Raw genomic sequence first — 56653 nt, forward strand, 5'->3', positions numbered from 1 at the left:
TTGCCCTTGGACTTCCAACCGTCGGGTTTGGTCCGGGCGGCCTCGCGCCTGGCCTCGTCGTCATAGGTCTTGATGTCGCCGTGGGCTCGGCTGTTGAAGCCGGTCAGGGTGCCGTCACTGACATCGGAGTCGATCACCACCCGCGTGAGGGCGTTCTCGACCTCGGTGTCGGTGTCGCTCACCGCCTTCACGAGCCGATCGATCTCCGCCTGCCAGGAGGCGACCGCCTTGCGCACCGTCTGCTGGTAGTCGGGGTCGTGGTGCAGAGCTGTGCGCTCGCCCTCGCTCAGCTTCGCGGTGTCGTAGGAGACCAGGCCCTGCTCCGAGACCGCCATGCCCGCCTTGACGGCGTCCGCTCGGGCGGACTCCAGTTTCTTCCGGAGACCCGTGAAGTCCGTGTGCGCCTCACGCAGCAGCGAGGCCACTGCCCTGGCCTCGACCTGCGCGGCCTGGAACTGCTTGAGCGTGCTGTCGAAGCGTCCGTTCGCCGCGTCCGCGCTCAACCCCGACCAGCCCGGACTCAGCGTGATGCCGTAGACGTCCCGCCGGTAGGCGGACTCCTGCTTGTGGAACTCCTTCGCCATCCCGTCCCAGCGCTCTGAAGCTGTGGTGAGTGCGGACAGGTCGGTCGTCATGATCTCGTGATACGTCGGCATGGCTTCCCCGTTGTCATTGCCAAGTTGTCTGCGCGTCGAGGCCGCGGCCCGACCGGGCCCCGTGGCCTGCCCGTCAGTACCCGGAGAGTGCCGACACCGCGTCCGTGTCCGACCCGACCTGGAAGTCCGTGGTCTGCAAGGTGGTGTTGGTGCTGCGCAGCGCCGCCTTGTCCGAACCGAGCATGTTCATCAGGTTCGTCACCTGCTCGCCCCAGGCCGTATGCGCCTTCTTCAGCGCTCCCGAGGTGCGCCAACCGTCGCGGAACGCCTTGACCGCCCCGTTGGTTTCCGTGTCCGCGTAGCCTGCCGCTTTGTGCGTGTCCGGCTCGATGTGCTGCTCGATGGCGTTGGCCGCCGCCTGCTTCTGGGCCGGTGAGGAGACGAGCTTCTTCTGCCCCTCGGGCAGTCCCTGAGCGGTCGGGGAGCCCCCGATGTCGCCCGGTATCTGGTTCAGCCGCATCCCGACGGAATGTGCCGTCGCGCTGTTGTCCGGATCGATCCCTGCCATCTGCCTTACCCCCGTCGTGTTTCCGCTTTCAGCTTTCCGCTTTTCTCAACTGCCCTTGGGCGCTGGTCAGTTCGAGGCCGGAGAAGCCTTGTCATCGGCCTTGAAGTCGTAGTGGATCTGGCCGCCGCTGACCGAGGTGACCTTGACCGTCACGCCCAAGGTGCTGCCGTCGTCCGCCGTGAGCGTGCAGCGCGAGGTGGTGCCGACCTTGCCGACGAGGTCCTCGGGGCAGGAGACGTCCGGTTTCGACTGTCCGGTGGCGGCGGCGAGCTTTTCGGAGAGCGTGCTCGAAAGCTTCTCCGCGGACAGCTTCGCCGGCGTGGACTTCTTGACCTCGACAGAAGCCGAGCAGCCCGACAGCAGCGTGCCGACCGCGACGGCCGCGAGGATCGACAGGCCTGCGGTCATCGGGACTTTGAACATCGTGTACTCCTGGTCGGCCGGTCGAGTGGTCGGACGGTCGGACGGTCGAGTGGTCGAGTGGTCGGGTGGTCGGGTGGTCGGGTGAGAAGACCGGAAGAGCATACGAGGCGCGGTGCTTCAGCTGCCGGGCCACCCCGCGGGTGCTGTCCTGTCCTGCTCCTGCTCCTGTCCTGTCTCGTCCGGACCCACCCGGGACTTGGGTACCGATTTGGGCCCACGGGCCCATCTCGGGCATCCGTCCCGTCCCTAACCTCTGGAAGCTCCAGTGGAGTTGAGCCACAGACAGCGGGGGACGGGGAGACATGGCCTCGATCGGAGGAACGGGCGGAGGAGTTGGCGGGGTCGGCAGCGGACCGAGCGGGCGGCGCGAGTTGCCCGTCCCGCTCGCCACCGCACTGGTGCTGGTCCACGCACTCTTCGCGGTCACCGTCGTCGGCGGGCTCGGAGTCCTGCTGACCGCCGCGTCGTACGGCACGCTCGACGGCCAGGTCGTCGCCCTCGTCGGCTACGCCGCCGCGCCGGGCGTCCTCGGCCGGTGGCTGGCCCGCCGTAGCTGGGAGGGCGGGACCCGGGTCAGGCTCGGACTCCTCGCCGTACAGGGCTGGTTGATCCTCGGCGGGGTCGTCAACCTCACCTCCGGATCCGCCCGCGGCGGCCTCCAGCTCTTCCTCCCGATCGTCATCGCGTTCCTCCTGTTCCGTCCGGAGAGCCGCGAGTGGTACGGCCTCGCCGCACCGGAACGCGTCGAGCGGCGCCCGTTCTCCCTTGCCCGGCTGATCCGTTGGCGCCGGGACGAGGGCCAGACGGCGGTGGAGTACGCCGGTTTCATCGCCATCGTCGCCGCCATCATCACCGCCCTCCTGGTCACCGGCCTCGGCACCCAGATCTTCGGCGGCCTCCAGTCGGAGGTCTGCAAGGTCACCGGCATGGCCTGCGGTACCGGCACAACCACGACCACCACGACCCCCACCACAACAACTGAGACCGACACAACGGGCGCGGACAAGACAACCGGCACGACAACCGACAGGAAAACCGACCAAGCGGACGACAACCACGGCTGCTTCTCCGGCGTGGGCGCCTTCTTCGGCTGCGCCGGCGACCAGGTCGGACAAGTCGGCCAGGGCCTCTTCGTCGACGGCGTCTGGGGCGACCTCACCGGTATCTACGACATGGTCCGCCACCCCATCGACACCGTGAACGGCATCGGCGACTACGGCAAACAGCTTGGCGACGACTGGTCCAAGAACTCCAAGGACGCCGGAAAGAAGTGGTCCGACGGCGACTACGGCGGCGCCCTGTGGGACTGGACGGGCGCTTCCGCGAAGACCGGCGGCACGGTCCTCTACGACCTGTTCATCGGTGACGACGTCGCCAAGGACTGGAACAACGGCGACAAGACCCGCGCCGTCACCCACGTCCTGTGGAACGTCGGCTCCCTCTTCATCCCGGGCTACGACGGCGCCAAGATCGTCGAGAAGGTCGGCGACCTCGGCAAGATCGGCAAACTGGGCAAGCTCGGCGAACTCGCCGACAAGGCCGCCAAGGCGGCGGAGGACGCGAAGAAGGCGGCCAAGGCCGGGGACGTCGCGGGCGCCGAGAAGGCGGCGAAAGACGCCGACGACGCGGCGGACGCGGCCGAGAAGAAGGCCCGCGAGTCCGGCTGTGTCATCGGCGCACCGGCGCACCGCATCCCGTACGGCGACAGCGGCGGCCCCGCGTTCGGAGGCACAGGCACCGGCACCACCGTCCTGGCCGCCGCCCCGTCGGCCCCGTCCGCCCCGTACGTCCTCCTCGCCGAGGACGGCTGCGACGAGGACGCCAAGAAGGAGGCGGAGGAGGCCCGCAAGGCGGAGCGGGAGGCCTACCTGGCGAAGAAGCGGGCGGAGGAGCCCGGCCGCGCGGCGAAGGCCGCGGAGACCAAGAAGCAGTACCCCGACCCCAGGCACGACGACACCTCCGACCCGCGCAACTACAACCCGCCGGACTGGGCCGCCGACCTGAAGAACCGCACGCTCGGCGACGCCGACAGCGGCGACGGCTACTGGGCGAGCCGCGACCGCAACCCCGCGCCCAACTGGAAGAACGAGTCGTGGCTCCGCTACCAGGAGCAGGTCACCGGCACGGTCCGCGGCGAGGAGTACGTGGTCCCGTACCCCAAGGAGGGTGTGCCCGACGTCGAGTTCGACGGCTGGGACGCGGGCAGGCAGACGTACCTGGAGGCGAAGAACGGCTACGAGGGCTATCTCTCCAAGTCCAGCCAGGGGGAGTTGACCCAGTCCGGGAAGACCGAGTTCGTCACCGAGGCGCGGCGGCAGATCGCCGCGGCGGGCGGCAAGGCCGTCGAATGGCACTTCTCCAACGCGGACGTGGCCAAGGCGGCCCGACGGGCGTTCCGCGACGAGGGGCTCGACGTCAGGGTCGTCTACGAGAAGCAGAAGCCGGTCGGCGGAACGCGCAAGCCGGGCGCGTTCGACTAGCTCGACTAGGGTGACGGCAGCCGGCGGACGGCAGCCGGACCCCCTACGACACCTGACTACGACGGAGGCGGAGAAGGAGATGCGACGTCTGGTGCGGGGCTTCTGGGGCCCCAGGGAGGAATCGGTCGAGGAGCTGGCCGATCGCTGGGCGGCGACCCTGGACCGGCTCGCCCAACTCCTCCCGGAAGCCGCTCTGCCCGGAGAATGGAACGTGGTCCGCGCGTCGAGCGGCCCGTCCACACCGCCGTCCACGGACACGGCCACAGCCACGGTCACAGCTACGGACACCGACAGCCTGCGCGCCGCCCTCCAGGCCGCCCGCGCCGCCGACGACTGGGCGAAGGGGACTGGTACCGCGCTCCGGCTCACCGCCGCGGGCGCACCGGGTTGGACGGTCGAGGTGAGTGGACTCGCGGGCGGAGCCTCCGAGTTCCTGCTCCAGTCGCTCGTGATCGGCATCCGCCCACCGGCGGGCGCGGTACTCCCCTCCACCGAACTCCCCGCCACCGAACTCCTCACCGCAGTGGCCGAGTTCTGGGCGCCCGACTTCGGCGACGTGACCGACGACGACGTACTGGACGCCCTGGAGGACGAGGCCGGATACGGCGTCGGTGAGCCGTGCGTCGGCCGGGTCGGCTATCTCTCCCCGGCGCGCGGCGAGTTGGTGCCGGACGACCTGACCGTGCCACGCGCCGCGCTGCCCGGCGGCGGCCTGCTGCTCGACATCGCGACGGAAGGCGACGTGGACACCGTGGTCCGGGCCTTCGAACGGCTGCGGGAGTCCGGCGCCCTACGGCCCCTGCCGCGCCCCATGGACCGGGCCACGCTGTGACCGTCGGCGCGGGCGAACCGGGGGAGCCCTGCCGGGCGTTCCCGGATCTCGACGCGCTGCTCACCGGGCCCGTTCCGGCGACCGGGCCGACAGTGAGCGAGGGCGATCCGGTCACGGGGGAGTGGACCCGGACCCGAGGCGAGGGCTTCGTGATCGCCCCACTCCTGGTCGGCAAGCCCCTCACCGCCGTGTACGCACCCGAGTGGAACACGGCGGAGGAAGCGGCCGAGGCCCAACTGACCGCCCTCATCGGCGCATTGGACCGCCGGTTCGGCACACACCGCGAAGTCGCCATGCGCGTACCGCTGTTCCGCAGGATCGCGGGAGACCCGATGCCCGCCCTCTTCCAAGCGCTGTGCGACGAGGACCTGTTGGGCGACCTCACGGTCTGGGGACCACTGCCGAACGGCCCGGAAACGACCGCACGCTGGCTCGCCGTCTCCCTCAACCAGTCCGACGCCGAAGCACCCATGATCCTCTGCGCCGCCGTCACCGACCGCCCGATCACCGAGCTACGGGAACACGGCTCACCCGGCTGACGGCACACTGTCGCCGTGAACGACCAGGAAAGCAGGCGGGGTTGACGATGCTGCTCGCGAACCTCTTCGTCGTGGCGGAGTCGCCTCGCGCCGAAATCCGGCGCGCCCTCGCGGACTTGCTGGGCCTGTCCGAGGAGGCCGTGGACGTGGGGGACTGGAACCAGGAGGACCGGAACTGGGCGGCGCCGGTGCTCTGCACCTACTGCCCGCTGCCCCCGGGCGACCTGGCGCTGTCCCTCGACATCACGGTCACCGCCCCGGCCGCCGGCGACCTCACGGAGGCGGACCTCGCCCTCGGTATCGCGGCCAGGGTGGGCAGTTCGGTCCTCTACCCCGCCGAGTCCTACCCGCCGAGCGCCACTTGGGCGGCGGTCCCCGACGGCCGTACGGTCAGATGCAGCATGGAATCGGTCGAGACGGGCTACGGCGCGGACGCCGCCCTCTACCCGTTCCGCGTCTACGACGTGACGGCACCTGTACCGGACCTGCCCCCGGCTCCCCCTACTCCGTCTCCACCGTCACCCGAACCCCCACCCTCACCCCCCACCCCGCCATGACCCCCGCCTCCGCCTCCAGCACATGCCGGGACCGGACGCGCGGCAGGCCCAGCCGCCCCGGCCGCATCGTGTGGACGGCGACGACCTCCAACTTCCGGTTCAGGTACGCCACATCGATCGGGAAGCGCATCCGGAACGTGTGCACACTGCTCGCCGGCGAGAGCAGCATCGCCCCGTCGATCCCGTCCCGGCCGAGCAGCCCCTTCGTCCGCGCCCGGTAGGAGGTCGCGAACTCCAGCGGAACGGCGACCGCGCCCGCGCCCGTGGCCCCCCGCACGACCAGCTTCCCCCGCCCGTCACTCCACCGTCGTCCCATACCGGGTCACCTTTCCCGCGCCGCCCCGGATCCATCCGGTGTCGACCGACCGTATTCACATCCACCCGGGAGTGGGCCCCACATGGGCCCACGGACCCATGCCCCGCCCGCCGCCGCCCCGATATCGTCCCTGCGTGCGCCTGATTCCGATCGTCGTGGGTGCCCTGTGGGGCGCGTGGTCGGGCCTCCTGCTGCCCCGCGCCGCCCACCGCCTCTCCGTGGACGCCGAGGACCCCTGGAAGGGCGAGTGCCCCGACGGCCACCCGATCGAGGGCCCTTGCGACGGCTGGCTGGGCCGCGCCCGCTGCGACGGAACCGGCGGCTCGCCCCGGTGCGGTTCCTACGGCCCCAGCACCCTCGTAGTATCCGCCGTGACCGCCCTCGTCTGCGCGGCCCTCGCCGCGGCCACCGGCCCGCACCCCGAACTCGTCGTCTGGCTGCTCGCCGCCCCCGTCGCCGTGCTCCTCGCGCTCGTCGACTACCGGGTGCACCGCCTCCCCGACGTCCTCACCCTCCCCCTCGCCGCCGCCACCCTCGCGCTCCTCGGCGTCGCGGCCCTGCTCCCCGCCGACGCCGGCTCCTGGCTCACCGCCCTGCTCGGCGGACTCGCCCTCGGCGCCGGGTACTTGGCGCTGTATCTCATCAACCCCGCGGGCATGGGCTTCGGCGATGTGAAGCTCGCCCTCGCGCTGGGCACGGCCCTCGGCTGGTACGGCTGGCCGGTGCTCGTCACGGGCGCCTTCGCGGGGGTGCTGTACGGCGCGCTGTACGGCCTCGGCATGGTCGCGCTGCGCCGGGCAGGCCGTAAGACGGCGATTCCGCTGGGGCCGTTCATGCTCGGAGGCGCGTTCACGGGCGTGGTGCTGGGGGCGTTGGCGGCGGCGTGAGACGCTGACGAACCCGGAGACCCGGAGACCCGGAGACCTGGAGACCTGGGGACCTGGTAGCCGACGACGAACGAGGTGACGTAACCGTGCGGAAGATCTCCTACATGATGTCCGTGTCCCTCGACGGTTTCCTGGAGGGCCCCGACCGGGACATCAGCTGGCACCTGGTCGACGACGAACTCCACCAGCACATGAACGACACCCTCAGGCCCATGGGCGCCTTCGTCGACGGCCGCGTCACCCACGAACTGATGGCCGCCTACTGGCCCACCGCCGACGCCGACCCGGACGCCTCCGCGGTCACCGCCGAGTTCGCCGCCATCTGGCGGGACAAGCCGAAGACCGTGTACTCGCGGACCCTGCCCGCCGGTCCCGCCGAGTGGAACACGACCATCGTGTCCGAGGTCGTCCCCGAGGAGTTGCGCGCCCTCAAGGAACAGCCCGGCGGCGACCTCTGCCTCGGCGGCGCCGACCTCGCCGCCACCTTCCTCCGGCTCGGCCTCGTCGACGAGATCAAGGTGTACGTCCATCCGGTCCTCATCGGCCGCGGGAAGCGGATGTTCCCCGAGGCCGACGCTCACACCGCGCTGCGCCTCACCGAGAACCGAGCCTTCGGCAACGGGGTCGTCCTGCTGCGCTACGAGCGGGTCGCCCCGTAAATCCGTTGTCCGCCGTGCTCCCACCGGATAGGAAGAAACCATGACTGGACTCGGCGCGGTGTTCCGGCCCCAACTTCCCCCCGAGCGACTCCGTGCGGTGGTCGAACTCGCCGACGCCTCCGGGCTCGAAGAGCTCTGGCTCTGGGAGGACTGCTTCCGCGAGGGCGGGATCTCGGCCGCCGCGGCGGCGCTCGCCTGGAGCGAGCGGGTGCGGATCGGCGTCGGACTGCTCCCGGTCCCGCTGCGGAACGTCGCCATCACCGCCATGGAGGCCGCCACCCTGTACCGGCTGTTCCCGGGGCGCCCGGTCCTCGCCGTCGGACACGGCGTACAGGACTGGATGGGCCAGGTCGGCGCACGCGCCGAGTCCCCGGTGACCCTGCTGCGCGAGCACCTCGACGCGCTGCGCGCCCTGCTGCGCGGGGAACGCCTCACGACCCGGGGCCGCTACGTCCAGCTCGACGACGTCGGCCTCGACTGGCCGCCGGCCGGTCCCGTCGAGATCCTCGCCGGCGCCGGCGGCCCGCGCACCCTCCGCCTCTCCGGCGCAGCCGCCGACGGTACGGTCCTCACCGCGTCCACCGCACCGGACGGCGTCCGCCGGGCCCGCCAACTCATCGACGAGGGACGGGAGTCGGCGGGCCGTACCGAAGCGCACCAGGTCGTCGTCTATCTCCTCACCGCCACCGGACCCGATGCCGCCGCCCGGCTCCGTGCCGAACTCTCCGAAGAGGGCCTGGAGTCGGTTCCCGACCTCGGTGTCGCCGGTGACGCGGGCGCCGTCGCGAAGGCCGTCCAGCGCCTTGTCGAGGCCGGCGCCGACACGGTCGTCCTCCAGCCGACCGGCGACGAACCCGACCCGGAGGCCTTCGTACGCTTCGCTGCCGAGGAGGTCAGGGCACTCGTCCCCTGACCGGTCCCGCGCCGCTTCGGGAATCGGCAGCGCCCACCGGCGACGCCCTGCGACCATCGGCCCATGGGCAACAGCAGGAGTTTCGAGGATCTCGTCGCGGAAGGGGCCGCCGTCCCCACCGAGGGCTGGGACTTCTCGTGGTTCGAGGGGCGGGCCACCGAGGCACGTCCCTCCTGGGGATACGCCCGGTCCGCCGGGGACCGGCTCACCTGGGCGAACACCGTCCTGGACGTCCAGACCGGGGGAGGCGAGGTCCTCGACTTCGCGCTGAGCCGGGCCGCCGCCCAGCCCCCGATGCTGGTCGCCGCCACCGAGAGCTGGCCGCCGAACGTCGCCAGAGCCACCGCCCTGCTCCGCTCGCGCGGGGTCGTGGTGGTCGCGGTGGCCGAGGGGGCTCAACTGCCTTTCGCGGACGCCGCCTTCGACCTCGTCCTGAGCCGTCACCCGGTCCGCGCCGACTGGCCGGAGATCGCCCGCGTGCTGCGCCCGGGCGGCACCTACTTCGCCCAACACGTGGGCCCCCGCAGCGCGTTCGAACTCGTCGAGCACTTCCTAGGGCCCCAGCCGGAGGACGTGAGCGGTGCCCGCGACCCCGAGCGCGAGCGGGCCGGGGCCGAGGCGGCGGGGCTGGAGATCGTCGGCCTGCGGGCGGAGCGGCTGCGGATGGAGTTCAACGACGTCGGGGCCGTCGTGCACTTCCTGCGCAAGGTGATCTGGATGGTCCCGGACTTCACGGTCGAGGCCTACGAGCCCCAACTCCGTTCCCTGCACGAGCGGATCGAGGCCACGGGCCCGTTCGTGGCGCACAGCACCCGGCACCTCTTCGACGTGCGCAAGCCGCTCGCGTGACTCAGGCGTGCGGCCCTGAGGCGACCTCCCCGATCACCAACTCGGCCCGTGCCTCCAGCACTTCGCCCACCCGTTCCGCCCGCTCGCCCAACTCCCGTTCCTGCCGCGCCGTCAGCCGTCCCAGCGGCTCCACGGTGACGGTCGTACGCCGTCCGCGTCTGCGCTGGTGCCAGACTCCGGCCACCACCCCGTCGACCAGCAGCACGGGATAGTTGCCGGCCTGCCCGCCCGCCAGTGCCCGGCGGTACGCGGCACCCGGGAACAGCGTCTCGCGGGGCTGGGCGGCGATGACGTAGGCGTCGAAGTAGGGGAGGAGGCGCACGCCCCGGACGGGTTCCTCGGGGAATGCCGTGTCGCCCGCGACCACCCATGCGCGCGTGCCCTCGAAGTCGGCCTCCTCGATTCCGCCCTCGGCTGCGCAGGTCTCGAAGAGCGTCGTCGCCCAACTTGCGGGCGCCGCGAGCCATTTGGCGAAATCCGGTGGGGTCGCCGGGCCGTAGGAGCGCAGATATCGGTGGACGAGTGTGCGCAGGGCCTCGGTCGTGGGGAGCGGGGTGAAATGGGGCGGGCGGGTGTAGGTGACTTTGCGGCCGCGGTTCGGGCCGAAGCACAGGGCGCCGGACTGGCCCGCCCGGTGCAGGACCTGGCGCCAGCGCGGCCACAGGTCCTGGAAGGCCGGCATCACCCGGTCCCCGGCCCACGAGCCGGTGCGGGCGACGACCGCCTCGTCGAGTTCGTCGATGGTCAGGGTCTCGCCGTCGAGGGCGTCGGCGATGGCCGCGACCACCTCGGTGGCCTGGGTGTCGGTGAGCCGGATGGCGGGGGCGAACCGGCCCGTGCCCGGGATCGCGGTCAACGCGGCGCTCCACAGCGGGAGTTCGCGGGTGGGCAGCAGATGGACGGTCCCGCGCGGGCCGTGGGTCTTGAGCAGGGAGGAGGGCGAGCCGTCGGCCTGCCACAACGCCGCTCGCACGTCCGTCCGGGTCCGCCCGGCCGCCCGTACCCCCACCGACACCTCCGCCGCGGACAGCACCTGCGCGTGCGCCGCGAGCATCGACGCCACCACGTCGGCGACCGGTGTGCCGGTCCCGGCCGGGGTGTCCAGGAACTGCCGTTCGAGACGGCGGGCGCTCGCTCGCTCCCAAGTGATCTTCACGGTCATGCCCCGACGCTAGGGCCGAACTAGGTCACCGGATGTCCTCCACACCTCCACGCGGTTTCCACATCGTTATCGAGATCGACTCGCTTCCCGGCCATCTCCTCACGTAAGTTCGGACCAAGGTAATTCGCGTGAGCAAAGCTGCGCGGTGGGCACCGCGCGGAGGAGGGGGCTGCGCGGTGCCCTGCCCCGTCAAGCGGACGTTCACTCGCGGTGTCACCCCTGAGAGCGACACGCCGGGGGCTGGCGGAAAACCCGCACGTTCTCCTCGTAATCCACTGTGAACCGGCCATGATCAGGGCTGGAATCAGCGCTTCCGGGCCCCTCGCCGTGTTGTCGGCCGACTCCGGAGAGTAGTTGTGGCACGCCGATGCACGCAGCATCACTTACGAAGGGTTATGGTGGAAACCCCCCCTCGGGCCGGTCCGTATCCCCCCCACGGACCGGCCCGATTTTTTGTGCCCCGCGGTGACGAACCCCGCGCCCCCCGCGTCCCCCCTCGCACCCTCCCGCACCGGCCGACGCCCGTACCGGCCCCGCGCCGAACCGAGACCGACCTTCGTGCCGAACCGGGATGAGCCCAGACACCCCTTGGGGGAACGGGGCTCCAGCGGGGGTAGGCTTCGACGCCGGGGACTGCCATCCACGGAGGGGCTGACAACACGTGAACGTGCGCGACACCCTGCGCCGCCTGCTGGTCAGGTTCTACGCACGCAGGGTGGGAGGCCATCTCGACCACGCGTCGGTGCCCAAGCACATCGGCGTCATCATGGACGGCAACCGGCGCTGGGCGAAGGCCGCGGGTTCCACCACCGTCCAGGGCCACCGGGCCGGCGGCGACAAGATCGAGGAGTTCCTCGGCTGGTGCAGCGAGACGGACGTCGAGGTCGTCACCCTGTGGCTGCTGTCGACGGACAACTTCGACCGCCCCCAGGAAGAACTCGGCCCACTGCTCGGCATCATCGAGAACGTCGTCAGTTCCCTTGCCGCGGACGGCCGTTGGCGCGTCCACCACGTCGGCACCCTCGACCTGCTGCCCTCGGGGATGCAGTCCGTCCTCAAGGAGGCGGAGGAGTCCACCGCGCACATCGACGGGATACTGGTCAATGTCGCCATCGGCTACGGCGGCCGTCAGGAGATCGCCGACGCGGTCCGCTCGATGATCCTGGACGCCGCCGACAAGGGCACCTCGCTGGAGGAGCTCGCCGACCACGTGGACGTCGACCTCATCGGCAAGCACCTCTACACGGGCGCACAGCCCGACCCCGATCTGGTGATCCGCACCAGCGGCGAGCAGCGGCTGTCCGGATTCATGCTCTGGCAGACGGCCCACTCCGAGTACTACTTCTGCGAAGTCTTCTGGCCCGCGTTCCGCAAGGTCGACTTCCTGCGCGCGATGCGCGACTACGCGGCGCGACACCGACGTTACGGCGGATGACGGACAAGGCCCCCCGAGTACCCCGTTTGGTGCACAAGTAACAAGGAGTTCACCAGGGCGTCGTCATATGCCGTGGCATGGCGGCGCATGTTCGAGGGCATAAGCCAAGCAGGTCGACGCCCGAACCACGGGTGTCGTATCTCAGCGGACGGCACGGGGCCGTCCGCCCGGGAGGCCCTTTGCACCAGTTCGACCGTGCGGTCAGTACGGGCGAGACGGAGGGCCGGTCTCCGGCCCGCGCATCGCGGCCTGGACCGGTCCAGCTCCTCTCCGTCGCTCCCCGACCTCTTCCGAGGGGGTACGTCCTTCCGTGGTGACCAGCACAAAGCGCCGTATGCCTGACCGGCGCACCTATGTTCTCGACACCAGCGTTCTGCTGGCCGACCCGAACGCACTGAACCGCTTCGACGAGCACGAAGTCGTGCTGCCGATCGTCGTGGTCACAGAGCTGGAGGCCAAGCGGCACCATCCCGAACTCGGCTACTTCGCCCGGCAGGCCCTGCGCCTGCTGGACGAGTTCCGGGTCCGGCACGGTCGCCTCGACGCCCCCATCCCGATCGGGGAACTCGGCGGCACCGTCAGGGTCGAGCTCAACCACTCGGACCCCAGCGTGCTGCCCAGTGGGTACCGCCTGGGGGACAACGACTCCCGCATCCTCGCGGTCGCCCGCAACTTGCAGGCCGAGGGGTACGACGTCACCGTCGTGTCGAAGGACCTTCCGCTCAGGATCAAGGCCTCGTCCGTCGGGCTCCTCGCCGAGGAGTACCGCGCGGAACTGGCCATCACGGGCTCCTCCGGCTGGACCGGAATGTCCGAACTGACCCTGACCGGCGAACAGGTGGACATCCTCTTCGAGGAAGGCCACATCTATGTCCCGGAGGCCGCCGACTTCCCCGTCCACACCGGTCTGACGATCCAGTCCGAGCGCGGCAAGGCGCTGGGCCGGGTCACCGCGGACGGCAACGTCCGGCTGGTGCGCGGCGACCGGGAGGCGTTCGGCATCAAGGGCCGCAGCGCGGAGCAGCGCATCGCGCTGGATCTGCTGCTCGACCCGGACATCGGGATCCTGTCGATGGGAGGCCGGGCCGGCACCGGCAAGTCCGCGCTCGCGCTCTGCGCGGGCCTGGAGGCGGTCCTGGAGCGCCGCCAGCACAAGAAGGTCATGGTCTTCCGCCCGCTGTACGCGGTGGGCGGACAGGAACTGGGCTATCTGCCCGGCTCCGAGGCCGACAAGATGGGCCCCTGGGCCCAGGCGGTCTTCGACACGCTGTCCGCGGTCACCAGCCGCGAGGTCATCGAGGAGGTCACCGCCCGCGGGATGCTGGAGGTCCTGCCGCTCACCCACATCCGCGGACGCTCGCTGCACGACGCGTTCGTGATCGTGGACGAGGCGCAGTCCCTGGAGCGGAACGTCCTGCTGACCGTCCTGTCCCGGATCGGCGCCAATTCACGGGTGGTTCTCACCCATGACGTGGCGCAGCGGGACAACCTGAGGGTCGGTCGCTACGACGGTGTCGTCGCCGTGGTGGAGAAGCTGAAGGGCCACCCGCTCTTCGCGCATGTGACGCTCACCAGGTCCGAGAGGTCCCAGATCGCGGCGCTTGTGACCGAAATGCTGGAGGACGGTCAAATCTGAGGTAATTCAGGCCGGATTCAGGCCAGTTGGCGCCGTCCCGCGAAGCCGATGAGCTTAGCGGGGCGGCGCTTTGGCGTCCCGCTCTTTCTCCAAATCCCCTGGGGCAAACGGGATGTGAGCTTTCACACGCAACTCAGAATTGCCACTCGGCGTCCGGTTACGGCAGAGTCTCATTCCTGTCAGGCCCCGCATACGACACACGTGTACCCCCAGCGGTACGCACCAACTTGAGCATCACAGCCAACTCCACAGCGAAGTCGTATGCCGCCCGCTTCTTCACGCGGCGCTCCCCGAGCGGGAGTTGCCCACCGGGCCCGTGCCTCCCGTGACCCCGTAGTTGGGAGGCCAGCGTTCAGGGGCACGATTGCGTCCGCCAGGGTCACCGAAGCGGACGATGCTGGAAGGAAACCGTGTGAGCCGGATTTCGGTCCGGGGATTCGCAGTGGCCTCGGCCACCGCGGTCACCGCCGTCGGAAGCGTCGTGGGCGTTGCCTCTGGCAGCGTCGCTCAGGCGCAGAACAATGACGCCGAGACGACGGCAGCCGACACCACGCTCCTGGCGGACATCCCCACGGGCCAGCAGGCCCAGGTGCAGACCGCTTCCTTGACGCAGCAGGCCGACGCTCAGGCGATCCAGGCCGACGCCAGCGCCAAGAAGGACGCCGAGGAGTCGGCCCGCCTGGCCGCCGCGAAGTCCGCGGTCGCCAAGAAGGCCGCTGCCGAGAAGGCGGAGAAGGATGCGAAGGAGCGTGCCGAGGCGAAGTCCGCGGCGAGCCGTTCCTCCTCCAGCTTCCCCGTGCAGAGCTCGTACACGACCGCACAGATCCAGGCCATGGCAGCCCAGATGGTGCCCAGCGGCCAGTTCCAGTGCTTCAGCAACATCGTGTCCCACGAGTCCGGCTGGAACTACCACGCCGTCAACGCCTCCTCCGGCGCCTACGGTCTCTTCCAGGCACTGCCCGCAGGCAAGTACGCCTCCGCCGGCTCCGACTGGCAGACCAACCCCGCCACCCAGATCAAGTGGGGCCTCAACTACATGGACAGCCGCTACGGCAGCCCGTGCGAGGCCTGGTCGTTCTGGCAGGCGAACAGCTGGTACTAGGTCGTACGCCCGTCCCGGGCCGCTCAACCTCGCGAGGCCCCTCCCCGTCCTAGGGGGAGGGGCCTTCGCCCTGTACGGTCGGACACGCAACGGCTCCAAGGGGGAGTGGGGTGGGGACAGGCGGGGGGAGAGGTCGGATCATGTCGCGAGTGCCAGGGTGGCTCGGTCGGCTGGGCAACGGGCTGAGCGAGATGGGGGAGCGCTTGGACGAGCGCCGCGCCGAGGTGGCGAAGGAACACACCGACGCCGGGCCCGAGTTGCCGGCCGCCGACCCCGAACCCCCGGCACCCGACCCCGTACCGGAACCCGTCGCCATCGACCGTGACCGCCCCGAGCCGGCGCTCGCCGTGCCCTGGGGTGTGCGGGTGGCCGCCGAGGCGGGCTGGCGGCTGCTGGTCCTGGCGGGCACGGTCTGGGTCCTGATGCGGGTCATCAGCGCCGTCCAACTGGTGGTCCTGGCCTTCGCGGCGGCCCTGCTCATCACGGCACTGCTCCAGCCGACGGTGGCCGCCCTGATCCGCTACGGCTTTCCGCGCGGGGTGGCCACGGCGCTCACCGCGATCCTCGGCTTCGTCGTGATGGGGCTGATCGGCTGGTTCGTGACCTGGCAGGTCATGGCCAACATCGACAACCTCTCCGACCAGGTCCAGAACGGCGTCGACGATCTGCGCAACTGGCTGCTCAAGGGCCCGTTCCACGTCACCGAGAAGCAGATCAACCAGATCGCGAAGAACCTCCGCGAGGCGATCGGCGCCAACACCGACCAGATCACGTCGTTCGGCCTGGAGGGCGTCCAGGTCATCGTCGAGGCCCTGACCGGCATCCTGCTGACGGCCTTCTCGACCCTCTTCCTCCTCTACGACGGCCCGCGGATCTGGCAGTGGGCGCTGAAGCTGGTGCCCGCGGCGGCCCGGCCGGCGATGGCGGGCGCGGGCCCGCGCGCCTGGCGCACGCTCACGGCCTACGTCCGCGGCACGGTGATAGTGGCGTTCATCGACGCGGTCTGCATCGGCATCGGGATCTACTTCCTCGGTGTGCCGATGGCCGTGCCGCTCGCCGTCTTCATCTTCCTGTTCTCGTTCATCCCGCTGGTGGGCGCGGTGGCGTCCGGCGCGCTGGCGGTCGTCGTCGCGCTGGTCACCCAGGGCGTCGTCACGGCCCTGTTCACCCTGGGCGTCGTGCTCGCCGTCCAGCAGATCGAGGGCCACATCCTCCAGCCGTTCATCCTGGGCCGGGCGGTCCGGGTCCACCCCCTCGCGGTGGTGCTGTCGGTCGCGGCGGGCGGGATGATCGCGGGGATCGGCGGAGCGGTGGTGGCAGTCCCGCTGGTGGCGGTCACCAACACGGTGGTGAGCTACCTGAAGGCCTACGCCCAGGGCACGGAGCCGCCCCCTCGGCTCTCCCCGAAGCCGAGGGGCGCTACGGCGGTGTCATCCACGCCGGCCGACACCCCACCCCCGAACCAGGCCCCGTAACAGCGTTCCCCACCACCCACCCGTTCACCGTCAGTCGAGAGGTGCCAGTACCGCCTCCGCCTCCAGCGTGACCCCCACCGCCTCCACCACCGCCGCGATCTTGAACGCCTCCTGGATCACGTCCCGTTCGACGCCCGCCTTGCGCAGCACCTGTTCGTGCGAGTCGAGACACATCCCGCAGCCGTTGACCGCGGACACGGCGAACGACCACAGCTCGAAGTCGACCTTGTCGACCCCGGGGTTGCCGATGACGTTCATCCGCAGCCCCGCCCGCAGGGTGCCGTACTCGTGGTCGGACAACAGGTGCCGCGTCCGGTAGAAGACGTTGTTCATCGCCATGACCGCGGCGGCGGACTTGGCCGCGGTGTACGCCTCCGGCGACAGGTGGGCCTTCGCCTCGGGCGCCAACTCCCGCAGCACGAGCGGCGATCGGGACGCGATCGCCGTCGCGAGGACCGTGCCCCACAGCTGCTGCGCGGGCAGGTCGGAGTTGCCGATGACCGAACCGAGGTTGAGCCTCAGGTCCTTGGCGTAGTCCGGTATGGCGGACTTCAGGGCGTCCAGCGACATGTCAGCTCACTTCCCGGCGAGCAGCGCGCCCGCGTCCAGCGTGGCCTCGCCCTTGGTCCAGTTGCACGGGCAGAGCTCGTCCGTCTGGAGCGCGTCGAGGACCCGCAGGACCTCCTTGGGGTTACGGCCGACCGAGCCCGCGGTCACCATCGAGAACTGGATCTCGTTGTTCGGGTCCACGATGAACACCGCGCGCTTGGCGAAGCCGTCCTCGCCCTCGATGCCGAGGTCCCGCATCAGCTCGTGCCGGGAGTCGGCCAGCATCGGGAACGGCAGGTCGCGCAGGTCGTCGTGGTCCTTGCGCCAGGCGTGGTGGACGTACTCGGAGTCGCCGGAGAAGCCGAGCACCTGGGCGTCCCGGTCGGCGAACTCGTCGTTCAGCTTGCCGAACGCGGCGATCTCGGTGGGGCACACGAACGTGAAGTCTTTGGGCCACGCGAAAACCACGAGCCAACCGTCATAGGTCTTGTGGGTGATCTGTTCGAACTCCTTGCCCTTCTCCAACGAGACACAGGCGGTCAGATCGAACGACGGGAACTTGTCACCGACAGTGAGCACTGGCTCTCCTCGCAGCGGAAAACACCCAAGCGGAATGGATGCTTCTCGTGGGTTGGTCGGCCCCGATCCTGGCACAACGTGCATTGATTGTGGAAATAGCTACACTGGGGTGTGTTGATCGGAGGCGGTTATCAGTGACCGTTAGTAATACGAGTAAGAGACGCCAGCCCAGCCTGGCCCAGCTGCGCGCCTTCTCCGCGGTCGCCGAGCACCTTCACTTCCGGGACGCAGCCGCCGCGATCGGCATGAGCCAGCCCGCCCTGTCCGGTGCCGTCGCCGCCCTGGAGGACACCCTCGGCGTGACCCTCCTGGAGCGCACCACCCGCAAGGTGCTGCTCTCGCCCGCCGGTGAGCGGCTCGCCGTACGGGCGCGGGCCGTGCTGGACGAGGTCGGGGCGCTGCTTGCCGAGGCGGAGGCCGTGCGGGCGCCGTTCACCGGGGCGCTGCGCCTCGGGGTGATCCCGACCGTCGCGCCGTATCTGCTGCCGACCGTGCTGGGGCTGGTGCACGACCGGTACCCGGACCTCGACCTCCAGGTGCACGAGGAGCAGACCGCGAGCCTGTTGGAGGGGCTGACCACCGGTCGCCTCGACCTGCTGCTGCTCGCCGTGCCGCTCGGGGTGCCCGGAGTGGTCGAACTCCCGCTGTTCGACGAGGACTTCGTGCTCGTCACCCCGCTCGGCCATCCGCTCGGCGGGCGCAGCGGCATCCCGCGCGAGGCGCTGCGCGAGCTGAATCTGCTGCTCCTGGACGAGGGGCACTGCCTGCGCGACCAGGCTCTCGACATCTGCCGCGAGGCGGGGCGGGCGGACGCTCCCGTCACTACGACCGCCGCCGGGCTCTCCACGCTCGTACAGCTCGTCGCCGGCGGGCTCGGGGTCACGCTGCTGCCGCGCACCGCCGTGCGCGTCGAGACGACCCGCAGCGAGCTGCTCCTCACCGGATACTTCAGCGAGCCCGCCCCGACCCGTCGGATCGCGCTCGCGATGCGCACCGGAGCGGCCCGTCGCGCCGAGTACCAGGAGCTGGCCGCCGCCCTCCGCGAGGCCCTGCGACCGCTGCCGGTAAGGGTGTTGGGCACCGGCAACTGACCCGGCCCTGTTCGGTCAAATGAGCTCCGTACAAAGGAAATCGAACGGCGGGAATTCTCAACTTCCGTCACCCGCAGGCAGGTAGGAAGAACCCCGCCGGAATATGCGCTCGGACTGATACACCTTCACCCCTCAGCGCTACACGTCAGTTGCGTGTACGAAAAGCCTAGGGGAGTGATGTCGGGCATTCGGGATTCCCTCGGCCGGGTCGGTCACGACCTGCTCGCGGCGGCTCTCTCGGCCTGTGGGCGCGAGGAGTTCACCGGGGGACTGCGGGTGTCCGGCAGACCCGGCGGGATCTTCCATCTGCGCGGCGGGCTCGTCATCGCGGTGGAGAGCCCCGGCGCGCCGGGCCCCGAGGCGCTGCTGCTGCGCTCCGGCCGGGTCAGCGGTGAGCAATGGGCCGATCTGGTACGGGAGTCGGGCGGCTCGCGCTGGCCGGTGGCCGGACTCATCGCCCACGGGTACGCGGGCGCCGCCCAGTTGCGGATCGTCTGCGTGCTGGCCCTGCACGACGCGGCCTTCGCGGTCGTCGCCGGAGACGTCGACGACTGCGAACGCGCCCCGGAGGCACGGCCGTTCGCCCCCGTAGGCATCGGCGAACCCCCGATCCGGCTGCTCCAGGACGGGGCCCGCAAACTCGCCGCGATCGCCGCGCTGCCGTATCCCGTACGGCCCGACCGGGAACGCCCCCGGGCCCCGGCCGAGGTTCCCGCCGAGGCCGGACTCGGCATGCTGCAACGGGAGTTGCTCGCCCATGTCGACGGCCGCCGTACCGCCCGCGATCTCGCCTTCCGTACCGGGCGCGGGGTCTACCCGGTCACCGCCGAGGTCGCGCGGATGCTCGCCGAGGGTCTGCTGGAGTGCGCGGACGCCCCGGTGCCGATCCCGGTCCAGGTGCCGGCCGAGGCGCCCGTCCTGCGCCGTCGTGAACCGGCGCCCGCGCCACCGCAGTTCACCGTGCCCACCGCGCCCACCGCGCTGCCCCGCCGTAATCCGGGGGCCAGCGGCATCACCGAATCTCTCGTCCCCGAAAAGAGCGGGGCGGGCTGGAAAGGGTTCTTCCGCCTGCGGAACGGAACCTCGAAATGAACCGGACGACCAAATGCGATCAGTTTTAGGGGAGTTGAGTAAGTGGATCACAAAGCCCTGACATTGGAAATGCGCACACTGCGGGAACAGGTGACCGGAATCACCGACACCGCGGTCACGGCGGCCGACGGACTGCTCATCGCGGCCGACACCGCCGACTCGATCGACCCGGAGGCCCTCGCCGCGCTCGCCGCGGCCGGCCTGGGCCTGGCCCGGCGCACCGCCGCGGCCACCGACCGCGGCACGCTGCGCCAGACGGTGACGTACGGAAGTCACGGCTGCGCCGCGACGTACGCCGTCGGCGACACCGCGCTGATGGTGGTGCTCGGCGACGAGGGGATGGACGTGGACCGGCTGCATCTGGCGGCCCGGCCGACGCTCGACCGGATCGAGTCGATCCTCACCGAGAAGGCATCAGAAGGAGTGTGAAGGGATGGCGACGAAGCGTATGACCCCAGGATTCTCCGACCAGGTGATGGGCCTGGTCAAAACCCTCCGGACCGATGCCCCCGACTGTGTGGCCTCGGGCGTGGTCGACATGTCCACCGGCATGCTGCTGTCGTACGAGACCATCGACAACCACCCGCCAGAGGTCCTCGACCTGCTGGCGGGTGCGACCCTCGACCTGTTCCAGGGCCGGACGGTCGCGATGATCGAGGACGTCTTCAAAGAGCGTCGCGGGATCACCAGTGACCACCACTACTTCCAGGAGATCCTCGTCAACAGCGAGAACCTCACCCATCTGTTCGTGCGGATGACCGAGCAACAGGACGTGGTCGCCGTGGTGGTCTGCCGCAAGTCGGTGAACGTGGGCATGCTCTTCGCCCAAGTCCGGCGCGTGGTGCGGGAGTACGGGCTCTGACGAGGGCGGGCGGACGGCTGCGGACGGGCCCTCACTCCGTGCGCAGCCCGTCCGGCCGCATCATGCGCAGCAGTGGCGGCAGGCTGAGCAGGGTCACCGCCAGGACGACCGCCCCGCCGATGCCGGACATCATCAGCACGCTCGCCCAGTCGATGACCACCGGCGACGACGTCATCTTCAGCAGCACCGAGCCCAGTGTCAGCCCCACCGCCGAGGCCAGGGCCAGGCCCAGGCCGATCGGGATCGCCGTCTGCCACAGCACCGACAGGCTCAGCGTGCGCCGCCGGGTGCCGAAGGCGACCAGCGCCGACAGCAGCTTCCTGCGCTCGCGCAGCTGCTCCAGCTGCGACACCAGCAGGCTGGCCCCGATGAGGACGAGGACACAGGTGGCGCCGACCAGCAGCCCGGTGCGGATGGACGTGAACTGCGCCGACTGCCGGGTGGCCGCCAGGGTGAACACGTCGGCCAGCGGGTCGAGCTTCGCGGCCGTGTTGCGCACGTAGTCGGTCGCGTCCGGCACCGAGTCGTCCAGCGTGACGTAGACCTTCTGGTCGAGGCTCTTCACCGCGTTCGCGGGCAGCGCGCCCGAGGTGATCAGCAGTCCGTCGCGGGCGTAACCGGTCGGGTCCTCGCGGTGGGCCGCCGTCTTCAGGCCCGCGGGGACCTTCCAGGCCACGGTGTGGGCCGGTGACGAGCTGTACGACGGGTCGAAGTACACCGTCCGGCCCGCCTTGGCGGTCTCTGCCGTCTGGCTGTCGGCGTCGGCGTTGGTGCCGCCGGCGCTGATCCGGAAGATGTCACCGTCGCGGCAGCCCGTCAGACGGGCCACCTCCCGCAGTTCGGCGCAGCTGCCGACGGCGACCTCCACCGAGCCGTCCGGGTCCTTGGCCCGGTCGGCGATCGTGGTGAGGGAGACGGCCGACGTCCGCCGTACGCCCTTGGTCCGGGCGAGCTGCCCGTCGGCCTGGGCCAGCGAGGTGCCGCCGTCGACGGAGACCTCGACCTGGGCCCGGTTCACGTCGTTGCCGGTCCGCTTGGTGTAGTCGCCCTCGACGCCGGCGAACAGCATCTGGAGCGCGATCGCACCGGCCACCGCGACCGCGATGCCGTTGACCATGCGGGCGGCCGTACCGCTGCTCAACTGGAGCCTGCGGACGGCGAGTTGCCAGGACACCGAGCCGGAGTTCAGCCGGGCCACGGTGGCCTCCACGATCCACGGCAGCAGGGCGGTGATGCCGACGAGCAGCAGGACCGTGCCGCCGATCACCAGCCACTGGTTGAAGTTCCCGTTGGTGCCGCCCTGGCCGATCATCGGGTAGAGCATCGCGAGGCCGGCCAGTGGCATCAGCAGCCGCCACCACAGCCGGCGCCTGGGCGGCTTCGCCTTGCGGACCACCCCGAGCGGTTCGATGACGACCCCGCGCAGCGCGAGGAGGGTCACCACGACGGCCGCGGCCGGTACGGCGAGAGCCACGGCGAGGGCGAGCAGCGGCGAGGGGTTGAGGTCGCTCGGGAACATGCTGATGTCATGCACCTCGAACAGCGACGCCAACTGCCGCCCCACCAGGAAGAATCCGGTGCCGAGGACGAGTCCGAGGAGCGCCCCCGCGAGCGCCTCGCCGCCCGCGATCCGGCGTGCCATGCGCCCGTCCGCGCCGACCAGGCGCAGCGCCGCGAGCCGTTGGTCCCGGCGGTCGCCGCCGAAGCGTACGGCCGCCGCGATGAACACGCCGACCGGCAGCAGCAGCACGATGAAGACGATCAGGAGCAGCAGCAGGAGGATCGGGTCGAGCTGGTCCGGCGTGCTGTAGGCGGAGGGCCCGAAGTAGTTGATGCGCTCGACATTGCTGCCGTTCCGGTGCTGCAAGAGGTCCTTGCCGCCCGCGTAGTAGGCGAGTTCGGCGGGTCCAATGAGCCCGGTCCGCGCGATGATGCCGGTGATCTTGTAGGGCAGCCGCTCGCGCAGCAGCTTTCCGCCGCCGGACTTGAGGAGTTCGTCGAGTGCGGGGGAGACGACCATCTCGCCCGTCGTGGGGAACTTCGTGAGCCCCGGCGGCAGCGGCGCCTTGGTGCCGTCCGGCTCCAGCAGCCGGCCGCGTACGTCCTTGTCGCGGAACGTGGTGTCGGAGTTGGCGATGACGAGGGTGTTGTCCGCCTTCGGCAACTGCTTCCCGCTGTAGGTGAAGTCCTGCCGGGCGTTGCCGCGTGCGTCGCGGTTCGACAGCGCGTTCGGCAGCGCGGTGGTGAGCAGCAGCAGTGCCACCCCGAGCCCGACGCCGACCGCCGTCAGCACGGCCCGGACCCACCCCTCGCGTCCGCCGCCGAAGGCGAACCGCACCCCCATGGCCAGATCGGCGGCCCTCCCCCACGCTCGGCTTCGCTCGCGCGGGCGGTGCCCCCATCGCAGGTTCATACGATGCGCTCCATGTCCCTGGACTTGCCGTCCCGTACGACGATCTCGCGGTCCGAGTAGGCGGCGACCCGCGCCTCGTGCGTGACGAGCACGACGGCCGCGTTGGTGGACCGGGCGGCCTCGGTCAGCAGCTCCATCACGCGCTCGCCGTTGAGCGAGTCGAGCGCGCCGGTCGGCTCGTCGGCGAACAGCACGCGTGGGCTGGTGACCAGCGAGCGGGCGACGGCGACGCGCTGCCCCTGTCCGCCGGAGACCTCACCGGGCCGCTTCTTGGCGAGGTCGTCGACCTCAAGCCGTTCCATCCAGCCGAGCGCGGTCCGCTCGGCCTCCTTGCGGTGGGTGCCGTTCAGCCGCAGCGGCAGCGCGACGTTCTCGACACAGGTCAGCTCGGGCACCAACTGGCCGAACTGGAACACGAACCCGAACTCCGAGCGGCGCAGCGCGCTGCGCTGGGCGTCGCTCATCGTCGCCATCTCCTGCCCGTTGTAAAGGATCGAGCCCGAGTCGGGCGGCACGATCCCGGCGAGACAGTGCAGCAGCGTCGACTTCCCGGACCCGGAGGGGCCCATCACGGCGACCACCTCACCGGGGTGGATGGAGAACTCGGCGCCGTCGAGCGCGGTCGTCGGCCCGTAGGCCTTGCGCAGCTCGTGGGCCGCGAGCAGGGAACCGGCGGGATGTGTCGTCACTTGGCCACCACCTCGGCGAGTTTGTCGAGGCGCGCGGCGGTGAGTTCGAGCCACCGCAGGTCGGCCTCCAGATGGAACAGGGCGTGGTCGCAGATCAGCTGGTCCGCGAGATCGCCCGTGCGCTTGCGGTCGGTCAGGATCCGCATGCCGCGCAGATGCTCGGAGCGCTGCACATCGAGGATCTCCGCCGCGTTCCGGTGCGTGAGCAGCGCGAGAACGACCTTGGTGTAGAGCGTCGACTGCAGATACGGCTCGGGCTTCTCCGGCGTCGCGAGCCACTGCTGTACGTCGGTGATCCCGGCGTCGGTGATCGCGTACCGCTTGCGCTCGGGACCGCCGCCGGCCTCGATGCCGTCGACCTCGACGAGGCCGTTCTTCAGCAGGCGGGACATCGTCGAGTAGACCTGGCCGTAGTGCAGCGGCCGGTCGTGACCGAACTTCTCGTCGAAGGCCCGCTTCAGGTCGTAACCGTGGCACGGGCCGGACTCAAGGAGCCCCAGAAGGGTGTGACCGATGGACATGCGGAGCACTCTACACACGGGGTATACCCGGTATGTATACGCACGGTGTGTAGATCATGGCCGGGGGTACGGCCCCGCAGGTGGGGGCCGATTGTCACGGTTCTGTCACTGGGGCGGCCGGGGTGGCCTGCCCCTTCTGGGCAGCGGCCCCGCCTCGCCCGGCAGCCGCCCCGCCTCCGCGAGAGCGCGCCGCAGCAGGAACTCGATCTGCGCGTTGGCGGACCGCAGTTCGTCCCCGGCCCACCGCGCGACGGCCTCGTAGACCGCGGGGTCCAGCCGCAGCAGCACCTGCTTGCGCTCCTGCTGCGGCCGGCGCTTCGCCCCGGAGGGCTCGGAAGGGTCTGTCACTGGTAGAGGGTCCCAGTGTTGAGCACCGGCTGCGGTGCCCGGTCCCCGCACAGCACCACCAGCAGGTTGGACACCATCGCCGCCTTCCGCTCGGAGTCCAGCTCCACGATGTCCCGCTCGGTGATCCGGGCCAGTGCCGCCTCGACCATCCCGACCGCCCCGTCCACGATCTGCCGCCGGGCCGCGACCACCGCCCCGGCCTGCTGCCGCTGGAGCATCGCCGAGGCGATCTCGGGCGCGTACGCGAGATGCGTGAAGCGGGACTCGATGATCCGGACACCGGCCGCCTCGACGCGCGCGCTCAGTTCGAGGACCAGCTTCTCGGTGATCTCCTCGGCGTTGCCGCGCAGCGACAGCCCGCCCTCGTCGTGGGAGTCGTAGGGGTACTCGATGGCGATGTGCCGTACGGCCGCCTCGGTCTGGATGGCGACGAAGTCGCTGTAGTCGTCCACCTCGAAGGTGGCCTGCGCGGTGTCGCGGACCTTCCACACCATGACCGCGGCCAGCTCGATCGGGTTGCCGTAGGCGTCGTTGACCTTGAGGACCGCGGTCTCGTGGTTGCGGACCCGGGTGGAGATCTTGGTGCGTGAGGTGAACGGGTTCACCCAGCGCAGCCCGTCCTGCCGGATGGTCCCCCGGTACCGCCCGAAGAGCTGCACGACCCGCGCCTCGCCCGGCGCCACCGTGTTCAGCCCGCGCATCGCGATGACCGCGGCCAGGAAGACGAGGAGGCCGCCGACGATCAGCGCGGCCTTGCCGCCGGGCGCGGTGACCGCGGTGGCGCCGGCGAGCAGTCCGGCGGAGAGCAGCAGCCCGGCCAGTCCGAGGGCCAGCGCCAGCGCGCCGCCGATGCTGTGCGCGGCGAACTCGCGCACACGCGGGGCGGGCATCTCGGGTACGTCCGCCGTGGGTGAGTCCGTGGCCATGTTTCCCCCATATCTCGGTTCTAGCAATCTGATATCACTTTACCCCTGCACGGCAACCCTCAACCCCGTTCGTACGTCGGTTCCGTTGGGAACAGGTGCTGATTCTCACGTCCGTAAAAGACAGGATCGGCAGACCTTTGTCACAACTGGCGGTGTTAGCTTTCTGAGCTGACTCGCAGGCACGGACGAGACGGAAGCGGAGCAGACGGACTCATGGGACGAGCGGAAGAGCGACGAGCGCGACAACGCGGTGGCCGCCGCGCTGCGCCCAAGACCCGCCGCTCGTCAGGAGCGGAAGCCGGCGGCGCCACGAGCGCCACGAGCGCCACGAGCGGCAAGAGCGGTAAGAGCTTCATACGCAGACTCTTCACCTGGAAGAAGATCCTCGGCACGTTCCTCGGCTTCTGCCTGCTCGGCATCGGCGCGTTCATCGTGCTCTACATGATGATCAGCATCCCCGAGGGCAACGCGACCGCGAAGCTCCAGAGCAACGTCTACAAGTACAGCGACGGCTCGATCCTGACCCGCAGGGGCCAGGTCAACCGGGAGAACGTGGACCTCTCGCAGGTCCCGAAGGCCGTCCAGGAGACCTTCGTCGCCGCCGAGAACAAGACCTTCTACAACGACGCCGGCGTCGACCTCAAGGGCACCGCGCGCGGCCTGCTCAACACGCTGTCCGGCAAGGGCGCGCAGGGCGGTTCGACGATCACCCAGCAGTACGTCAAGAACTACTACCTGACGCAGGACCAGACCGTCACGCGCAAGCTGAAGGAACTGGTCATCTCGCTGAAGCTGGACCGCGAGAAGTCCAAGGACTACATCCTCGCCGGGTACATCAACACCAGTTACTACGGCCGCGGCGCCTACGGCATCCAGGCCGCCGCCCAGGCCTACTACCAGGTCGACGCGAGGAAGCTCTCGGTCGAGCAGGGCGCCTATCTCGCCGCGCTGCTCCAGGCGCCGAACCAGTACGACTGGGCGATAGCCACCGACACCGGCAAGCAGCTGGTGAAGGCGCGCTGGAACTACGTGCTGGACAACATGGTCGGGCAGAACTGGCTCAGCTCCGCCAAGCGTCAGCAGATGACGTTCCCGACCCCCAAGGCGCCCAAGGCCGAGGCCGGCATGGAGGGGCAGAACGGCTACCTGGTGACCGAGGCCAACGCGGCGCTGGAGAAGCAGCTGATCTCCAGTGGCCAGGCCGCCAACACCAAGGAGGCCGAGGCGCTGGTCGACGCGGGCGGCTGGACGATCACGCTCAACATCGACAAGAAGAAGCAGGCCCAGCTGGAGAAGTCGGTCAAGTCCCAGCTGACCAGCAAGCTCGACGCCAAGAAGCGCAAGGTCGACGGGAACGTCCAGCCGGGCGCGGTGTCCGTGGACCCCAAGACGGGCGCGGTCGTGGCGATGTACGGCGGTGTGGGCTACACCCAGCACTTCAGGAACAACGCCACCCGCACCGACTACCAGCCCGCGTCCACGTTCAAGCCGGTGATCCTCGCGGCGGCCCTCGCGGACGACGCCAAGACGCAGTCCGGCAAGACGATCGCCGCCAACACCCTCTACGACGGCACCAGCAAGCGTCCGGTCGTGGGCAGCGACGTCGCCTTCGCGCCGGAGAACGAGGACGACCAGAACTACGGTCCGGTCACGGTGCAGACGGCGATGAACAAGTCGATCAACTCCGTCTTCGCGCAGCTCGGTGTCGACGTCGGCATGGACAAGGTGAAGAAGACCGCCGAGCAGCTGGGCATGGACCCCGGCGACCTGAGGGCCCTGCCCGCGCAGACCCTGGGCACCATGGGCGCGAGCCCGATGGAGATGGCCGGCGTCTACGCCACCTTCGACAACCACGGCCGGAAGGTCACCCCGGCGATCGTCAAGTCGGTGTCGCACAACACGCGCACGGTCACCATGCCGAACCCGATCGGCGCCCAGGTCATCCCGCGTGAGGCCGCCGACACGGTGTCCTCGGTGCTGACCGGTGTGGTCGACGACGGTACGGCGAAGGTGTCGGTGGCCGAGAACAGCAAGCGCGACGGGCAGCAGGTCGCGGGCAAGACGGGTACGTCCGACAACAACCTGTCGGCCTGGTTCACCGGGTACACGCCCGACCTGGTCACCTCGGTGGGCCTGTTCGGCGAGAAGAAGGGCAGCGGGGCGCAGGTTCCGCTGACCGGCGCGACCGGCCTGATCACCGCGGGCGGCGGCCGTATCAACGGTGGTGGCTACCCGGCGCAGATCTGGGCGACGTACATGTTCGGAGTGACCAAGGCGAACAGCAAGTTCGACCTGGACACCGACCAGGGCGCGGCCGTCGAGCCGGACTTCACACCGACCCCGAGCGCGACCGTGTCGGTGACGCCGTCCGCGACGCCGACGACGAAGAGTCCGTCGCCGACCCCGACGACGGAGTCGCCCACGCCGACCCCGACGCCCACGCCGACCCCGACCCCCACCCCGACGCCGACGACCAATCCGACCCCGACGACACCGGGCGACGGCGACACCGGCGAGCCGCTCGATCAGTTCGGCCAGTAGCGGGTCGTACGAGCGGAAGGGCGCCCGGCTCATCGCCGGGCGCCCTTTTTGCTTGCCGTTACTCGAAGTTGGCGGCGATCCGGTCGCCCAGCTCCTTGTCCACGTTCTGCCAGTAGCGCAGGGCGCGGTCGAGGACCGAGCGGGAGACGTCCGACTTCAGGTGGCCGGTGACGTTCGACACCAGCCGGTCGCGGGCCGCGTCGTCCAGGACCTCGCGGACCATCGTGCCGGCTTGGCCGAAGTCGTCGTCCTCGCGGTGCGACTTGGTTGCCTCGCGCACGAGTTCACCGGCCGTCTGCCAGCTCGCCGGGTCGCCGAACCGCGCGTAGTCGGCGGCGGGACCGCCGTAGGAGTTCGGGGCGTACGGGCGGGCGGTGTTGGACGCCTCGTACCGCATCGGGCCGTCCTTGGCATAGGAGTTGACCGGTGCGTGCGGCCGATTCGGCGGCAGCTGGGCGTAGTTGGGGCCGATCCGGTACCGGTGGGTGTCCGGGTAGGAGAACAGCCGGCCCAGCAGCATCTTGTCTGGGGAAGGGCCGATGCCCGGGACCAGGTTCGAGGGCTCGAAGGCGGCCTGCTCGATATGGACGAAGTAGTCGTCCGGGTTCCGGTTCAGCGTCATCCGGCCGACGTCGATCAGCGGATAGTCCCCGTGCGGCCACACCTTCGTCAGGTCGAAGGGGTTGAAGCGGTAGTCCGCCGCGTCCTCGAACGGCATGATCTGGACCTTCAGGGTCCAGCTCGGCGCGTTCCCGGACTCGATCGACTCGTGCAGGTCACGGCGGTGCTTGTCGCCGTCCTGCCCGGCCAGTTCGTCGGCCTCGGCCTGGGTGAGGTACTCGATACCCTGGTCGGTCTTGAAGTGGTACTTGACCCAGAACCGCTCACCGGCGCCGTTGATCCACATGTAGGTGTGGGAGCCGTAGCCGTTCATGTGGCGGTACGTCTTCGGGATGCCGCGGTCGCCCATCAGCCAGGTCACCTGGTGTGCCGACTCGGGGGAGAGGGTCCAGAAGTCCCACTGCATGTCGTTGCTGCGCAGCCCGGTCGCCGGGTGGCGCTTCTGCGAGCGGATGAAGTCCTGGAACTTGATGGTGTCGCGGACGAAGAAGACCGGGGTGTTGTTGCCCACCAGGTCGTAATTGCCGTGTTCCGTATAGAACTTGAGGGCGAAGCCGCGCGGGTCGCGCCAGGTGTCGGGCGAGCCCTGCTCACCGGCCACGGTGGAGAACCGGGCCAGCATCTCGGTGCGTCTGCCGGGCTGGAAGAGGTCGGCCCGGGTGAACTGGCTGATGTCGTTGGTGACTTCGAAGAAGCCGTAGGCTCCGCTGCCCTTGGCGTGCACCACCCGCTCGGGGACCCGTTCCCGGTTGAACTGGGCCATCTTCTCGATGAGGTAGTGGTCCTGGAGCAGGATCGGGCCGTCGGCTCCGACGGTGAGCGAGTGTTCGTCGCTCTCCACCGGGATGCCGACGTTGTTCGTGGTGTACGGAGTGTGCTGGGGTGCCTGCGTCACGAGCGTCCTCCTGTTCGGAAGAAAGTAGGTCGCTTTCGCTTCGCGTACCCCAGCAGTCAACTCCCACGCTGGTACCTCGGCAACTTTTGGACGGGGTCTAATTCCGGTTCAGTTCGAACCAGACCACCTTTCCGGTGCTGAGCCGGGTCGCTCCCCACCGACGGGCCAGTTTGTTGACCAGGTAGAGCCCGCGCCCGCCCTCGTCCGTGGCCCGCGCCTGCCGCAGCCTGGGCAGCTGGGGCACGTCGTCGCCGACCTCGCAGCGCAGCACGTCGGTGCGCAGCAGCCGGAGCGTGACCGGCCGCGAGGCGTACCGCACGGCGTTCGTCACGACCTCGCTGACCAGCAGCTCCACCGAGTCGCTCATGTCCTCCATGCCCCAGCGGGCCAGCGCCCGCCGGGCCAGCCGTCGGGCCTGGCCGGGCGCCGAGTCCTCCGGGTCGAGGAACCAGTACGCGACATCGCTCGGCGCGATCCCGTCGAAGCGGGCGGCGAGCAGCGCGATGTCGTCGTCCCGGTCGCCCGGGCCGAGCATGTCGAGCACCTCGTCGCACAGGGCCTCAAGGGGCGGCGGGTGATCCGGTCCGGTGAGCTGCGCGACCGCGGCCAGCTTCTCGCGCAGCTGCTCTATCCCGGTCCACACGTCCCGCAGCCGCGACTCGACCAGCCCGTCCGTGTAGAGGAGCAGGGTCGCGCCCGCCGGGGCGTCCAGCTCCACGGCCTCGAAGTCGACGCCGCCGACACCGATCGGGGCGCCGGGCGGCACCCGCAGGACCTCGGCCCGGCCGCCCAGATGCAGCAACACCGGTGGCGGATGGCCCGCGTTGGCGATCGTGATGCGGTGCGAGACCGGGTCGTAGACCGCGTAGAGGCAGGTCGCCATGCGGTCGGTGCCGAGGCGCTGGGCCTGTTCGTCGAGGTGGTGCAGGACCTCCTGCGGGGGCAGGTCGAGACCCGCCAACGTCTGTGCGGTGGTGCGGAGTTGGCCCATGATCGCGGCCGATGTCATGGAATGCCCCATGACGTCGCCGACCACGAGAGCGACCCGGCTGCCGGGCAGCGGGATCGCGTCGTACCAGTCGCCGCCGACCCGGGCGGTCTCGGCGGCCGGGAGGTAGCGGGAGGCCAGCCGCACGCCGGTGGGGCGCGGCAGGGTCTCGGGAAGCATGGTGCGCTGCAACTCGTCGGCGATGTACGCCTCACGGCCGTAGAGGACCGCCTTGTCGATGCCCAGGGCGCTGTGCGTGGCGAGTTGGGCGGCGACGAGCAGGTCGTCGGCCTCGAAGGCCATGCGCTCGGGGCGGCGCAGGAAGAGCGCGGCGCCGATCACCCGGCGCCGGCCGCGCAGCGGCGCGAGGATCGCCCGCTGTCCGGCCGGGACGATCAACTCGCCGCCCTCGCCGAGCAGTTCGGGCAGCGCGGCGCGCGCGGCGGGCGAGTCCGCGAACACCGGCCGGACGCCCCGCAGCACCTCGTTCAGCGCGCCGCCGGGCCTGACCTCGCACAACTCGGCGGTGACCGCCGACAGTTCGGACGGCTGCTCGGGCTGGAGCGCGGGCATGAAGCCGTTCTCCGTGTCCCGCTCCTCCGGGATCCGGTCGGTACGGCGCAGCCGCAGCACGACGGGACCCGTGGGCCGTTCGTCGCCGACGGGCAGCGGGTCGCGCAGATAGACCAGGATCGCGTCCGAGAAGGTCGGCACGGTCGCCCGGCACAGCCCCATCACGATCTCGTCCAGGTCGATTCCGCGGGCGATCCGCCGGGTCGCGGCGCCCACGAAGCGCAGCCGGTCCCCGTCCCGCCGCATCGGCATGGGACCGCCCGGGGGCAGCCCCTGTCCCGTACGGCGCTCCTTGGCGGCGGAGTCGGGGCCCGGCTGGGCCGGGATGCCCTCGGGCGCGGGACGCGGACGGTGGGCGTCGGGTTCGGCGGCCGAGGGCTGGGAGTGCTCGGAGCCACCTGCGGTGTCGGGCTTCACAGGGGTACCTGCCGGGTCCTTCCCCTTGGCGCGGGACGTGCTCGTACCCGGCGCCGAGGACGGCTCACCGGTGCGTGCCTGAGCCGGTAAGGCCGGGGCACCGGACGGCCTTGGCGGCGGCGTCGGGGTACGCAGAAGCGCCCCACGGGAGTCCGTGGGGTCGGCGCCCTGTGGGCGCTCGAAAGAGGTGGGGTGCTCCGTCACGCGTGTCGAATCCGTCCGTCCGGGACCGCACGCTGTACGTACGGTTCGTCCCGCCGAAATGCCGATACCCGGAATACGTGCCCCAGGAACGGAATTCCCGCGTGGTCAGAGGCTGTTCCTGTGCCACCGGTGGGCCGACGGCCCTCAGGACCGGTGTCGCCGGTGTTGCCCTCGTACCCCTCGCTCACGTCCTGCCGCCCCTCGGTGACATCTGGTCAGTCCCGGTACACGCGCCGGGAGTTGTCGCGGTGCCCTTGCGGAGGACGATCCTACGGTTGCGTACCGGGGGCGCATCAAGGGTCTCATGTGGACATGTGCGCGGGGGTGCGGTCCCAGTCCTCCGGAAGTGAAGGTACAGCCCAGGACGGATCCGGGCGCCAGTGCTGCCAACCATCCGAGAACGGCGGACCCCACGCGCGGATCGTCTCCACCGCGGACCAGCCCGCTTTCCGTACCCGCTCGGCGAGTTGGGGATCCATCAGCCCGTCCCGCTGGGCCTGCGCGAACTCGTCCTCGTCACGCCACTCCCAACTCCGGTCCGGCTCCACGGTGATGTCCAGGAAGTGGTCCTCGGAGTCGACCCCGCCCGCCCAACGGGCCAGCGGTTCCTCAAGGTTCACGTACCAGTTCTTGAACCGCCATCCCGGCTCCCAGAACAGCCACACCGACCACGGCTCACCGGGCCGCGCCAGCTTCAGCACCCCGGTCCCGAACCAGTGGTCGCGCTGGACCGTGCGCGGCTTGGTGTACCGCGTCTCCAGCGGCTCCACGTGCACCGACGTGCCGTCCGCGAGCACCGGCCTCACACACTCGGTGCCGGGCGCCATCCAGACCGCGAGCAACTCCTCGTCGTCGCGGACGACCGTGACGGGGCGGGCGATGTGGAAGCGCGGTCCGGCGTTCTCCCGATAGCGCCACAGGATCTGACTCCCGGGCGCCCAGAAGGCCGTAGACGTACCCGCTTCCACCGCTCTCACCGCTCCACCGTCTGCCATGAACAGATATTAGGTGCCCCGGGCATACGACGCTGCGGCGCGCGTCACGGTTCTCGCCATGGCGACAATTGGTTACGGACGCGTCATCCGCAGGACATCGAGGGCTTCGTCGAGTTGGACGACCGTCAGATCACCGCGCTCCACATAGCCGCCCTCCAGCACGACTTGGCGGATCGTCTTCCGTTCCGCCAGTGCTTTCTTGGCCACCTTGGCGGCCTCCTCGTACCCGATGTACTTGTTCAGCGGGGTGACGACCGACGGCGACGACTCGGCGTACTCGCGCGCACGCTCCCGGTGAGCGACGATCCCGTCCACGGTCCGGTCGGCGAGCAGCCGCGAGACATTGGCCAGCAGCCTGATCGACTCCAGGACATTCTTGGCGATCACCGGCAGCATCACATTGAGCTCGAAGTTGCCCGCGGCCCCCGCGGTGGCGACGGTCGCGTCATTGCCGACGACCTGCGCGGCCACCATCAGCACGGCCTCCGGGATGACCGGATTGACCTTGCCGGGCATGATCGAGGACCCCGGCTGAAGATCCGGCAGCGAGATCTCGGACAGCCCGGTGCGCGGCCCGGACGCCATCCACCGCAGATCGTTCGCGATCTTCGTCAGCCCCACGGCGATGGTCCGCAACTGCCCGCTGGTCTCGACGATCCCGTCCCGGGCACCCTGCGCCTCGAAGTGATCGCGCGCCTCGGTGAGCGGCAGCCCGGTGACCAGGGCGACCTCCGCGATCACGGCGGCGGAGAACCCGGGCGGGGTGTTGATCCCGGTGCCGACGGCGGTCCCGCCCAGCGGCAGTTCGGCCAGCCGCGGCAGCGAGGCCTGCAACCGCTCGACGCCGTACCGCACTTGGGCCGCGTACCCGCCGAACTCCTGCCCCAGCGTCACCGGCGTGGCGTCCATGAGATGCGTCCGCCCTGACTTCACCACATCGGCGAACTCGACGGCCTTGCGCGAGAGCGCGCCCGCGAGATGCTCCAGGGCGGGGACGAGGTCGTGGATGACCGCACCGGTGGCCGCGATGTGAATGCTGGACGGGAAGACGTCGTTGGACGACTGCGAGGCGTTGACGTGGTCGTTCGGATGCACAGGGCGCCCGAGCCGCTCGGTCGCGAGGGTCGCGATCACCTCGTTGGCGTTCATGTTGGACGAGGTGCCGGACCCCGTCTGGAACACGTCGACCGGGAAGTGCTCGTCCCACGCCCCGCCGGCGACCTCACGGGCCGCCTCCTGGATCGCCTCCGCGATGTCCTTGTCCAGCACGCCCAGTTCGGCGTTCACCTTGGCGGCGGCACCCTTGATCCGGGCCAGCGCCTCGATGTGGGCACGCTCGATGCGCTGGCCGGAAATAGGGAAGTTCTCCACGGCACGCTGCGTCTGCGCGCGCCACTTGGCGTCCGCCGGGACCTGTACCTCGCCCATGGAGTCGTGCTCGATGCGGTAGTCGCTCATACCTGTATATCGACCGGGAGGGCGGGGATGTTCCGGGTCAGTGGTCCGGAGCCGTGCAGACGGGCCTGCCGCCCACCTCGGCACACGCCTGCGCCCCGCGCGGGTCCGCGGCGGCCAGCATCGGACTGCTGTAACCGTCCGAGCGGTCGCCCGGATACTCGGCGGACAACTCGTCCCGCCCCGACCTGATCGAGATCTCCCGCGCGCCGCCGACCCGGGTGCGCACCTCCGACCAGACGGTCGCGCAGGCCGGCGAGAAGCGGAGCCGTACGACCTGGGCGGCCCGCGCCACGACGCTCTCCGTACGGGCGTCCCGGGCGCAGGTCCCGGCGGACGGCAGCTCCCCCTGACAGCCACCGGCACGGCACGAGGCCGCCGCGTACGGCTCCGCCCCGGTGTCGCGGTCGAGGACGTCGGCCGCCCCGGCGGTGACCGCGACCGTGGTGGCCATCGCGGCGAGGGCGACGAGGGCACGGGCGGGAGCGCGCAGCCGACGGGGGCGTACGGGCGGGACGGACGGGACGGAAGGTTCGATGGGCCTGGACTGTTCCCGGGTCGCCGTGTCCCACAGGGCGAGCAGCGTGCCGGGGTCGGTTCCCGCGAGCCGGGCGAGCGCCTCGACCGCGGCGCGTGGCGGGAACTGGTCGCCGTTCAGATAACGGTGCCAGGTCGACTTGCTGTACGGCGTGACGGAGGCCAGCGCGGCCAGGCTCAGCCCGGTCCGCCGCTTGAGGAGGTGGAGTTCCGCCAGGAGCCGCTGTCTCTCGACCGTCACAGGGCCTTCCCTTCCCGGGGGTGGTGCGGGCCCACACCCGGGTCGCCGGAATATGAAGGGGTGTTGACCTGGTGTTCCCCGACGGGACGTACGGGACCGTCCCGTCGGGGAACACCGTCGGTCAGCCGAGGGTCAGCACCAGCGGACGGCGCTGTGGTCGCGGACGTAGTGCGCGGAGACGTAGCCCTCGTGGTGCGGGAGCTTGTACCAGCGGTGGTTGCCGAAGACACCGGAGCCGCGCGTCTCGCAGACGATGGGCAACGCCCGCCCGACCGGCCGCGTCCCGACGATCCGGTAGCCGGTACCGGGGCCGGAGCGGACGTTCAGGCGGGTGGAGTGGCGGGTCGTGACGCTGCCCCAGGTGTGGGCGGTGGTGACGTGGTGGTGGGTGACGTGGTGCCGGGTCGGGTGTGCCGGGTGGGCGGCCGGGGCCGCGACGGCTGTTGCGGCTCCTGCGGGGAAGAGGGCGACGGCCGCGAACGCGGCCACGAGGCCGTTGCGCAGAGTGCGTCGGATCATGGGGGGTTCCTCCGAGTCGACCGGGGACCACGGGGTGTGATCCTGTCGGTACGGAGCGTTTCCGGCAAAGCGGGCAGGGATGCCGTCCCGTGTGTCCCTGGGACAAAGAGGGACGACATCTGGTGCGGCGGGATGTAGTCAGCCCGTCCGGCGTCTGAGGACGAGGCCGTCCAGGCCGACCGGGGGTCCAGGGGGCGGAGCCCCCTGGAGGACGGGACGGGTAGGGGCGGCGGGGGCGAAATCCACCCCCGGCCACCCCGGGCGCACTACACCAACCCAGGCCCCCGCACCGGAATGTGCGTGAACGTCGGCTCAGGCGCCGGGTTCTGGAAGAAGTCGTTGCCCTTGTCGTCGACGACGACGAACGCCGGGAAGTCCTCGACCTCGATCTTCCAGACGGCCTCCATGCCGAGCTCCTCGTACTCGACGACCTCGACCTTCTTGATGCAGTCCTGCGCGAGCCTGGCCGCGGGCCCACCGATCGAACCGAGGTAGAAACCACCGTGCGCGTCACACGCGTCGGTGACCTGTTTGCTGCGGTTCCCCTTGGCGAGCATCACCTTGGAGCCGCCCGCCGCCTGGAACTGCTCCACGTACGAGTCCATGCGCCCGGCCGTCGTAGGACCGAAGGAACCGGACGCGTACCCCTCGGGGGTCTTCGCCGGGCCCGCGTAGTACACCGGGTGGTCCTTCAGGTACTGCGGCATCTCCTCGCCCGCGTCGAGCCGCTCCTTGATCTTGGCGTGCGCGATGTCGCGGGCCACGACCAACGGGCCGGAGAGCGAGAGTCGGGTCTTGACCGGGTACTTGGTCAGCTCGGCGAGGATGTCGTCCATGGGCTGGTTGAGGTCGATCCGGACGACGTCGGCGGACTCGTCGAGGTGCTCGTCCGTCGTCTCCGGCAGGAACCGCGCCGGGTCCGTCTCCAACTGCTCCAGGAACACGCCTTCCGCGGTGATCTTCGCGACGGCCTGGCGGTCGGCCGAGCAGGACACGGCGATGGCGACGGGGCACGAGGCGCCATGACGGGGGAGTCGGACGACCCGCACGTCGTGGCAGAAGTACTTGCCGCCGAACTGCGCCCCGATCCCGATCCGCTGCGTCAGCTCGAAGACCTTCTGCTCCAGGTCCTTGTCCCGGAAGCCGTGCCCCAGCTCCGAACCCTCGGCCGGGATCTCGTCCAGGTAGTGCGCGGAGGCGTACTTCGCGGTCTTCAGCGCGTACTCGGCGCTCGTACCGCCGACCACGATCGCCAGGTGGTACGGCGGGCAGGCCGCCGTACCCAGCGAACGGATCTTCTCCTCAAGGAACTTCATCATGGAGCCCTCGTTGAGGACCGCCTTCGTCTCCTGGTAGAGGAACGACTTGTTGGCCGAGCCGCCGCCCTTCGCCATGAACAGGAACTTGTAGGCGCCGCCGTCGGTCGCGTACAGCTCGATCTGCGCGGGCAGGTTCGAGCCGGTGTTCTTCTCGTCCCACATGGTCAGCGGGGCCATCTGCGAGTACCGAAGGTTCAGGTTCAGGTACGCGTCGTAGATGCCCTTGCTGAGCGCCTTCTCGTCCTCACCTTCGGTGAGGACGTTCTGCCCGCGCTTGCCCATGACGATCGCCGTACCGGTGTCCTGGCACATGGGCAGCACACCGGCCGCCGCGATGTTCGCGTTCTTCAGGAGGTCCAGCGCCACGAACTTGTCGTTGTTCGACGCCTCGGGGTCGTCGATGATCCGGCGCAGCTGCGCGAGGTGGGCCGGCCGCAGATAGTGCTGGATGTCGTGGATCGCCTCGGCGGCGAGCTTGCGCAGTGCCTCGGGCTCGACCTTGAGGAACGTCCGCCCGTCGGCCTCGAAGGTGGAGACACCCTCGGAGGTCACCAGCCGGTACGGGGTGGTGTCCTCTCCCATGGGGAGCAGATCGGTGTACGCGAACTCAGGCATCGCAGCCCATTCCTCACTCGACAGACGGCCGCCCGCCGACACTGGCGGGCGCTCACCAGCGTAGAACCTGCCGCTGACAGCGAGCTTGTGAGGTAAGGCTCAGTTCGCCGTGGGCCGCGCCACGCCAACGTTGTCCACACCCCTAGTCGCGATCTATCGCGTTTCGGTACTCTGCTGTCGTGGACCTTCAGAAGCAGCCCGCCGCCGCGCCCACGGCCCCGCAGCCCGCGCCCACCACGTCCGCGCTGCGCGCCTCGGACGCCGACCGTGACCGCATCGCCGACATCCTGCGCGACGCCCTGGCCGAGGGGCGGCTGAGCGCCGACGAGCACGCCGAGCGGGTCGAGGGGGTGCTGAGCGCCAAGACGGTCGGCGAGCTGGAGGTCTTCATCCAGGATCTGCCGGCCGCCCATGGACACCGGGCGACGGCCGCGTCGTACAGCCCCGCGCCGAACCGTCCGACGGAGGGCGCGATCCCGGCCGAGGCCGACGGACACGTGGTGGCGGTGTTCAGCTCCGCCATGCGCAAGGGCCGCTGGCGCGCGGGCCGCCGGATGCACGCGTACGCCGTGTTCGGCAGCGTCGAGATCGACCTCAGCGAGGCGATCTTCGAGTACCAGCAGGTCGTCATCAAGGCGATCTCGGTGTTCGGCAACGTCGAGATCCGCGTCCCGGAGAACGTGTCGTTGCGCGGCACCGGCGGTGGCGTCCTCGGCAACTTCGAGGTGGACACGCTCGACTCACTGGAGCCGGACGCGCCCGTGATCTACGTCGACGGATGGGCCGTACTCGGAAACATCGAGGCAAAACCCAAGCGCGGCAAGCTCGTTGCGGACATTCTCGATCGGGTTCAGCGCAAGGTCGACAAGAATTTGCGCAAGCACCTGGACCGTTGACGGTTGTGAATCGGGACACATCTGGAGCTGATCGGTCCGCGCCGGTCCGCCCCTGACAACGCGCACAAGCACACGGAAACCAGCGGTTCGGAACTCAGTGCATAGGCGCGCGCACAGCGGGTAGGCCTTGCTGCATCGTCTCTCGCTCGCGAAGCCGTCGTCAGGAGTAGACCGTGCTGCAACCGCCGCATTCGTCCCTGCAGGTAGCTGCTGTTCCGGCCCAGCGGATGCCTGCGCGAGACAGGGACCAAGACGCTCCCTGGCACACCGAAGCGGTGTGCCGGCGCGACGAGGCCGGCCTGTTCTTCGCACCCTCCAAGGAACCCACCGCCGCCCGGCTCTCCCGCGAGGACGCCGCCAAGCGCGTCTGCGCGCGCTGTCCGGTCATGGTCGAGTGCCGAGAACACGCCCTGCTCCAACCCGAGCCCTACGGAGTCTGGGGCGGCCTCACCGCCGCCGAACGCCGAGTGGTCCTGGCCAGGCGCCGCCGCCGCGACCTGGAACTCCAGAAGGCGAGGGCGGCGGGCCGCATAGCAGCGGCAGGCTGACCGACGTAGAAGAGGCGCCCCCACCGCACCGGGGGCGCCTCTTTCACGTACGACTGTGTGGTCGTGGTTCTGGTTGTGGTTGTAGTTGTGATTCTGGTTGTGGCGTGGCTACTTGGCCCGGTCGAAGTCGATCGCGCTGTACGCCCGCAGCTTGCTCAGCCGGTGCTCCGAGTCGATCCGTCGCACCGTCCCGGACTTCGACCGCATCACGATCGAGTCGGTGGTCGCGGTCTCCGACCGGTACCGCACGCCCCGCAGCAGCTCCCCGTCCGTGATCCCGGTGGCGACGAAGAACACGTTCTCGCCCGACACCAGGTCGTTGGTGGTGAGCACCCGGTCCAGGTCGTGCCCCGCGTCCAGCGCCCGCTGCCGCTCCGCGTCGTCCTTGGGCCACAACTTGCCCTGGATCACGCCCCCGAGGCACTTCACGGCACAGGCCGAGATGATGCCCTCGGGCGTGCCGCCGACACCGAGCAGCAGATCGACGCCGGTGCCCTCGCGCAGCGCCAGGATCGAGCCCGCGACATCGCCGTCGGAGATCAGCTTGATCCGCGCACCGGTCTCCCGGATCTCCTTGATGATCCCGTCGTGCCGAGGCCGGTCCAGTACGACGACGGTGACGTCCTCGGGCGTGACCCGCTTCGCCTTGGCGACCCGGCGGACGTTCACCGAGATCGGCGCCTCGATGTCGACGAACTCCGCCGCCTCGGGCCCGGTGACGAGCTTGTCCATGTAGAACACGGCGGACGGGTCGAACATCGAACCCCGGTCCGCGGCGGCCAGCACGGCGATCGCGTTCGGCATGCCCTTGGCGTTGAGGGTGGTCCCGTCGATCGGATCGACGGCGATGTCGCACTCGGGCCCGGTCCCGTCACCGACGCGCTCGCCGTTGAAGAGCATCGGCGCCTCGTCCTTCTCGCCCTCGCCGATGACGACGACGCCGTTCATCGAGACGGTGGAGACGAGGGTCCGCATGGCGCGCACGGCGGCACCGTCGGCGCCGTTCTTGTCACCGCGCCCGACCCAGCGGCCCGCGGCCATCGCGGCGGCTTCGGTCACCCGGACGAGTTCCAGGGCGAGGTTGCGGTCGGGGGCCTCGGAGGGGACTTCGAGTTCGGACGGCAGATGATGATGCTCGGTCATCGGAGCGCACCTTTCTGATACGACGACGGCCGGATGAGGGTATGGCCACGACTCTATCGCCAGGCAGACAAAATGAGCAGGGGGCCCCACGGATGAGCGGCCGGGGCACCTGCGACGATAGGGGCGTGGCAGGTTCGAACGGCAAGCAGAAGACGGTCCGGGACATGATTCTCTCCCTGGGCCTGATCGGGATCGCGGCGGCGATCGTCTACCTCTTCATCCCGCACAGCGACCACGCTCCGGACGTCAAGCGGGTCGACTACCGCGTGGAGCTGCTCACGGCTCGCCGCGCGGCGCCGTACCCGGTGGCGGCGCCGGAGGGTCTGCCCACGACCTGGAAGGCGACCTCGGTCCGCTACGACGGCGCCGCGTTCGACGCCTGGCACCTCGGGTTCAGTGCCCCCGACGGTGAGTACGTGCAGATAGAGCAGTCGACTCAGAAGCCCTCCGACTTCGTCGACACCGCGAGCCAGGGCGCCACCGCGACGAAGACCACCCAGACCATCGACGGCCACACCTGGACCCGCTGGACCGGCGGTCGCTACGACGCCCTCGTGCTCGCGGACAAGGGCTCGACGACGGTCGTCGCGGGCACGGGCTCCTTCGCCCAACTGACCGAGATGGCACAGGCGTTGAAGACGAAGTAGCCCGGCAGGCGTTCCCGCGCTACGGCCGGACGTACGGCCGGGTCATGATCTCCATGTTGTGGCCGCTCGGGTCCTCGAAGTAGGCGCCGCGACCGCCGAAGAGCTGGTTCGTCCGGCCGGGGTCCTGGTGGTACGGGTCGGCGTAGTACGTGACCCCGACCGCCTCCAGGCGGCCGATCATGGTGTCGAACCGCTCCTCGGGCACGAGGAACGCGTAGTGCTGCGGCTGGATCGGCTCGTCGCGCTTCTCGTAGAAGTCGAGCGTCACGCCGTTGCCCAGGTCGACCGGGACGAACGGCCCGAAGGGCGCGCCGACCTCCAGACCCATGATCGCGGCGAGGAAGTCGGCCGACAGTTGCCGGTCGACGGCGTAGACGGCGGTGTGGTTCAGCTGGACGGTGGTCGGCAGTGACATGTGTGGGCGGGTCTCCGAGTCTTGGGTCCGATGAGCGCGCCACGTGCGGGCGCGAGGAGGGAAGACAAGGAGAGACGGCGGGGCTCTGGCCCGCCTCGTGCTCACGCCGAGGCCGGGTGCCCCACTCGTGAATGGCCCATGGCCGACCCGGCAGTCACGTGAAGGACCCTAGTGCCCCACTGAGCGTCACGGCAATGGTGAACGCGGAGGGCCCCGGCGCGGACGGTCTCCTGTCCGCGCCGGGGCCCTGTGCGCGTTGCGCGTCGCGTCACACGTCTCAGACGGTGGTGACGACCTCGTCGTACGCCAGGCGCGGGGAGCGCGGGAACCAGGCGTCCTCGCCCGGCTTGCCGATGTTGATGACGACGAACGGGGTGTGGTCGTCGTCCAGGAACTCCTTCTGGACGCCCGCGAAGTCGAGACCGGTCATCGGTCCGGCGGCGAGGCCGGCGGCGCGGATGCCGATGATGAAGTACGCGGCCTGGAGGGCGGCGTTCAGCGCTGCGTTGCCCTCACGGACCGAACGCTCGCCGAAGACGGCGTCCTTGGCCTGCGGGAAGTGCGGGAACAGGGTGGGCAGTTCCTCGTGGAACTCGTTGTCCGCGGAGAGGATCGCGACCAGCGGGGCGGCGGCGGTCTTCTTCTGGTTGCCCTCGGAGAGGTGCCGCACGAGACGCTCGCGGGCCTCGGGGGAGCGGACCAGGGTGACGCGCAGCGGCGACTGGTTCATCGAGGTCGGGCCGTACTTGACCAGGTCGTAGATCGCCTGGACCTGCTCGTCGGTCACGGGCTCGTCGGTGAAGGTGTTCGCGGTGCGGGCCTCGCGGAACAGCAGGTCCTGGGCGGCGGGGTCAAGAACGAGAGACATACGAGAACTTCCTCGGGGGGCCGGAAGCGGATTACCGGACCGCGGTCCGGTTAAGCTGACGGGACCGACCGTACGCGACGGGAGGTTCAACATTCAACCAAAAGTGGAGCATGGTGATCCGCCTCACAGAGCAGATCACCGTCAGTGTTACTCGCGGCCCTCTTCTTCGGCCTCTTCCTCCGCCAGTGCCGCGTCCAGCCGCGCCCGGGCCCCGTCCAGCCAGCGCCGGCACACCTTGGCCAGCTCCTCGCCCCGCTCCCAGAGCGCGAGCGACTCCTCCAGCGTCGTACCGCCCGCCTCCAGCCGCCGCACGACCTCGATCAGCTCGTCGCGCGCCTGTTCGTACCCGAGCGCCTCTGCCGTACCGGCATTTTCGTCAACCTTGCTGGTCATCCGCCCACCCTATGCATGTGCCGTATCGACTCGAACCGTGAACTCGCCCTCGGCGACCCGCGCGCGCAGTACCTCGTCCGCCGTCACCTCGTCCGGGTCCCGGACGGCGTGCCCGTCGGCCTTCTGTAGCACCGCGTACCCCCGCTTCAGGGTCGCCGCGGGGGAGAGGGCCACCACGCGCGCGTGCGTGTGGGTCAGCTCCGAGTCGGCGCGGTCCAGGAGATGGCCGAGAGTGCGCCGACCGCGGCCGAGCAGCGCGGAGACATGGTCCGCCCGCTCGTCGATCATCCGGTGCGGATCCTCTATCGACGGCCGCGCCAGCGCCTGCGCCAGCCCGCGCTCCTCCCGGTCGACGAACGCGACCACACACCGCCGCGCCCGGTCGCGCAACTGCCGTACGCGCTCGTACTCCTCGCCGACATCCGGTACGACCTTCTTCGCCGCGTCGGTGGGGGTGGAGGCGCGCAGGTCGGCCACGTAGTCCAGGAGCGGGTTGTCGGGCTCGTGCCCGATCGCGGACACCACGGGCGTACGGCACTCCGACACGGCGCGCACCAACTGCTCGTCGGAGAACGGCAGTAGGTCCTCCACGCTGCCGCCGCCCCGGGCCACGATGATCACGTCCACACCGTCGAGCGCGTCCAGCTCCTTCACGGCCTGCACGACCTGCGGCACGGCGTGCACACCCTGCACGGGTACGTTGCGCACCTCGAAGCGGACCGCCGGCCAGCGATGCCGCGCGTTCTCCAGCACGTCCCGCTCGGCCGCCGAGGCCCGCCCGCAGACCAGCCCGATGAGCTGCGGCAGGAACGGCAGCGGCTTCTTCCGGTCAGCCGCGAACAGCCCCTCCGCCGCGAGGGACTTCTTCAACTGCTCCAGCCGCGCGAGGAGTTCACCCACCCCCACCGGCCTTATCTCCGTGGCCCGCAACGACAACTGCCCACGCGGCGCGTACCACTCCGGCTTCGCGAGGACGACGACCCGCGCGCCCTCGCTGACGACATCCGCGATCTCGTCGAACACCTGCCGGAAGCAGGTCACGCTCACCGAGATGTCGTACGACGGGTCGCGCAGCGTCAGGAACACGACACCGGCACCGGGGCGCCGCGACAGCTGGGTGATCTGCCCCTCGACCCACACCGCGCCGAGCCGGTCGATCCACCCGCCGATCAGCCGGGAGACCTCACCGACGGGGAGCGGGGCGTCCGGAGCCGTGTTGAGAGCCATGCGCCCGAGAGTAACGGCCGCCTCTGACAACGCGGTCGAGGTGCCGAGCGTGTGACCTCAACCGGTCTCCGTGTCGCCCTTGTTCCGCCCGCGCTGCACCGCGAGCACCACCAACCCCACCGCCAGCCAGATCGCGCCCACCACCTGTGCCGTGCCGGACGCCTCCACGATCACCGCGATCGTGATCGCCGCCCCCAGCACCGGCACGAGCACGTGCCGCCACCACACCACCGGGCCGCCCCTGCGCCGTACCGCGAACCAGCCCACCACGCTCGCGTGCAGCAGCGTGAAGGCGGTCAGCGCGCCGATGTCGACGACCGACACCAGCTGGTCGAGCCCGTCGTCGCGCCGGGCCGCCCAGACCGCCGCGACGAGAGTGATCAGGGCTGCCGAGAGCAGGGCGACCCGCGGTACTCCGTCGTCGGTCTTCGACAGGGCGCGCGGGAGGCGTCGGTCGCGGGCCATGGCGAAGACCAGGCGGCCCGCCGCGGCCTGCCCGACGAGTGCCGCGAAGGCCGCGCCGATCGCCTTGCTGACGGCGACCAGGTTGTGCAGCCAGTTGCCCACCGACACGTCGACCGCGTCGTAGAACGCCGATCCCTGTTTTCCGGCGTCGGCGGCGAGCTGTGCGGAAGTCGTCGGCTCCAGGAGGGCGACCAGGTACGTCTGGGTGATGAACAGGACACCGGCGAGCGCGAGGCAGAACAGCAGCGCCCTGGCGACCTTCTCGGAGCCGCCGGTGACCTCCTCCGCGAAGGTGGCGACCGCGTCGAAGCCCAGGTAGGACAGCACGGCGACGGAGACCGCGCCGATCACCGCCGACAGCGCGAACGCGCCCTGGGTGCCGTCCCCGGAGAGGGGCGACAGCCAGCCCCGTTCGGCGCCGTCGCGCACGAGGACGACGATCGCCGACACGGTGAACACGACCAGGACGACGATCTCCATCGCGAGCACCAGGAAGCCCACGCGCGCGGCGGCCCGTACTCCCCAGAGGTTGAGGCAGGTCGTGAGGACGACCGCCAGCGCGGTCCACACCCACCGGGAGACGTCCGGGACCAGCGCGTTCATGGCGATCCCGGAGAAGAGATAGGCGACCGCGGGGATCAGGACGTAGTCCAGCATCGCCATCCAGCCGGCGACGAACCCGGCCTCCCTGCCGAGCCCCACGCGCGCGTAGGCGAACACCGAGCCCGCCTGAGGGACGACCCGCACCATCTGCGCGTAGCTGAAAGCGGTGAACGCCATCGCGACCGTCGCCACGACGTAGACCAGCGCGACCGCGCCGTGCGACTTGGCGTCCAGGGTGCCGAACACGCCGACCGGCGCCATGGGGGCGATGAACAGCAGCCCGTAGACGACGAGATCACGGAAACCGAGGCTGCGCCGCAGCTGAGGCGCCCCACCGGAGGTGGTCGTCGTGTCCGTGCCCGTGTCGGCCATCTCGCGTCTCCCGTACGTAGTGTCCGGCCCCCACCCCTCCCACTCCACCGCCAGTCTCTCCACCGGCGCGATCTTTGACCCGTCGAGCGCGGCCTTACGATGGGACGCATGACTGCTTCGTCTGGCCGCCGTGTCCTGCTCGCCGCCCCCCGGGGCTACTGCGCGGGTGTGGACCGCGCCGTGATCGCCGTCGAGAAAGCCCTTGAGCAGTACGGGGCTCCGATCTACGTCCGGCACGAGATCGTGCACAACAAGTACGTCGTGCAGACCCTGGAGAAGAAGGGCGCCATCTTCGTCGAGCGGACCGAGGAGGTCCCCGAGGGGAACATCGTGATGTTCTCCGCGCACGGCGTCGCGCCCGTCGTCCACGACGAGGCCAGGCGGGGCAATCTCGCCACCATCGACGCGACCTGCCCCCTGGTGACCAAGGTCCACAAGGAAGCCGTCCGGTTCGCCAACGACGACTTCGACATCCTCCTCATCGGGCACGAGGGCCACGAGGAGGTCATCGGCACCTCCGGGGAGGCCCCCGACCACATCACCCTGGTCGACGGTCCCGGCGACGTCGCCAAGGTCGAGGTGCGCGACCCGTCCAGGGTCGTCTGGCTCTCCCAGACGACGCTCTCCGTGGACGAGACCATGGAGACGGTCGACGCCCTGAAGGAGAAGTTCCCGCAGCTCATCTCGCCGCCCAGTGACGACATCTGCTACGCCACGCAGAACCGTCAGCTCGCCGTGAAGCAGATGGGCGAGGATGCCGACCTGGTGATCGTGGTCGGTTCGAGGAACTCCTCCAACTCGATTCGGCTCGTCGAGGTCGCCAAGCTGGCCGGCGCCCGCGCCGCGTACCTGGTGGATTTCGCCGACGAGATCGACGAGGCCTGGCTGGAGGGCGTGACCACGGTCGGCGTCACCTCGGGAGCCTCCGTACCGGAGATCCTGGTCGAACAGGTGTTGGAGTGGCTGTCCGTGCGCGGCTACGAGGACGTCGAACTGGTCAAGGCGGCCGAGGAGTCCATCACGTTCTCGCTGCCCAAGGAACTCCGCCGTGACCTGCGCGAAGAGGCGGCGGCACTGGTCGCCGAGCGCACGGGTGCGGACCGTTCGACCCCCTCCGGGCAGTGACTGTCAGTCGTTCGTCGTAGCGTGGATCCATGCAGATCTTCGGCGTGGACATCGGTGGATCCGGGATCAAGGGCGCCCCTGTGGACCTGGACAAGGGCGAATTGACCCAAGAGCGGTGCAAAGTGCTGACCCCGCACCCGGCGACGCCGGACGGGGTGGCCGACGGCGTGAAGGAAGTCGTCGACCACTTCGGCTGGACGGGACCGGTCGGGCTCACGTTTCCGGGCGTGGTCACCGGCGGGGCCACGATCCGTACGGCGGCGAACGTCGACAAGAGCTGGATCGACAAGGACGCGGGAGCGCTGTTCGCCGAGAGACTCGGCGGCCTCCCGGTGACCGTTGTCAACGACGCGGACGCGGCGGGCGTCGCCGAGATGCACTTCGGCGCCGGCCAGGGCCGCAAGGGCACGGTGATCCTGCTGACCTTCGGCACGGGCATCGGCAGCGCCCTGTTCGTCAACGGCGTCCTGGTTCCCAACACGGAGCTGGGCCACCTTGAGCTGAACGGCCACGACGCCGAGAAGAAGGCGTCCAGCAAGGCCAAGGAGGACGAGGAGCTGACCTGGGAGCACTGGGCCCACCGGGTCCAGAAGTACCTCGCCCATGTCGAGATGCTCTTCTCGCCCGAACTCTTCATCATCGGCGGCGGAGTCAGCCGCAAGGCCGACAAGTTCCTGCACTTCATCGAGGGCATCAAGGCGGAGATCGTCCCGGCGCAGTTGCAGAACAACGCGGGGATCGTGGGGGCGGCGATGCACGCGGCGGGGGACGACTAGGGGAGAGCGGGGCGGGGCGGAGGAGGGCGGAGGGGGGCTTCCGTGCGCCTCTCCCCTCCGCCGGACGTCACCCCCGGCGGCGCCGCCTCACCAGCTGGATCCTGCGGACCGTCGCGATGAGGCCCGCGGCGAACGTTCCGCCGTAGAGCCAGCCGGCCTCGGTGGCGAGGCCGGTGAACAGGCCCATCAGGCGGTTGACCAGGCCGCCGCTGCCGTCGGCCACCGGGAACAGGCCCACGACGAAGGCGATCGGCACGACGACCGGCGCGGTCAGCAGGTCCCCGCGCCGGATCCAGAGGGCCGTCAGCACGCACACCGGCAGGAACAGCACGCCGTACACGGTCAGCGACGCCCCGAACAGCAGCTGGTCGAGGAACCCGAGGACGAGCATCACGGCCGCGCAGAACAGGCCGCCGCCGAGCCCGGTGAGCCGGGGGTTCGGCAACGGCCGTACGGACTGGGGCGCCGCCGGGCCGGGGCGTCGTACCGCCTCGCCCACTGCCTTAAAGGCGTGGGGGGACCCCCAGCGGCGTTGCGCGGTGCCGCGTGCCTGGGGTCCCGGACGGGGCGTACGGGCCGCGCCGCCGTTCGGGCCCCGGCCCGCCTGCGGGGGCAGCGGCGGGGCCCCGCGTCTCGCGCCGGGCTGTGGGGGTCGTGTCCTGTGTTGCTCCACTGGACCAACTTAGGTCGGTTTATGTGCCGAATAGGCCCTGAGACACGCCGATGAGCAGAGCTTGGCCAGGTGTTCGACGCGGAGCCGGGGCGGGGCGGCTCACGCCGTAGACTGGTTGATCGGCCCTGGGCGCCCAGTCTCTGCCGGCCCGCGGTCCCCCGCCATCGCTCCTCCATTGCTCCACCAATGCTCCTCCATCGCTCTCACGCCTCTCACGTACGGGAAGTCGCAACGTGTCGCTCACGATCGGAATCGTCGGTCTGCCGAATGTCGGCAAGTCGACCCTGTTCAACGCCCTGACCAAGAACGACGTGCTCGCGGCCAACTACCCGTTCGCCACGATCGAGCCGAACGTCGGCGTCGTCGGCGTCCCCGACCCGCGCCTGACGAAGCTGGCGGAGATCTTCTCCTCGCAGAAGGTCCTCCCGGCGACCGTCGACTTCGTCGACATCGCGGGCATCGTGAAGGGCGCCTCCGAGGGCGAGGGCCTGGGCAACAAGTTCCTCGCGAACATCCGTGAGTCCGACGCGATCTGCCAGGTCATCCGTGCCTTCAAGGACGAGAACGTCGTGCACGTCGACGGCAAGGTCTCGCCCAAGGACGACATCGAGACCATCAACACCGAGCTGATCCTCGCCGACCTCCAGACCATCGAGAAGGTCCTGCCGCGCCTCCAGAAGGACTCGCGCATCAAGAAGGACGTCGTCCCGAAGGTCGCGGCGGTCGAGGCGGCGAAGGAGATCCTGGAGAAGGGCGACACCCTCTTCTCCCAGGGCATCGTCCAGGGCTCGGGCAAGGAGGAACTCCTCCACGACCTCCACCTGTTGACGACCAAGCCCTTCCTCTACGTCTTCAACGTCGACGAGGACGAACTGGTCGACGAGGACTTCAAGACCGCCCAGCGCGCCCTGGTCGCCCCCGCGGAGGCGATCTTCCTCAACGCCAAGCTGGAGGCGGACCTCGCCGAGCTGGACGAGGAGGACGCGATGGAGCTCCTGGAGTCGGTCGGCGCGGAGGAGCCCGGCCTCGCCACCCTCGCCCGCGTCGGCTTCGACACGCTCGGCCTCCAGACCTACCTCACGGCAGGCCCCAAGGAATCCCGCGCCTGGACCATCAAGAAGGGCGCCACCGCCCCCGAGGCCGCCGGAGTCATCCACACCGACTTCCAGAAGGGCTTCATCAAGGCGGAGGTCATCTCCTTCTCCGACCTGGTCGAAATGGGCTCGGTCGCGGAGGCCCGCGCCAAGGGGAAGGCGCGGATGGAGGGCAAGGAGTATGTGATGCAGGACGGGGACGTGGTGGAGTTTCGGTTCAACGTGTAGTCGTGTGCGTACTGCGCGTGGTTTGTTCGGTCAAGCGTGCAGGTCGGAAGAGGTCGGACTGCATCGAGTCCGACCTCTTCGTTGTCACCGTGCTGGATGGATGCTGGATGTTCTGACGTGGGGTCAGTAGCGATCAGGTCTCGTAAACGGTGGACCGGTGTCCTACGTGAACGACCCAGACCACCAGCTCCCCGTTGTCGATCGTGTAAACGATGCGGTAGTCGCCGACGCGCAAGCGGCGACGTTCGGGTTGGGATACGAGTGCGGTGGTGTTGAAGCCGAGAGGGTCGGTCTCCAACTCCGTCAGCTTTGTCAGGATGCGCAGCGCCATGTCGCGGGGGATCTTCCGAAGTTCGGCCTGTGCCTCGGGGCGGAAGACGGTTCGGTACTCACTCACTCCGCGCCAGCGTCTCCTTCATGATGTCCTCGATCGGGATGCCGGACGCGGGGTTGGCCATGCGCTCATCGATGATCCGATTGATCTCGCGCTCTTCCCACTCCTGATACTTGCGCAGCACCTCGATGGAGACGACGGCGGCGACTTCCTTGCCTCGGCGTGTGATCACCGTGGGCGTGTCGTCGCGCTCCGCGCGCTCCACGACGTCCGCCAAGTGCGCGCGCACGTCGCGGATGGACTCTATGGGCAGCGGCTGCGTCATGCGCTCAAGCGTACCGAGTGTTCCATGTGTACACAATGGATATCGTGGCGGTCGGCAGGTCCTCGGCGCTGCGGTCGGAAGCGGGTGACCTACCGCCACGTCGCTGATCTGGCGAACATACAGGTCAGAGAGGGTCCGGCTCTGACGGGCACCCGAGGATCGTCGCCACCCTGTCTGCCCTCGGGTCTGGCCTCTGTCCCCCCACTGACGGCGTCGCGGACCATCGCGCCGCCCGGAGACCTCACTCGGCCGACGGTCGCGACCGCCTGGTCGGGGCGCACGTGTGGGGCAGCAGCGTGCGGAACAGCAGGGGCGGGGTGAGTAGGGACAGTGGGTGGTTGCGCAGGTGTAGGACGTTCAGGAGGGACTGCTGGGTTTTTCGGTCGTGGCAGGCGGTGGTCATGAGGCGGTCGATGTAGTGGGCGGTCGCGCGGCGGGGCCATGCGGGCGGCGGGGCTTCGGTGGTGAGCCAGCGGGTGTCGGAGACGGTGGCGAGGTGCCAGGCCCAGTTGTTGCGGCGGGCCAGGGCACGGTGGAAGCGGTGGGCGAAGTCCCGGCCCGGTGACCGGAGTTCGAGGCGGTCCAGGTGGTCGGCGAGGAGTGCGGCGCCCCAGGCCGCGGTGCTCATGCCCTGGGCGTAGACGGGGTTGAAGGCGCACACCGCGTCGCCGAGGCGGACGAGGTTGGCGGGTTGGCGGGGGAGGTTCTCCACGTGCCGGCGGCGGTTGGCGGTGGAGCCGCTGACCATGACGGGGGTGAGCGGTTCCGCGTCGGCGATGGCGTCGGCGATCAGGGGGGTGCACAGGCTCTTGGCGAAGGCCATGAATTCCGCTTCGTCGCGGCCGGGGCGGTCGGGGCCGACGCCGATGAGGGTGACGATCCAGCGGTGGTCCTCGACCGGCATCAGCATGGCGCCGCGCCGCTGGTCGGGGGCGCCGGGCTGGACGTAGCAGGCCGTCCAGTCGGCGGTGTGCGCGGCGGGGACGCGGTAGTGGCGGGTGGCGTAGCCGAGACGGCAGTCCACGACCGTCTCGCGGGCCGTGGGCCAGCCGGAGCGGTGCAGCCAGCTGTCCGCGCGGGAGCCCCGGCCGGTCGCGTCGACCACGAAGTCGGCGCCCAGCGTGGTGTCTTGGAGCGTCACCCCGGTGACTCGGCTGGCGCTGGTGTTGAGTCCGGTGGCCTGCCCGTGGTGTACGGCGACGCCGGGCAGGGCGAGGACGCGTTGCCGGATGCGCCATTCCAGGAGGGGGCGGCTGACACCGTACGCCTTGATGGGGGACGGGAAGCGGACGGCCCAGCCGTGTGGGTTGCGGAGTGCCACGTCGGCGGCGAAGTCGATGACGGGTACGCCGAGTTGGGCGAGGCCGGTGGTGAAGCCGGGGAGCAGGCGGTCGATCTCCTGCTGGCCCCGGCTCACCAGGCCGTGCACATGGACGGCCTGCGGGGTGCCGCGCCGGGTGTGCGGGCCGTCCGGCAGGTGGTCGCGTTCCACGACCGTCACCCGGTCGAAGTGGGCGGACAGTGCTGCCGCGGCGAGGAGACCGGCGATGCCGCCGCCCAGGACGACCGCTTCCCTGGTCATGGGGACACCCCTTCCGTTCGGTCCGGTCGGCACATCTCAGGCGCCGAACGGATAGGGCGAAGGGCCGGTCCAGTGCGGGCTGTTGAACAGCTGCGGATTGAGGGTGAGGGCGAGGTCGACCGCGAGGATGCACACGCTGAGCAGGCCGATGAGGGCGAAGAGTGTCACCGGGGTGCGGATGCCCGGTGGTACGGCGCCGGCGCCGCGCAGGACCGAGGTCTCGGGGCCGTGTGCGACGTGGTAGTGGCGGACCAGATACGGCACCCCGCCCCAGCCGATGCCCACGATCGCCGCCTCGATCAGGGGGAGTTGATACCAGTGGCCGGAGAAGAGCGTGAGCGCGGGCACGCCCACGGAGTGCGCGTAGAGGCCGGTGAGCGGTACGCAGAAGACCTCCAGGACGTAGTCCGCGAGGGTGGCGCAGAGCAGTGTCGCCAGGATCAACGGCACTCCCCTCAGGCGGGGTTGGCGGCGCAGGAACAGCAGCCGCATCACCAGAGCGGTCCCGGCCAGCCAGAACACCCCTGCGGTGTGGGCGAGTTCACCGACCCACATGCCTTCCGGAACCGGCGTCGTGCCCTTGCGATGGCCCAGGAGGAAGGGCGCCCAGGACGTGGTGGTCATGCCGGCCAGGTTCGTGACCAGGTTCGGGGTGCGGATGCTGGCGACGGGGCCGATCCACATCGTTGTCGTGTAGGCGACGATCAGTTGGGCGTCGAAGGTGAGCCGGTGTTCGCGGCGGTACTGCCGGACGGCCCAGACGACGAGTCCCGCGCTCGACGCGGCGATCGTGCCCTGCCCGAACCAGAGGGCGACCCGGCGGGGCGTGCTCACGTCGTACTGGGTGCCGAGGGAGAACGACGCCTGCCCGGCGGCGATCCAGCGCGCGATCGCCACGACGCCGAAGGCCAGGAGCAGCAGGCCGGCCATGGCCCAGATGCCGACGGGGCGGCGCAGCCAGGCCCAACTGGACTGTGCCGGGGCGGAGTTCGCCGGTCGGAGCGGCGGGGCCTGAGTCATGACGCGTCCCCTTCCCCCTCGGCGAGCCCGGTCTGTCGCAGGAGCGCGTCGGCCAGGGTGGCGGGGCTGGGTTTGACCCAGATGGTGCCGGGCGCGATGTCGGTGCGCAGGGCGGTGGCGAGGCGTTGCTGGAGCTGGACGGCGCCCAGGGAGTCCAGACCGAGGACGACCAGGCTGGTGTGCGGGCCGATGTGCCGGCCGGTGCCGCCGAGGATCTCGCGGACCTGGCCGACGATGAACTCGCCGAGCAGACGCCGGCGTTCGGCGCCGGTCGTGGCGGCGTGGAGGTCGTCCAGGACGGGCGAGGCGTCCTCCGTCGAGGTGGGGGCGGTGCCGGTGAGGAGTTCGGCCAGGAGGGTGGAGGAGCGCAGCGCCGGGTACGGCGCGGTCCACGCGGCGGCGTCGATGGGGGAGTAGGCGACCTGGTGGTGGCCCTCGGCGAGGATCCGTTCGAGGGCGTCCAGGCCGTCCGTCGGGGCGATCGTGACGAAGCCGCGGTCGGCGAGGTGCTGTCCCCGCCCGGCCTTGGCCCAGGCGCCCCAGTGGATGCCGGTGGCGGGCAGGCCCTCGGCGAGCCGGTGGGTGACGAGGGCGTCGAGGTAGGCGTTGGCGGCGGCGTACGCGCCCTGTCCGGGTGAACCGAGCAGCGAGGCGACCGAGGAGTAGACGACGAAGAAGTCCAACTCCCTGTCCAGCGTGGCCTGATGGAGTTCCCACGCGCCACGCGCCTTGCCGCGCCAGACCCGGTCGAGCAACGTGTCCTCGACCCGGGCGAGGGTGGCGTCCTCGACCACACCGGCCGCGTGCACGATGCCGCGCAGCGTGTCGCCGCCCGCACCGGTGAGCGCGCGGTGGACGGTGTCCGGGTCGGCGATGTCGCCGACGACCGTCTCGATGCGGGTGCCGGTGGCGGCGGTTACGGCCTCCAGGGCGGGTCGCACGTCCGGTCCCGGAGCCGTACGGCCGACCAGGACCAGGGCGCCGGCCCCGCGTTCGGCGAGGCGGTGGGCGGTGAGCAGGCCCAGGCCGCCGAAGCCGCCGGTGATCAGATAGCCGCCGCCCGCGCGGATCGGCCGAGGCAGGGCGCGGACCGGTACGGCGGCGGGACCGGGGCGGACCCGGGCGACGGTACGGACACCGCGCCGCCAGGCGACCTCGGTGAACGGGACGGTGTCGTCGAGCAGGTCCGGCAGCACGTCGTCGAGTGCGGTACCGCCGCCCAACTCCCCGCAGCTCGCCCGTAGTTCGGGATGCTCGAAGGCGGCCACCCGCAGCAGCCCACGGACCCCGGCGGCGGCCAGTGGCTGATCGTCCCGCCACAGGACCCACAGGCGGATCGGTGTGCCGTGCTCGGCGAGTGTGCGCAGTGTGGTGAGCGTGCTTCGTACGGCGGTGCGAGCGCCGTCGGGGGTGGGCGCGGTGTCCGTGCCGTCGAGGAGCAGCAGGAGATGAGTCGGTGCCGGACGGGTGCCGTCGGCCAGGGCGCGGGCCAACCACCCGGATTCCTCAAGGGTGTTGGGCGGGCGGTGCAGCAAGTGGCCGCCCGCCGAGCGCTTGCGGAGTTTCGTGGCCAGGCGCTCCGCCCAGCGGGTGCCCTCGGGTGCCACCACAAGCCACTGCTGGTCGGTGGCCTCGGGGACGGCGGGTGCGGGCTCCGGCTGCCAGGCGAGATGGGCGAGCCGGTCGGCGTAACGCTGTTCCGGCGGCGTGATGTTGGACAGCCGTAGCCCGCTGAACTCGGCGACGACCGTGCCGTCGGCCGTGGCGAGGGTGCCGGAGGCGGTGCAGGTCAGGTCGTCGGCCTCGCGCAGGGTCACATCGGCGTACCGGGCGTGGCCCGTGGGCCCGTACACGCGGATCGCGTCGAAGCCCGCGACCACCACCGGCCCCGGGCTGGTCGCGCGGTACTCCAGCCAGGCCGCGACCGTCGTCTGCACGAACTCGTCGGCGAGCGCCGGGTGCAGGCGCAGCGCGGCGGCGGAGACACGGGCCGAGTCGGCGATCCGCAGGGCGGCGACGGCACGGGTGCGGTCGGGGTGCAGACGGATGCGGTCGATGGCCGCGAAGGACGGTCCGTGGAAGACGTTGTGGCGCTCGCGGAAGTGGCGGTGCAGGTCGGCGGGGGCGGTGTCGGTCCACTCGTCGGTGGGGGCGTCGGCGGCGGAAGGACTGTCGGCAGGAGTGTCGGCGGCGGAAGTGCTGTCGGCGGGAGCGTTCGCGGCCGAAGTGCCGCCGGTGGAAGCCCTGTTGGCGCGGGTGTCGGCGGTGGTTGGCGGGCCTTGTTCGGGTCCGGCGAGTGCGCGGACGGTGGCGCGGGCGTGCACGAGCGGGCCGTCGGCGGTCCGGGTCAGGACCTCGCCGCGCAGCACCCCGTTCTCCTCCGACAGCCGGGTGACGACCTGGGGTTCGGGATCGAGGACCAACGGCGCCTCGACGCGTACGTCCTCCAGCGCGACCCGTCCGGTGCCCAGCACCTCGGCCCCGGCGGCCAGCAGCATCTCGGCGAAACCGGTGCCGGGCAGCACCGGCACACCGGCCACCCGGTGGTCGGCCAGCCAGGGCAGCCTGTCGGGGCCCACCGGCGTCTGCCACAGATGGCGGCCCGGCCGGTCGGGGTCGGCCACATGGCCGCCGAGCAACGGGTGTTGGCGGGCGGCCGGCAGGCTCGGGGCGACGAGGGCGTACGGCTCGGAGGTGCCGCCGTGGCGGGTGCGGTGCCAGGCGGTGGTCGGAACGTCGGCCAGTCGGCCCGTGCCGTAGTGGGTGGCGAAGTCGATGCCGTCGAAGCCCGCGCAGTGGGCGGTGGCCAGATGGGTCAGGAACGCTTCGGAGTCGTCCGAGCCGTCGGAGTCTCGCCGCAGCGAACCGACCGCCGTCACGTCCTCGATGCCCAGTTCGGCGGCGGTCTCGGTGAGGGGCCGGGCGGCCAGTGGGTGCGCGGTGCACTCGACGAACAGCCGGTGTCCGTCGGCGAGGGCGGCGGTCACGGCGCGCTGGAAGTGGACGGTGTCCCGCTGGTTGCGCACCCAGTACGAGGAGTTGAGCGGGCCGGGGTCGCGCGGGTCGTCGGCGACGGTGGAGTAGAAGGTGACGGCTCCGGGGCGGCTGTCCGGCAACTCGGCGAGTACGGCCCGGAGTTCGTCGACGACGGGGTCGACCTGCGGGGAGTGCGAGGCCACGTCGACATCGACCATGCGGGCCACGGTGCCCGCCGCGTTCCAGGCGTCCACCAGCTCGCGGACCTGCCGTGCGTCCCCGGAGACCACCGTGGTGCGGGGCGCGGTCAGGACGCCCAGCGCGACACCGTCGGCGCCCGCCGCGTCGATCGCGGCCTGCGTGTCGGCCGCGCCCAGCATCACCGAGGCCATCGCGCCGTGTGCGATGCGGGCCAGCAGGGTGGCCCGGCGGCAGATCACCTTGACCCCGTCGGACGGGGGGAGGATCCCGGCGACCACGGCGGCGGCGACCTCGCCGAGCGACTGCCCGATCACGGCGGCCGGTTCCACACCCCAGGACCGCCACAGCGCGGCCAGCGCGACCTGCACACCGAAGAGCGTCGGCTGGATCCGGTCGACGCCCACCAGCAGTTCGGGCCGCTCGATCGTTTCCCGCAAGGAGAAGCCGGACTCGGCCCGGACCAGCGGTTCCAGCTCGGCGAGCGCGGCGGCGAACACCGGTTCCTTATCGAGCAGTTGGCGGCACATCCCGGGGTACTGCGAGCCCTGCCCGGTGAACACGAAGACCGGACCGGCATGCCCCGGCGGCAGCACCGGCGTCCCGTGCACCAGGCCGTCCGTCTCGGTGCCGTCGGCGAACTCCCGTAATCGGCCGACGAGTTGACCCACATCGTCCGCGACGACACCCAGCCGGTGCTCGGCGTGCCGCCTGCGCAGCGCCAGTGTGTGCGCCACGTCGTCCAGCGGCACCGGGGCGCCCTCGCCCGCCGCCCAGTCGGCCAGCCGTCGGGCCGCTCCGGTCAGCGACGCCTCGGACGTGCCCGACAGCAGGAACAGCCTTTTGCCCGCGGCCTGTTGAGGGGCGCGGCGGACGGTGCGGCCCGGGCGTGGGCGTGGTTCGGAAGGGGCCTCCAGGACGACGTGCCCGTTGGTGCCGCTCACTCCGTACGAGCACACCGCGGCCAGCCGGGCGCGGCCGGGCACCGGCCAGCGGGTCGGCTCGGTGGGCACGAACAGCCGGGACTTCTGGGACCGGTCGACGGCCGGGTTCCAGTCGGTGAAGTTCAGGTTCGGCGGGACGACCCCGCGCCGCAGGCACTCGACGGACTTGATGACCCCGGCGATTCCGGAGACCGGCTCGGTGTGCCCGATGTTCGTCTTCAGCGAGCCGAGCGCACAACGCCCGCGCCCCTGGGCGCCGTAGACCGCCTGGATCGAGGAGTACTCGATCGGGTCGCCGACCGGGGTGCCCGGGCCGTGCGCCTCCACCAGCCCGACCTCACCGGGATCGATCCGCGCCGACTCCACCGCGGCGGCGAACAGT

54 protein-coding genes (2 of these 54 running past the window's edge) are annotated in these 56653 nt (G+C 70.3%); 23 read left to right on the plus strand and 31 right to left on the minus strand.

The features are described from left to right. The 3 genes from ACWIHT_RS07280 to ACWIHT_RS07290 form a co-directional block, all read right to left on the minus strand. Nucleotides 1-656: the start of a hypothetical protein gene (locus ACWIHT_RS07280; RefSeq protein WP_456165316.1), read on the minus strand. The gene continues 670 nt to the left of window position 1, outside the view; the window shows 656 of its 1326 coding nt (coding positions 1-656); the start codon lies at nt 654-656; the stop codon falls past the left edge of the window. A gap of 73 nt (nt 657-729) precedes the next feature. Further along, on the minus strand, nt 730-1164 hold the full coding sequence (locus ACWIHT_RS07285; RefSeq protein WP_456165318.1) for a hypothetical protein: 435 nt from the start codon (nt 1162-1164) through the stop codon (nt 730-732). Nucleotides 1165-1230: 66 nt separating this feature from the next. After that, nucleotides 1231-1587, minus strand: coding sequence for a DUF4333 domain-containing protein (locus tag ACWIHT_RS07290; RefSeq protein WP_456165320.1), 357 nt, complete (start codon nt 1585-1587; stop codon nt 1231-1233). Between the two features lie 302 nt (nt 1588-1889). On the opposite strand from ACWIHT_RS07290, the gene ACWIHT_RS07295 reads away from it, so the two are divergent. The 4 genes from ACWIHT_RS07295 (at nt 1890) to ACWIHT_RS07310 (ending at nt 5995) form a co-directional block, all read left to right on the plus strand. Next, nucleotides 1890-4067 carry a Tox-REase-5 domain-containing protein gene (locus ACWIHT_RS07295; RefSeq protein ID WP_456165322.1) on the plus strand — a complete coding sequence of 726 codons (2178 nt, stop codon included), beginning with the start codon at nt 1890-1892 and terminating at the stop codon, nt 4065-4067. A 79-nt stretch (nt 4068-4146) separates the two neighbouring features. After that, a complete protein-coding gene (locus ACWIHT_RS07300; RefSeq protein WP_456165324.1) occupies nt 4147-4899 on the plus strand; it encodes an Imm52 family immunity protein in 753 nt (250 codons plus the stop codon). Further along, on the plus strand, nt 4896-5438 hold the full coding sequence (locus tag ACWIHT_RS07305) for a hypothetical protein (RefSeq protein WP_456165326.1): 543 nt from the start codon (nt 4896-4898) through the stop codon (nt 5436-5438). The genes ACWIHT_RS07300 and ACWIHT_RS07305 overlap by 4 nt, the downstream gene beginning before the upstream one ends. 47 nt (nt 5439-5485) lie before the next feature. Beyond that, entirely contained in the window at nt 5486-5995 is a 510-nt protein-coding gene (locus ACWIHT_RS07310; protein ID WP_456165328.1) for a hypothetical protein, read from the plus strand. Here ACWIHT_RS07310 and ACWIHT_RS07315 read toward each other — a convergent pair. Beyond that, the gene (locus tag ACWIHT_RS07315) at nt 5940-6311 is read right to left on the minus strand and encodes a DUF192 domain-containing protein (RefSeq protein WP_456165330.1); all 372 of its coding nucleotides are present in this window, start codon (nt 6309-6311) and stop codon (nt 5940-5942) included. The two genes, ACWIHT_RS07310 and ACWIHT_RS07315, sit on opposite strands and share 56 nt — an antisense overlap. 134 nt (nt 6312-6445) lie before the next feature. Here ACWIHT_RS07315 and ACWIHT_RS07320 point away from each other — a divergent pair, with 134 nt between their 5' ends. From ACWIHT_RS07320 to ACWIHT_RS07335, 4 genes are all read left to right on the plus strand, one after another. Then, complete coding sequence (locus tag ACWIHT_RS07320; protein ID WP_456165332.1) at nt 6446-7198, plus strand: prepilin peptidase; 753 nt, start codon at nt 6446-6448, stop codon at nt 7196-7198. 86 nt (nt 7199-7284) lie between these two features. Next, complete coding sequence (locus ACWIHT_RS07325) at nt 7285-7857, plus strand: dihydrofolate reductase family protein (protein WP_456165334.1); 573 nt, start codon at nt 7285-7287, stop codon at nt 7855-7857. A 40-nt stretch (nt 7858-7897) separates the two neighbouring features. Continuing rightward, nucleotides 7898-8770: an LLM class flavin-dependent oxidoreductase gene (locus tag ACWIHT_RS07330; protein ID WP_456165336.1), complete on the plus strand. Its 873-nt coding sequence runs from the start codon at nt 7898-7900 to the stop codon at nt 8768-8770. 63 nt (nt 8771-8833) lie between these two features. Further along, a complete protein-coding gene (locus tag ACWIHT_RS07335) occupies nt 8834-9619 on the plus strand; it encodes a class I SAM-dependent methyltransferase (RefSeq protein WP_456165338.1) in 786 nt (261 codons plus the stop codon). 1 nt (nt 9620) lies between these two features. Here ACWIHT_RS07335 and ACWIHT_RS07340 read toward each other — a convergent pair whose 3' ends face one another. Next, a complete protein-coding gene (locus ACWIHT_RS07340) occupies nt 9621-10781 on the minus strand; it encodes a winged helix DNA-binding domain-containing protein (protein ID WP_456165340.1) in 1161 nt (386 codons plus the stop codon). Between the two features lie 661 nt (nt 10782-11442). Here ACWIHT_RS07340 and ACWIHT_RS07345 point away from each other — a divergent pair. The 4 genes from ACWIHT_RS07345 to ACWIHT_RS07360 all read left to right on the plus strand — a co-directional run bounded on the left by ACWIHT_RS07345 (nt 11443) and on the right by ACWIHT_RS07360 (nt 16429). Further along, a complete protein-coding gene (locus ACWIHT_RS07345; RefSeq protein ID WP_456165342.1) occupies nt 11443-12216 on the plus strand; it encodes an isoprenyl transferase in 774 nt (257 codons plus the stop codon). Between the two features lie 310 nt (nt 12217-12526). Next, nucleotides 12527-13852 carry a PhoH family protein gene (locus ACWIHT_RS07350; protein ID WP_200690892.1) on the plus strand — a complete coding sequence of 442 codons (1326 nt, stop codon included), beginning with the start codon at nt 12527-12529 and terminating at the stop codon, nt 13850-13852. A 412-nt stretch (nt 13853-14264) separates the two neighbouring features. Continuing rightward, a complete protein-coding gene (locus ACWIHT_RS07355) occupies nt 14265-14954 on the plus strand; it encodes an aggregation-promoting factor C-terminal-like domain-containing protein (RefSeq protein WP_456165345.1) in 690 nt (229 codons plus the stop codon). Nucleotides 14955-15094: 140 nt separating this feature from the next. Beyond that, entirely contained in the window at nt 15095-16429 is a 1335-nt protein-coding gene (locus ACWIHT_RS07360) for an AI-2E family transporter (protein WP_456165347.1), read from the plus strand. Between the two features lie 30 nt (nt 16430-16459). On the opposite strand, the gene ACWIHT_RS07365 is transcribed toward ACWIHT_RS07360, so the two are convergent. Together ACWIHT_RS07365 and ACWIHT_RS07370 are read right to left on the minus strand one after the other, a co-directional pair. Further along, nucleotides 16460-16999: an alkyl hydroperoxide reductase gene (locus tag ACWIHT_RS07365; protein ID WP_456165349.1), complete on the minus strand. Its 540-nt coding sequence runs from the start codon at nt 16997-16999 to the stop codon at nt 16460-16462. A gap of 6 nt (nt 17000-17005) precedes the next feature. Next, nucleotides 17006-17557 carry a peroxiredoxin gene (locus tag ACWIHT_RS07370; protein ID WP_456165351.1) on the minus strand — a complete coding sequence of 184 codons (552 nt, stop codon included), beginning with the start codon at nt 17555-17557 and terminating at the stop codon, nt 17006-17008. A gap of 134 nt (nt 17558-17691) precedes the next feature. Between ACWIHT_RS07370 and ACWIHT_RS07375 the strand changes: the two genes are divergently transcribed. From ACWIHT_RS07375 to ACWIHT_RS07390, 4 genes are all read left to right on the plus strand, one after another. Further along, nucleotides 17692-18648, plus strand: a complete 957-nt coding sequence (locus ACWIHT_RS07375) for a LysR substrate-binding domain-containing protein (protein WP_456165353.1) — start codon at nt 17692-17694, stop codon at nt 18646-18648. A gap of 177 nt (nt 18649-18825) precedes the next feature. Continuing rightward, on the plus strand, nt 18826-19740 hold the full coding sequence (locus tag ACWIHT_RS07380) for a MarR family transcriptional regulator (RefSeq protein ID WP_456165355.1): 915 nt from the start codon (nt 18826-18828) through the stop codon (nt 19738-19740). Between the two features lie 69 nt (nt 19741-19809). Next, nucleotides 19810-20169, plus strand: coding sequence for a roadblock/LC7 domain-containing protein (locus ACWIHT_RS07385; RefSeq protein WP_093628918.1), 360 nt, complete (start codon nt 19810-19812; stop codon nt 20167-20169). A 4-nt stretch (nt 20170-20173) separates the two neighbouring features. Further along, nucleotides 20174-20602, plus strand: coding sequence for a hypothetical protein (locus ACWIHT_RS07390; protein WP_026150674.1), 429 nt, complete (start codon nt 20174-20176; stop codon nt 20600-20602). Between the two features lie 31 nt (nt 20603-20633). On the opposite strand, the gene ACWIHT_RS07395 is transcribed toward ACWIHT_RS07390, so the two are convergent. The 5 genes from ACWIHT_RS07395 to ACWIHT_RS07415 form a co-directional block, all read right to left on the minus strand. Beyond that, the gene (locus ACWIHT_RS07395; protein ID WP_456165358.1) at nt 20634-23015 is read right to left on the minus strand and encodes an ABC transporter permease; all 2382 of its coding nucleotides are present in this window, start codon (nt 23013-23015) and stop codon (nt 20634-20636) included. After that, nucleotides 23012-23704, minus strand: coding sequence for an ABC transporter ATP-binding protein (locus ACWIHT_RS07400; RefSeq protein WP_456165360.1), 693 nt, complete (start codon nt 23702-23704; stop codon nt 23012-23014). Before ACWIHT_RS07400 ends, ACWIHT_RS07395 begins: the two co-directional genes overlap by 4 nt. Then, entirely contained in the window at nt 23701-24225 is a 525-nt protein-coding gene (locus ACWIHT_RS07405; protein WP_456165362.1) for a PadR family transcriptional regulator, read from the minus strand. The genes ACWIHT_RS07400 and ACWIHT_RS07405 overlap by 4 nt, the downstream gene beginning before the upstream one ends. A 105-nt stretch (nt 24226-24330) precedes the next feature. After that, the gene (locus tag ACWIHT_RS07410) at nt 24331-24573 is read right to left on the minus strand and encodes a hypothetical protein (RefSeq protein WP_093628922.1); all 243 of its coding nucleotides are present in this window, start codon (nt 24571-24573) and stop codon (nt 24331-24333) included. Continuing rightward, nucleotides 24570-25499 (minus strand): SPFH domain-containing protein, encoded by a 930-nt coding sequence (locus ACWIHT_RS07415; protein ID WP_456165364.1) that lies wholly within the window; start codon nt 25497-25499, stop codon nt 24570-24572. The genes ACWIHT_RS07410 and ACWIHT_RS07415 overlap by 4 nt, the downstream gene beginning before the upstream one ends. A 213-nt stretch (nt 25500-25712) precedes the next feature. Between ACWIHT_RS07415 and ACWIHT_RS07420 the strand changes: the two genes are divergently transcribed. Continuing rightward, nucleotides 25713-28040, plus strand: a complete 2328-nt coding sequence (locus ACWIHT_RS07420; RefSeq protein ID WP_456165366.1) for a transglycosylase domain-containing protein — start codon at nt 25713-25715, stop codon at nt 28038-28040. Nucleotides 28041-28098: 58 nt separating this feature from the next. Here ACWIHT_RS07420 and ACWIHT_RS07425 read toward each other — a convergent pair whose 3' ends face one another. The 7 genes from ACWIHT_RS07425 to ACWIHT_RS07455 all read right to left on the minus strand — a co-directional run bounded on the left by ACWIHT_RS07425 (nt 28099) and on the right by ACWIHT_RS07455 (nt 37419). Further along, nucleotides 28099-29556, minus strand: coding sequence for a catalase (locus tag ACWIHT_RS07425; protein ID WP_456165368.1), 1458 nt, complete (start codon nt 29554-29556; stop codon nt 28099-28101). Between the two features lie 97 nt (nt 29557-29653). Continuing rightward, nucleotides 29654-31738: a SpoIIE family protein phosphatase gene (locus tag ACWIHT_RS07430; RefSeq protein WP_456165370.1), complete on the minus strand. Its 2085-nt coding sequence runs from the start codon at nt 31736-31738 to the stop codon at nt 29654-29656. A 302-nt stretch (nt 31739-32040) separates the two neighbouring features. Further along, the gene (gene fomD / locus ACWIHT_RS07435; RefSeq protein ID WP_456165372.1) at nt 32041-32733 is read right to left on the minus strand and encodes a cytidylyl-2-hydroxypropylphosphonate hydrolase; all 693 of its coding nucleotides are present in this window, start codon (nt 32731-32733) and stop codon (nt 32041-32043) included. Between the two features lie 72 nt (nt 32734-32805). Beyond that, nucleotides 32806-34191: a class II fumarate hydratase gene (locus tag ACWIHT_RS07440; RefSeq protein WP_456165374.1), complete on the minus strand. Its 1386-nt coding sequence runs from the start codon at nt 34189-34191 to the stop codon at nt 32806-32808. Between the two features lie 37 nt (nt 34192-34228). Beyond that, a complete protein-coding gene (locus tag ACWIHT_RS07445; RefSeq protein ID WP_456165376.1) occupies nt 34229-34966 on the minus strand; it encodes a DUF2690 domain-containing protein in 738 nt (245 codons plus the stop codon). 132 nt (nt 34967-35098) lie between these two features. Then, on the minus strand, nt 35099-35485 hold the full coding sequence (locus tag ACWIHT_RS07450; RefSeq protein WP_456165378.1) for an SH3 domain-containing protein: 387 nt from the start codon (nt 35483-35485) through the stop codon (nt 35099-35101). Between the two features lie 266 nt (nt 35486-35751). Continuing rightward, entirely contained in the window at nt 35752-37419 is a 1668-nt protein-coding gene (locus ACWIHT_RS07455) for a fumarate hydratase (RefSeq protein ID WP_456165380.1), read from the minus strand. A gap of 179 nt (nt 37420-37598) precedes the next feature. Here ACWIHT_RS07455 and ACWIHT_RS07460 point away from each other — a divergent pair, with 179 nt between their 5' ends. Both ACWIHT_RS07460 and ACWIHT_RS07465 read left to right on the plus strand, forming a co-directional pair. Beyond that, nucleotides 37599-38315 (plus strand): DUF1707 SHOCT-like domain-containing protein, encoded by a 717-nt coding sequence (locus tag ACWIHT_RS07460; RefSeq protein ID WP_456165382.1) that lies wholly within the window; start codon nt 37599-37601, stop codon nt 38313-38315. 173 nt (nt 38316-38488) lie between these two features. After that, nucleotides 38489-38863 carry a WhiB family transcriptional regulator gene (locus ACWIHT_RS07465; protein WP_262055890.1) on the plus strand — a complete coding sequence of 125 codons (375 nt, stop codon included), beginning with the start codon at nt 38489-38491 and terminating at the stop codon, nt 38861-38863. Between the two features lie 108 nt (nt 38864-38971). Here ACWIHT_RS07465 and glpX read toward each other — a convergent pair whose 3' ends face one another. Next, on the minus strand, nt 38972-40006 hold the full coding sequence (gene glpX, locus ACWIHT_RS07470) for a class II fructose-bisphosphatase (protein WP_019072737.1): 1035 nt from the start codon (nt 40004-40006) through the stop codon (nt 38972-38974). A 125-nt stretch (nt 40007-40131) separates the two neighbouring features. Between glpX and ACWIHT_RS07475 the strand changes: the two genes are divergently transcribed. Further along, a complete protein-coding gene (locus tag ACWIHT_RS07475) occupies nt 40132-40653 on the plus strand; it encodes a DUF4245 domain-containing protein (protein ID WP_456165385.1) in 522 nt (173 codons plus the stop codon). 19 nt (nt 40654-40672) lie between these two features. Here ACWIHT_RS07475 and ACWIHT_RS07480 read toward each other — a convergent pair whose 3' ends face one another. The 5 genes from ACWIHT_RS07480 to ACWIHT_RS07500 form a co-directional block, all read right to left on the minus strand. Further along, nucleotides 40673-41068: a VOC family protein gene (locus tag ACWIHT_RS07480; RefSeq protein WP_456165387.1), complete on the minus strand. Its 396-nt coding sequence runs from the start codon at nt 41066-41068 to the stop codon at nt 40673-40675. A 277-nt stretch (nt 41069-41345) separates the two neighbouring features. Continuing rightward, nucleotides 41346-41936, minus strand: a complete 591-nt coding sequence (locus tag ACWIHT_RS07485) for a malonic semialdehyde reductase (RefSeq protein WP_456165389.1) — start codon at nt 41934-41936, stop codon at nt 41346-41348. A 147-nt stretch (nt 41937-42083) separates the two neighbouring features. Continuing rightward, a complete protein-coding gene (locus tag ACWIHT_RS07490) occupies nt 42084-42329 on the minus strand; it encodes an exodeoxyribonuclease VII small subunit (protein ID WP_456165391.1) in 246 nt (81 codons plus the stop codon). Between the two features lie 9 nt (nt 42330-42338). Further along, nucleotides 42339-43556 carry an exodeoxyribonuclease VII large subunit gene (xseA, locus tag ACWIHT_RS07495; protein WP_456165393.1) on the minus strand — a complete coding sequence of 406 codons (1218 nt, stop codon included), beginning with the start codon at nt 43554-43556 and terminating at the stop codon, nt 42339-42341. 57 nt (nt 43557-43613) lie between these two features. After that, complete coding sequence (locus ACWIHT_RS07500) at nt 43614-44996, minus strand: APC family permease (RefSeq protein ID WP_456165395.1); 1383 nt, start codon at nt 44994-44996, stop codon at nt 43614-43616. A gap of 99 nt (nt 44997-45095) precedes the next feature. Between ACWIHT_RS07500 and ACWIHT_RS07505 the strand changes: the two genes are divergently transcribed. Further along, entirely contained in the window at nt 45096-46121 is a 1026-nt protein-coding gene (locus ACWIHT_RS07505; protein WP_456165397.1) for a 4-hydroxy-3-methylbut-2-enyl diphosphate reductase, read from the plus strand. A gap of 29 nt (nt 46122-46150) precedes the next feature. After that, entirely contained in the window at nt 46151-46897 is a 747-nt protein-coding gene (gene ppgK, locus ACWIHT_RS07510) for a polyphosphate--glucose phosphotransferase (RefSeq protein ID WP_200710159.1), read from the plus strand. A gap of 67 nt (nt 46898-46964) precedes the next feature. Here the strand turns inward: ppgK and ACWIHT_RS07515 are convergent, their stop codons facing one another. Then, entirely contained in the window at nt 46965-47570 is a 606-nt protein-coding gene (locus ACWIHT_RS07515; protein ID WP_456165399.1) for a DUF6542 domain-containing protein, read from the minus strand. Between the two features lie 233 nt (nt 47571-47803). Here ACWIHT_RS07515 and ychF point away from each other — a divergent pair, with 233 nt between their 5' ends. Next, nucleotides 47804-48892, plus strand: coding sequence for a redox-regulated ATPase YchF (ychF, locus tag ACWIHT_RS07520; RefSeq protein WP_456165401.1), 1089 nt, complete (start codon nt 47804-47806; stop codon nt 48890-48892). Between the two features lie 133 nt (nt 48893-49025). Here ychF and ACWIHT_RS07525 read toward each other — a convergent pair whose 3' ends face one another. The 5 genes from ACWIHT_RS07525 to ACWIHT_RS07545 form a co-directional block, all read right to left on the minus strand. Further along, nucleotides 49026-49289: a type II toxin-antitoxin system RelE family toxin gene (locus ACWIHT_RS07525; protein WP_456165403.1), complete on the minus strand. Its 264-nt coding sequence runs from the start codon at nt 49287-49289 to the stop codon at nt 49026-49028. Further along, a complete protein-coding gene (locus ACWIHT_RS07530; protein ID WP_456165405.1) occupies nt 49282-49551 on the minus strand; it encodes a type II toxin-antitoxin system Phd/YefM family antitoxin in 270 nt (89 codons plus the stop codon). Before ACWIHT_RS07530 ends, ACWIHT_RS07525 begins: the two co-directional genes overlap by 8 nt. 241 nt (nt 49552-49792) lie before the next feature. Next, a complete protein-coding gene (locus ACWIHT_RS07535) occupies nt 49793-51133 on the minus strand; it encodes an NAD(P)/FAD-dependent oxidoreductase (protein ID WP_456165407.1) in 1341 nt (446 codons plus the stop codon). Nucleotides 51134-51169: 36 nt separating this feature from the next. Next, nucleotides 51170-52153, minus strand: coding sequence for a spirocyclase AveC family protein (locus ACWIHT_RS07540; RefSeq protein ID WP_456165409.1), 984 nt, complete (start codon nt 52151-52153; stop codon nt 51170-51172). After that, on the minus strand, nt 52150-56653 hold the 3' portion of the coding sequence (locus ACWIHT_RS07545) for a type I polyketide synthase (RefSeq protein ID WP_456165411.1). Its footprint extends 872 nt past the window's final position; the window shows 4504 of its 5376 coding nt (coding positions 873-5376); the start codon falls outside the window, past its right edge; the stop codon is at nt 52150-52152. Before ACWIHT_RS07545 ends, ACWIHT_RS07540 begins: the two co-directional genes overlap by 4 nt.

This window comes from Streptomyces sp. NPDC002276, assembly GCF_053891435.1.

Coding starts and splice junctions, on each gene's coding strand:
- ACWIHT_RS07420 (WP_456165366.1), top strand. CDS start 25,713: ATGGGACGAGCGGAAGAGCGACGAGCGCGACAACGCGGTGGCCGCCGC.
- ACWIHT_RS07300 (WP_456165324.1), top strand. CDS start 4,147: ATGCGACGTCTGGTGCGGGGCTTCTGGGGCCCCAGGGAGGAATCGGTC.
- ACWIHT_RS07505 (WP_456165397.1), top strand. CDS start 45,096: ATGGGACGCATGACTGCTTCGTCTGGCCGCCGTGTCCTGCTCGCCGCC.
- ACWIHT_RS07455 (WP_456165380.1), bottom strand. CDS start 37,419: ATGCCTGAGTTCGCGTACACCGATCTGCTCCCCATGGGAGAGGACACC.
- ACWIHT_RS07330 (WP_456165336.1), top strand. CDS start 7,898: ATGACTGGACTCGGCGCGGTGTTCCGGCCCCAACTTCCCCCCGAGCGA.
- ACWIHT_RS07290 (WP_456165320.1), bottom strand. CDS start 1,587: ATGTTCAAAGTCCCGATGACCGCAGGCCTGTCGATCCTCGCGGCCGTC.
- ACWIHT_RS07390 (WP_026150674.1), top strand. CDS start 20,174: ATGGCGACGAAGCGTATGACCCCAGGATTCTCCGACCAGGTGATGGGC.
- ACWIHT_RS07490 (WP_456165391.1), bottom strand. CDS start 42,329: ATGACCAGCAAGGTTGACGAAAATGCCGGTACGGCAGAGGCGCTCGGG.
- ACWIHT_RS07450 (WP_456165378.1), bottom strand. CDS start 35,485: ATGATCCGACGCACTCTGCGCAACGGCCTCGTGGCCGCGTTCGCGGCC.
- ACWIHT_RS07340 (WP_456165340.1), bottom strand. CDS start 10,781: ATGACCGTGAAGATCACTTGGGAGCGAGCGAGCGCCCGCCGTCTCGAA.
- ACWIHT_RS07535 (WP_456165407.1), bottom strand. CDS start 51,133: ATGACCAGGGAAGCGGTCGTCCTGGGCGGCGGCATCGCCGGTCTCCTC.
- xseA (WP_456165393.1), bottom strand. CDS start 43,556: ATGGCTCTCAACACGGCTCCGGACGCCCCGCTCCCCGTCGGTGAGGTC.
- ACWIHT_RS07360 (WP_456165347.1), top strand. CDS start 15,095: ATGTCGCGAGTGCCAGGGTGGCTCGGTCGGCTGGGCAACGGGCTGAGC.
- ACWIHT_RS07315 (WP_456165330.1), bottom strand. CDS start 6,311: ATGGGACGACGGTGGAGTGACGGGCGGGGGAAGCTGGTCGTGCGGGGG.
- ACWIHT_RS07540 (WP_456165409.1), bottom strand. CDS start 52,153: ATGACTCAGGCCCCGCCGCTCCGACCGGCGAACTCCGCCCCGGCACAG.
- ACWIHT_RS07385 (WP_093628918.1), top strand. CDS start 19,810: ATGCGCACACTGCGGGAACAGGTGACCGGAATCACCGACACCGCGGTC.
- ACWIHT_RS07480 (WP_456165387.1), bottom strand. CDS start 41,068: ATGTCACTGCCGACCACCGTCCAGCTGAACCACACCGCCGTCTACGCC.
- glpX (WP_019072737.1), bottom strand. CDS start 40,006: ATGACCGAGCATCATCATCTGCCGTCCGAACTCGAAGTCCCCTCCGAG.
- ACWIHT_RS07485 (WP_456165389.1), bottom strand. CDS start 41,936: ATGTCTCTCGTTCTTGACCCCGCCGCCCAGGACCTGCTGTTCCGCGAG.
- ACWIHT_RS07365 (WP_456165349.1), bottom strand. CDS start 16,999: ATGTCGCTGGACGCCCTGAAGTCCGCCATACCGGACTACGCCAAGGAC.
- ACWIHT_RS07440 (WP_456165374.1), bottom strand. CDS start 34,191: ATGAGCGACTACCGCATCGAGCACGACTCCATGGGCGAGGTACAGGTC.
- ACWIHT_RS07500 (WP_456165395.1), bottom strand. CDS start 44,996: ATGGCCGACACGGGCACGGACACGACGACCACCTCCGGTGGGGCGCCT.
- ACWIHT_RS07285 (WP_456165318.1), bottom strand. CDS start 1,164: ATGGCAGGGATCGATCCGGACAACAGCGCGACGGCACATTCCGTCGGG.
- ACWIHT_RS07530 (WP_456165405.1), bottom strand. CDS start 49,551: ATGACGCAGCCGCTGCCCATAGAGTCCATCCGCGACGTGCGCGCGCAC.
- ACWIHT_RS07405 (WP_456165362.1), bottom strand. CDS start 24,225: ATGTCCATCGGTCACACCCTTCTGGGGCTCCTTGAGTCCGGCCCGTGC.
- ACWIHT_RS07380 (WP_456165355.1), top strand. CDS start 18,826: ATGTCGGGCATTCGGGATTCCCTCGGCCGGGTCGGTCACGACCTGCTC.
- ACWIHT_RS07295 (WP_456165322.1), top strand. CDS start 1,890: ATGGCCTCGATCGGAGGAACGGGCGGAGGAGTTGGCGGGGTCGGCAGC.
- fomD (WP_456165372.1), bottom strand. CDS start 32,733: ATGGCAGACGGTGGAGCGGTGAGAGCGGTGGAAGCGGGTACGTCTACG.
- ACWIHT_RS07335 (WP_456165338.1), top strand. CDS start 8,834: ATGGGCAACAGCAGGAGTTTCGAGGATCTCGTCGCGGAAGGGGCCGCC.
- ACWIHT_RS07310 (WP_456165328.1), top strand. CDS start 5,486: ATGCTGCTCGCGAACCTCTTCGTCGTGGCGGAGTCGCCTCGCGCCGAA.
- ACWIHT_RS07395 (WP_456165358.1), bottom strand. CDS start 23,015: ATGAACCTGCGATGGGGGCACCGCCCGCGCGAGCGAAGCCGAGCGTGG.
- ppgK (WP_200710159.1), top strand. CDS start 46,151: ATGCAGATCTTCGGCGTGGACATCGGTGGATCCGGGATCAAGGGCGCC.
- ACWIHT_RS07415 (WP_456165364.1), bottom strand. CDS start 25,499: ATGGCCACGGACTCACCCACGGCGGACGTACCCGAGATGCCCGCCCCG.